Origin of the sequence: Xanthomonas floridensis (assembly GCF_001642575.1) — a bacterium.
Taxonomy (GTDB): Bacteria; Pseudomonadota; Gammaproteobacteria; order Xanthomonadales; family Xanthomonadaceae; genus Xanthomonas; species Xanthomonas floridensis.
The window spans coordinates 57672-115342 of the sequence record NZ_LXNG01000016.1; the positions used below are offsets into that span (position 1 = coordinate 57672).

General features: G+C 66.2%; 48 protein-coding genes and 2 other RNA genes (2 of these 50 cut by a window edge). 34 read left to right on the forward strand and 16 right to left on the reverse strand.

Features of this window, described 5'->3' with window-relative positions:
- The 3 genes in view from A7D17_RS10635 to A7D17_RS10645 are tightly spaced (at most 10 nt apart) and all read right to left on the reverse strand, a layout consistent with a single transcriptional unit that may run on beyond the window.
- A protein-coding gene (locus A7D17_RS10635) for an HlyD/EmrA/EmrK family protein (RefSeq protein ID WP_064509047.1) crosses the window boundary here: on the reverse strand, window positions 1-887 show its 5' portion. The gene continues 307 nt to the left of window position 1, outside the view; the window shows 887 of its 1194 coding nt (coding positions 1-887); its start codon is at window positions 885-887; its stop codon lies beyond the left edge, outside the window.
- 10 nt (window positions 888-897) lie between these two features.
- On the reverse strand, window positions 898-2412 hold the full coding sequence (locus A7D17_RS10640) for an AdeC/AdeK/OprM family multidrug efflux complex outer membrane factor (RefSeq protein WP_064509048.1): 1515 nt from the start codon (window positions 2410-2412) through the stop codon (window positions 898-900).
- Window positions 2409-2849 (reverse strand): MarR family winged helix-turn-helix transcriptional regulator, encoded by a 441-nt coding sequence (locus A7D17_RS10645; protein ID WP_064509049.1) that lies wholly within the window; start codon window positions 2847-2849, stop codon window positions 2409-2411. The genes A7D17_RS10640 and A7D17_RS10645 overlap by 4 nt, the downstream gene beginning before the upstream one ends.
- Before the next feature lie 122 nt (window positions 2850-2971).
- Between A7D17_RS10645 and A7D17_RS10650 the strand changes: the two genes are divergently transcribed.
- The 4 genes from A7D17_RS10650 to A7D17_RS10665 all read left to right on the forward strand — a co-directional run bounded on the left by A7D17_RS10650 (window position 2972) and on the right by A7D17_RS10665 (window position 7423).
- On the forward strand, window positions 2972-3823 hold the full coding sequence (locus A7D17_RS10650; RefSeq protein WP_064509050.1) for an AraC family transcriptional regulator: 852 nt from the start codon (window positions 2972-2974) through the stop codon (window positions 3821-3823).
- Window positions 3824-3884: 61 nt separating this feature from the next.
- Window positions 3885-6128, forward strand: a complete 2244-nt coding sequence (gene parC, locus A7D17_RS10655; RefSeq protein WP_064509051.1) for a DNA topoisomerase IV subunit A — start codon at window positions 3885-3887, stop codon at window positions 6126-6128.
- A gap of 160 nt (window positions 6129-6288) precedes the next feature.
- Window positions 6289-6528, forward strand: coding sequence for a hypothetical protein (locus A7D17_RS10660; protein WP_064509052.1), 240 nt, complete (start codon window positions 6289-6291; stop codon window positions 6526-6528).
- Window positions 6529-6766: 238 nt separating this feature from the next.
- Window positions 6767-7423, forward strand: a complete 657-nt coding sequence (locus A7D17_RS10665) for a thiopurine S-methyltransferase (RefSeq protein WP_064509053.1) — start codon at window positions 6767-6769, stop codon at window positions 7421-7423.
- A 341-nt stretch (window positions 7424-7764) separates the two neighbouring features.
- Here A7D17_RS10665 and bfr read toward each other — a convergent pair whose 3' ends face one another.
- Window positions 7765-8250, reverse strand: a complete 486-nt coding sequence (gene bfr, locus A7D17_RS10670; RefSeq protein ID WP_064509054.1) for a bacterioferritin — start codon at window positions 8248-8250, stop codon at window positions 7765-7767.
- Window positions 8251-8536: 286 nt separating this feature from the next.
- On the opposite strand from bfr, the gene A7D17_RS10675 reads away from it, so the two are divergent.
- From A7D17_RS10675 to hpaM, 3 genes are all read left to right on the forward strand, one after another.
- On the forward strand, window positions 8537-10927 hold the full coding sequence (locus A7D17_RS10675) for a penicillin acylase family protein (RefSeq protein WP_064509055.1): 2391 nt from the start codon (window positions 8537-8539) through the stop codon (window positions 10925-10927).
- Between the two features lie 787 nt (window positions 10928-11714).
- Window positions 11715-13853: a TonB-dependent siderophore receptor gene (locus tag A7D17_RS10680; RefSeq protein ID WP_064509056.1), complete on the forward strand. Its 2139-nt coding sequence runs from the start codon at window positions 11715-11717 to the stop codon at window positions 13851-13853.
- 437 nt (window positions 13854-14290) lie between these two features.
- Window positions 14291-15343 carry a type III secretion-associated outer membrane-bound protein HpaM gene (gene hpaM / locus A7D17_RS10685; RefSeq protein WP_064509057.1) on the forward strand — a complete coding sequence of 351 codons (1053 nt, stop codon included), beginning with the start codon at window positions 14291-14293 and terminating at the stop codon, window positions 15341-15343.
- A 4-nt stretch (window positions 15344-15347) separates the two neighbouring features.
- On the opposite strand, the gene A7D17_RS10690 is transcribed toward hpaM, so the two are convergent.
- From A7D17_RS10690 to map, 9 genes are all read right to left on the reverse strand, one after another.
- Window positions 15348-15425, reverse strand: a non-coding RNA gene (locus A7D17_RS10690) — sX9 sRNA.
- Between the two features lie 116 nt (window positions 15426-15541).
- Complete coding sequence (gene asnB, locus A7D17_RS10695; RefSeq protein ID WP_064509058.1) at window positions 15542-17236, reverse strand: asparagine synthase B; 1695 nt, start codon at window positions 17234-17236, stop codon at window positions 15542-15544.
- Window positions 17237-17524: 288 nt separating this feature from the next.
- Window positions 17525-17601, reverse strand: a non-coding RNA gene (locus tag A7D17_RS10700) — sX9 sRNA.
- A 73-nt stretch (window positions 17602-17674) separates the two neighbouring features.
- Window positions 17675-18805: a succinyl-diaminopimelate desuccinylase gene (gene dapE, locus A7D17_RS10705; protein ID WP_064509059.1), complete on the reverse strand. Its 1131-nt coding sequence runs from the start codon at window positions 18803-18805 to the stop codon at window positions 17675-17677.
- 111 nt (window positions 18806-18916) lie between these two features.
- Window positions 18917-19273, reverse strand: a complete 357-nt coding sequence (locus A7D17_RS10710; RefSeq protein WP_064509060.1) for an arsenate reductase — start codon at window positions 19271-19273, stop codon at window positions 18917-18919.
- On the reverse strand, window positions 19270-19743 hold the full coding sequence (locus tag A7D17_RS10715; protein ID WP_161946539.1) for a pseudouridine synthase family protein: 474 nt from the start codon (window positions 19741-19743) through the stop codon (window positions 19270-19272). Before A7D17_RS10715 ends, A7D17_RS10710 begins: the two co-directional genes overlap by 4 nt.
- Entirely contained in the window at window positions 19740-20936 is a 1197-nt protein-coding gene (gene dapD, locus A7D17_RS10720) for a 2,3,4,5-tetrahydropyridine-2,6-dicarboxylate N-succinyltransferase (RefSeq protein ID WP_064509061.1), read from the reverse strand. Before dapD ends, A7D17_RS10715 begins: the two co-directional genes overlap by 4 nt.
- Window positions 20937-20953: 17 nt before the next feature.
- Complete coding sequence (locus A7D17_RS10725) at window positions 20954-23563, reverse strand: [protein-PII] uridylyltransferase (RefSeq protein WP_064509062.1); 2610 nt, start codon at window positions 23561-23563, stop codon at window positions 20954-20956.
- Entirely contained in the window at window positions 23560-24336 is a 777-nt protein-coding gene (gene map / locus A7D17_RS10730) for a type I methionyl aminopeptidase (protein WP_064509063.1), read from the reverse strand. The genes A7D17_RS10725 and map overlap by 4 nt, the downstream gene beginning before the upstream one ends.
- Window positions 24337-24653: 317 nt before the next feature.
- On the opposite strand from map, the gene A7D17_RS10735 reads away from it, so the two are divergent.
- The 16 genes from A7D17_RS10735 (at window position 24654) to bamA (ending at window position 42621) form a co-directional block, all read left to right on the forward strand.
- A complete protein-coding gene (locus tag A7D17_RS10735; RefSeq protein WP_064509094.1) occupies window positions 24654-25178 on the forward strand; it encodes a Csu type fimbrial protein in 525 nt (174 codons plus the stop codon).
- Window positions 25179-25186: 8 nt separating this feature from the next.
- Window positions 25187-25957 carry a fimbrial biogenesis chaperone gene (locus A7D17_RS10740; protein WP_064509064.1) on the forward strand — a complete coding sequence of 257 codons (771 nt, stop codon included), beginning with the start codon at window positions 25187-25189 and terminating at the stop codon, window positions 25955-25957.
- A 16-nt stretch (window positions 25958-25973) separates the two neighbouring features.
- Window positions 25974-28322: a fimbria/pilus outer membrane usher protein gene (locus A7D17_RS10745; protein WP_064509065.1), complete on the forward strand. Its 2349-nt coding sequence runs from the start codon at window positions 25974-25976 to the stop codon at window positions 28320-28322.
- Window positions 28319-29353, forward strand: a complete 1035-nt coding sequence (locus A7D17_RS10750) for a Csu type fimbrial protein (RefSeq protein ID WP_064509066.1) — start codon at window positions 28319-28321, stop codon at window positions 29351-29353. The genes A7D17_RS10745 and A7D17_RS10750 overlap by 4 nt, the downstream gene beginning before the upstream one ends.
- A gap of 48 nt (window positions 29354-29401) precedes the next feature.
- On the forward strand, window positions 29402-29728 hold the full coding sequence (locus A7D17_RS10755; protein WP_064509067.1) for a hypothetical protein: 327 nt from the start codon (window positions 29402-29404) through the stop codon (window positions 29726-29728).
- A 2-nt stretch (window positions 29729-29730) separates the two neighbouring features.
- The gene (locus A7D17_RS10760; protein WP_064509068.1) at window positions 29731-30441 is read left to right on the forward strand and encodes a fimbrial biogenesis chaperone; all 711 of its coding nucleotides are present in this window, start codon (window positions 29731-29733) and stop codon (window positions 30439-30441) included.
- A 313-nt stretch (window positions 30442-30754) separates the two neighbouring features.
- Complete coding sequence (gene rpsB / locus A7D17_RS10765; RefSeq protein WP_029221640.1) at window positions 30755-31558, forward strand: 30S ribosomal protein S2; 804 nt, start codon at window positions 30755-30757, stop codon at window positions 31556-31558.
- A gap of 167 nt (window positions 31559-31725) precedes the next feature.
- Window positions 31726-32604, forward strand: a complete 879-nt coding sequence (gene tsf / locus A7D17_RS10770) for a translation elongation factor Ts (protein ID WP_007962895.1) — start codon at window positions 31726-31728, stop codon at window positions 32602-32604.
- A 280-nt stretch (window positions 32605-32884) separates the two neighbouring features.
- Window positions 32885-34408 carry a sensor domain-containing diguanylate cyclase gene (locus A7D17_RS10775; RefSeq protein ID WP_064509069.1) on the forward strand — a complete coding sequence of 508 codons (1524 nt, stop codon included), beginning with the start codon at window positions 32885-32887 and terminating at the stop codon, window positions 34406-34408.
- A gap of 106 nt (window positions 34409-34514) precedes the next feature.
- Complete coding sequence (gene pyrH / locus A7D17_RS10780; protein WP_064509070.1) at window positions 34515-35237, forward strand: UMP kinase; 723 nt, start codon at window positions 34515-34517, stop codon at window positions 35235-35237.
- 195 nt (window positions 35238-35432) lie between these two features.
- Entirely contained in the window at window positions 35433-35990 is a 558-nt protein-coding gene (gene frr / locus A7D17_RS10785; protein ID WP_064509071.1) for a ribosome recycling factor, read from the forward strand.
- A gap of 2 nt (window positions 35991-35992) precedes the next feature.
- Window positions 35993-36769: a polyprenyl diphosphate synthase gene (gene uppS, locus A7D17_RS10790; RefSeq protein ID WP_082861883.1), complete on the forward strand. Its 777-nt coding sequence runs from the start codon at window positions 35993-35995 to the stop codon at window positions 36767-36769.
- Complete coding sequence (locus A7D17_RS10795; RefSeq protein ID WP_064509072.1) at window positions 36766-37593, forward strand: phosphatidate cytidylyltransferase; 828 nt, start codon at window positions 36766-36768, stop codon at window positions 37591-37593. The genes uppS and A7D17_RS10795 overlap by 4 nt, the downstream gene beginning before the upstream one ends.
- Before the next feature lie 2 nt (window positions 37594-37595).
- Window positions 37596-38786 carry a 1-deoxy-D-xylulose-5-phosphate reductoisomerase gene (locus tag A7D17_RS10800; RefSeq protein WP_064509073.1) on the forward strand — a complete coding sequence of 397 codons (1191 nt, stop codon included), beginning with the start codon at window positions 37596-37598 and terminating at the stop codon, window positions 38784-38786.
- A gap of 26 nt (window positions 38787-38812) precedes the next feature.
- Entirely contained in the window at window positions 38813-40171 is a 1359-nt protein-coding gene (rseP, locus tag A7D17_RS10805; RefSeq protein ID WP_064509074.1) for an RIP metalloprotease RseP, read from the forward strand.
- Window positions 40172-40254: 83 nt separating this feature from the next.
- Complete coding sequence (gene bamA / locus A7D17_RS10810; protein WP_064509075.1) at window positions 40255-42621, forward strand: outer membrane protein assembly factor BamA; 2367 nt, start codon at window positions 40255-40257, stop codon at window positions 42619-42621.
- A gap of 78 nt (window positions 42622-42699) precedes the next feature.
- Here bamA and A7D17_RS10815 read toward each other — a convergent pair whose 3' ends face one another.
- Window positions 42700-42891 (reverse strand): hypothetical protein, encoded by a 192-nt coding sequence (locus A7D17_RS10815; RefSeq protein ID WP_064509076.1) that lies wholly within the window; start codon window positions 42889-42891, stop codon window positions 42700-42702.
- Between the two features lie 127 nt (window positions 42892-43018).
- Between A7D17_RS10815 and lpxD the strand changes: the two genes are divergently transcribed.
- The 9 genes from lpxD (at window position 43019) to A7D17_RS10860 (ending at window position 53886) form a co-directional block, all read left to right on the forward strand.
- Window positions 43019-44032 (forward strand): UDP-3-O-(3-hydroxymyristoyl)glucosamine N-acyltransferase, encoded by a 1014-nt coding sequence (lpxD, locus tag A7D17_RS10820; protein WP_064509077.1) that lies wholly within the window; start codon window positions 43019-43021, stop codon window positions 44030-44032.
- Window positions 44029-44490: a 3-hydroxyacyl-ACP dehydratase FabZ gene (fabZ, locus tag A7D17_RS10825; protein ID WP_064509078.1), complete on the forward strand. Its 462-nt coding sequence runs from the start codon at window positions 44029-44031 to the stop codon at window positions 44488-44490. The genes lpxD and fabZ overlap by 4 nt, the downstream gene beginning before the upstream one ends.
- A 23-nt stretch (window positions 44491-44513) precedes the next feature.
- Window positions 44514-45305: an acyl-ACP--UDP-N-acetylglucosamine O-acyltransferase gene (lpxA, locus tag A7D17_RS10830; RefSeq protein WP_064509079.1), complete on the forward strand. Its 792-nt coding sequence runs from the start codon at window positions 44514-44516 to the stop codon at window positions 45303-45305.
- 29 nt (window positions 45306-45334) lie between these two features.
- Window positions 45335-46621 (forward strand): lipid-A-disaccharide synthase, encoded by a 1287-nt coding sequence (gene lpxB, locus A7D17_RS10835; RefSeq protein WP_064509080.1) that lies wholly within the window; start codon window positions 45335-45337, stop codon window positions 46619-46621.
- Entirely contained in the window at window positions 46618-47352 is a 735-nt protein-coding gene (locus A7D17_RS10840) for a ribonuclease HII (protein WP_064509081.1), read from the forward strand. The genes lpxB and A7D17_RS10840 overlap by 4 nt, the downstream gene beginning before the upstream one ends.
- Before the next feature lie 477 nt (window positions 47353-47829).
- Window positions 47830-51417, forward strand: a complete 3588-nt coding sequence (gene dnaE, locus A7D17_RS10845; protein ID WP_064509082.1) for a DNA polymerase III subunit alpha — start codon at window positions 47830-47832, stop codon at window positions 51415-51417.
- A gap of 157 nt (window positions 51418-51574) precedes the next feature.
- Window positions 51575-52534 carry an acetyl-CoA carboxylase carboxyltransferase subunit alpha gene (locus A7D17_RS10850; RefSeq protein ID WP_064509083.1) on the forward strand — a complete coding sequence of 320 codons (960 nt, stop codon included), beginning with the start codon at window positions 51575-51577 and terminating at the stop codon, window positions 52532-52534.
- Window positions 52535-52595: 61 nt separating this feature from the next.
- Entirely contained in the window at window positions 52596-53351 is a 756-nt protein-coding gene (locus A7D17_RS10855; protein ID WP_064509084.1) for a tetratricopeptide repeat protein, read from the forward strand.
- 85 nt (window positions 53352-53436) lie between these two features.
- On the forward strand, window positions 53437-53886 hold the full coding sequence (locus A7D17_RS10860; protein ID WP_064509085.1) for a hypothetical protein: 450 nt from the start codon (window positions 53437-53439) through the stop codon (window positions 53884-53886).
- Window positions 53887-54161: 275 nt separating this feature from the next.
- Here the strand turns inward: A7D17_RS10860 and A7D17_RS10865 are convergent, their stop codons facing one another.
- The gene (locus A7D17_RS10865; RefSeq protein ID WP_029221660.1) at window positions 54162-54608 is read right to left on the reverse strand and encodes a CopD family protein; all 447 of its coding nucleotides are present in this window, start codon (window positions 54606-54608) and stop codon (window positions 54162-54164) included.
- A gap of 72 nt (window positions 54609-54680) precedes the next feature.
- On the opposite strand from A7D17_RS10865, the gene A7D17_RS10870 reads away from it, so the two are divergent.
- Both A7D17_RS10870 and A7D17_RS10875 read left to right on the forward strand, forming a co-directional pair.
- The gene (locus A7D17_RS10870; protein WP_064509086.1) at window positions 54681-55283 is read left to right on the forward strand and encodes a class I SAM-dependent DNA methyltransferase; all 603 of its coding nucleotides are present in this window, start codon (window positions 54681-54683) and stop codon (window positions 55281-55283) included.
- A gap of 263 nt (window positions 55284-55546) precedes the next feature.
- Window positions 55547-56890, forward strand: a complete 1344-nt coding sequence (locus A7D17_RS10875; RefSeq protein WP_161946540.1) for a polyhydroxyalkanoate depolymerase — start codon at window positions 55547-55549, stop codon at window positions 56888-56890.
- A gap of 515 nt (window positions 56891-57405) precedes the next feature.
- Here A7D17_RS10875 and A7D17_RS10880 read toward each other — a convergent pair.
- A protein-coding gene (locus A7D17_RS10880) for a sensor domain-containing protein (protein ID WP_064509087.1) crosses the window boundary here: on the reverse strand, window positions 57406-57671 show its 3' end. It continues 646 nt past the right edge of the window; 266 of the gene's 912 nt are visible here — the last part of the coding sequence; the start codon falls outside the window, past its right edge — the gene reads right to left on this strand; the stop codon is at window positions 57406-57408.

Genomic DNA, 57671 nt, shown 5'->3' on the forward strand with positions numbered 1-57671 from the left:
CCGGTGCCCAGGCCCAGGCTTTCGATGCGACCGGTGTAATCCACGCCACCGCCGTACAGATCCGAATGCAGCTCCACTTCCTGGCCCAGGCGCATGTGCTTGAGCTGGGTTTCCTTGAAGTTGGCTTCCACCCACACCTGCTCCAGCGGCACCACCGCCATCAGCACACTGCCCGGCTGCACGCGTTGGCCGACCTGCGCCGAGCGCCGCGCCACATAACCGGACACCGGCGCCACCACACCGGTGCGCGCGTGGTTGAGATAGGCCTGGCGCACCTGCGCGGCGGCGGTCTGCACGTCCGGCTGGCTGGCCAGGTCGCTGTCGTCCACCAGCGCGCGATTACGCTCGAAGCTCTCGCGCGAACCGCTCACCGCGGCCTCGGCGGCCGCCAGTTCTTCGCGGGCATGCGCCAGTTCTTCGTTGGAGATGGCGCCGCTGGCGGCCAGATTCTTGCGGCGGGCAAAGTCGGCACGGGCACTGCGCAGCGTCACTTCGCGCGCGGACACTTCGGCCTGCGCACCTTCCACGCTGCGGTACAGACCGCGCACCTGGCGCACGGTCTTGGCCAGGTTGGCTTCGGCCTGCTGCAGCGCCACCGCGGTATCGGCCGGGTCCAGCTGCACCAGCAGCTGGCCGCGCTCCACGCGCATGCCGTCTTCGGCGCCGATGCTGACCACGGTGCCGCCCACCATCGGGGTGATCTGTACCTGGTTGCCTTGCACGTAGGCGTCGTCGGTGTCCTCGTGCCAGCGGCCGACCAGGAAGTACCACGCCACCAGACCGATGATCGCCAGGATCACCACAATGGCCACGATGCGCAGCGCCGCTCGGCGCTTGCTGGGTGCGGCCGGCGCGGGTTGGGAAGAAGCAGGAGTCGTCTGGCTCATCGTCGATGTCTCAGGAATTCGGTTGTGCGGAAGTGGGCGCGGTGCGTGCGGTGTCGCGTGCGGGCTCCGGCGTGAATCCGCCGCCCAGTGCACGCTGCAGCCTCACCGAGGCCAGGAGTTGTTGCGACTGCAGCCCGGCCATGCGCTGGCGTGCAACGAGCAACTGCTCCTGCACGCTGAGCACTTCCAGATAGCTGCCGATGCCGGCGCGATAGCGCTGCTGGGCGAGATCGAAGGCCGCGCCCACCGTCTGTACGGCATCGTTCTGCGCCTGTGCACGCTGCTGCAGCGACCGCACGGCGGTGACCTGGTCGGCCACTTCGCGCAGCGCGGCAATCACCTTCTGGTTGTAGTCGGCCACGGCCAGGTCGTACTGCGCATCGCTGCCGGCCAGGTTGGCGCGCAGCTTGCCGCCGTCGAAGATCGGCAGGCTCAGCGCCGGTGCCACCAACCCGAACACCGAGCCGCTTTCCAGCAGCTTGCCGACATCCGGGTTGACCACCCCACCCAGCGCGGTGAGGTTGAGGCTGGGATAGAAGCGGGTCTTGGCGACCGCGATGTCCTTGTCGGCCGCCTCCACCCGCCAGCGCGCCGCCACCACGTCCGGGCGTCGGCCCAGCAGATCGGCCGGCAAGGTGCTCGGCAGCTGCGTGGCGAGCCCGGTACCCAGCGTCGGGCGGGCGATCTGCAGCCCGCGATCCGGGCCCTGACCGACCAGCGCGGCCAATGCGGTGCGCGCTTCGTCGATCTGCTGCTGCGCGGACTGCAGTTGCTGCTGCGCGGCCGGCACGCGCGCCTGCGCCTGACGCACCTGCAGGTCGCTGTCGATCCCGGCACCGCGGCGTTGTTGGGTCAGCTCCAGGGTCTTGCGCGCGCGGCCCAGCTCATCGTTGGCCACATCGTGCAGGCTCCACGCATAGGCCAGTTGTGCATAGCCTTCGGCGATCGCCGCCGACAGGTTCAGCCGCGCCGCCTGCGCATCCACCTCGGCCGCATGCGCCTGGTCCACCGCCGCTTCCCAGGCGGCACGCTTGCCGCCCCACAGATCCACGCCATACCGGAAGTCCAGCACCATCTGCGCACTGCCGCCGTAGCTGCCACCCAGTTCGTCGCCGACCATCGATTCGGGCAACTGCAATCCGGTGTAGCCGCCGGAGACCGACAGGCTGGGGCCGCGCTCGGCCTGCGCGCTGCCGATGCGCGCCTGGGCCTGGCGCAGCCGTGCATCGGCAGACGCCAGGCTGGGGCTGTGCTGCAGGCCTTCCGAGATAAGGGCATCCAGTTGTGCATCGCCCAGCGCACGCCACCAGTCGCTGGCCGGCCATGCGGCCGGACTCAGCCCGGCCTGCGCCAGGGTGCGCTCGGCATGCACGTCGCCGGGCTGCAGCACGGTGCCTTGCGGCGCCAGGCCACGGCTGCTGGCACAGGCGGCCAGCGCCAGCGTCAGGGCGGCGACAACGAGTGGCCGCGCCAGGCGCATCGGGCGCGGGCGCAGCGTCTGGATGGAAAAACTAGCAGCGTTCATGAGTTGAGTGCATCGCGGACACGGATAAGAAGAGAGGTGAGTTGTTCGCGCTCAGGGGCATCCAGGTCGCGCAGGCCATGCTCGATCGCGCGTTCGCCGCGCAAGCGCAGCCGCTCCCACAGCGCCACGCCCTGCTCGGTCATGACGATCTGCAGCGCGCGCCGGTCCTGGGCATGCGGCTCGCGCCGCACCGCGCCGAGCGCTTCGAGCTTGTCGAGCAGGCGGGTCACTGCGCTCGGCGTCTGGTCCAGCGCCAGCGCCAGTTCGTTGGCCGTACAGGGCGAGCGCACCGCCAGGATCTTCAGACCGACGTAGTGGCTGAAACCGAAGTCAGGCAGCTCGCCCTTCATCTCGGCATCGAGCTGACGCATCAGCGCGTCGCGCACCTGGCGCAACAGCAACCCGAACGACGGCGGAGCGGAGGACGGTACATTCATGCCGCACATTTTGTTCCGAAAAATATATTTGTCAACGCAAATATCCCAACCGGGATTAAACCGTCGGCAAGGATCGTCACCTTACGCGCCACGCCAGCTGGCCCGGTAATACAATCAGGCCAATGACTATCGAAAACCCGCCAACGACGGTGGACGCGCTACCGCCCGGTGTGCGCAGCAGCTTCGAATGGGCCGACGGCCCGGTGCTGATCGCCTTCCTGGCCGACCTGCGCGCGGTGTGGGCGCCGGAAACCGCCTGGCATGCGCACGTGCGCGGGCAGTTGATGTTTGTCGAGCAAGGCGTGCTGACCGTGCATACCAAGCAGGGCACGCTGTCGCTGCCGCCGGGCTGCGCTGGCTGGATGCCGCCCGGCCAGCAGCACACCGTCGAGCTGGCCGGCCCGATGCGTGGATGGGGCGTGGTGGTGCGGCCGGACGCCTGCGCCGCCCTGCCCGCGCAAGGCGGGGTGATCCGGCTGACCGGGCTGGCCCGCGAAGCGATCATGCGCGCCGCCAGCTGGCCGCTGGACCAGCCGCTCGATAGCGCCCAGCAACGACTGGCCGCGGTGTTGCTGGACGAGCTATGCCAGGTCCAGATCGACCATCTGCACCTGCCGATGCCGGCCGACCGCCGCCTGCTGCGGATTGCCCGGCAGTTGCTCGCCACCCCTGCCGATCCGCGCCCGCTCGATGCCTGGGCCGATTGGGGCGGGCTGTCGCCACGCAGCCTGAGCCGGCATTTTCGCGACGAGACCGGCTTGAGTTTTGCGCAATGGCGGCAGCAGGCACGGCTGGCCGAGGGTTTGCGCCGGCTCAGCCAAGGCAGCGCAGTGGCACAGGTGGCCGACCAGCTCGGCTACAGCAGCCCCAGTGCCTTCGTCAGCGTGTTCCACCGCCATTTCGGCGCCCCGCCCACCCGTTATCTGGCCGCCGGCCACGTGCGCGGCTTGGCATCCCCCGCCGCATCCGGATAATCGGCGCTCTTCGAGTCCGCGCCTCGGCGCGGATTCTTCTTCACGCAGGACCTGGCTTTACATGACCGATCTGACCCGCCCCACCTTCCACGGCTTCGAACAGCTGCCGCTGCGCGAGTACGCCGAACGCGCCTATCTCGACTATTCGATGTACGTGGTGCTGGACCGCGCCCTGCCGTTCCTGGGCGATGGCCTGAAACCGGTGCAGCGACGCATCGTCTATGCGATGAGCGAGCTCGGCCTGAACGCGGCCGCCAAGCCGAAGAAGTCCGCACGCACCGTGGGCGATGTGATCGGTAAGTACCACCCGCATGGCGACAGCGCCTGCTACGAAGCGCTGGTGCTGATGGCGCAGCCGTTCTCGTACCGCTACCCGCTGATCGAGGGCCAGGGCAATTTCGGCTCCACCGACGATCCCAAGTCGTTCGCGGCGATGCGCTACACCGAGTCCAAGCTGACCCCGATCGCCGAAGTGCTGCTGGGCGAGATCGGCCAGGGCACCACCGACTGGGCGGCGAACTTCGACGGCACCCTGGAAGAACCCACCTGGCTGCCGGCGCGCCTGCCGCACCTGTTGCTCAACGGCACCACCGGTATTGCCGTCGGCATGGCCACCGATGTGCCGCCGCACAATCTCAACGAGATCGTCAGCGCGCTGCTGCGCCTGCTCGACAACCCCGATGCCACGGTCGCGGAACTGTGCGAACACGTGCTGGGCCCGGACTACCCGACCACCGCGGAAATCATTACCCCGGCCGCCGACCTGCGCAATATCTACGAGACCGGCCATGGCAGCGTGCGCGCTCGTGCCACGTATAAAAAAGAACACGCCAACATCGTCATCGACGCGTTGCCTTACCAGGTCTCGCCGTCCAAGGTGATCGAACAGATCGCCCAGCAAATGCGCGCCAAGAAGCTGCCCTGGCTGGAAGACATCCGCGACGAGTCCGACCACACCAGCCCGGTGCGGGTGGTGCTGGTGCCGCGCTCCAACCGCGTGGATGCCGAGCAGTTGATGGGCCACCTGTTCGTCACCACCGATCTGGAACGCAGCTACCGCGTCAACCTCAACGTGATCGGTCTGGATGGCCGGCCGCAGGTCAAGAACCTGCGCCAGCTGCTGAGCGAATGGCTGACCTTCCGCAGCGATACCGTCACCCGCCGCCTCAACCACCGCCTGCAGAAGGTCGAGCGTCGCCTGCACCTGTTGGAAGGCCTATTGATCGCCTTCCTCAACCTGGACGAAGTGATCCGCATCGTCCGCAGCGAAGACGAACCCAAGCCGGTGTTGATCTCCCGTTTCGCGCTCAGCGAGGAGCAGGCCGAATACATCCTGGAAACCAAGCTGCGTCAGTTGGCGCGCCTGGAAGAAATGAAGATCCGCGGCGAGCAGGAAGCGCTGGCCAAGGAACGCGCGCAGCTGATGGCGATCCTGGAAAGCAAGACCAAGCTGAAAAAGCTGATCAAGGACGAACTCACCGCCGACGCCAAGAAGTTCGGCGATGCGCGTCGCTCGCCGCTGGTGCAGCGTGGCGCCGCGCAGGCCATCGACGAAACCGAGATGGTCGCCAGCGAACCGATGACGGTGGTGCTGTCGGAAAAGGGCTGGGTGCGCGCGGCCAAGGGCCACGAGGTCGATCCGGCCGGCATGTCGTATCGCGACGGCGACAGCCTGCTGGCGGCGGTACGCAGCCGCAGCACGCACCAGGTGGCGTTCCTGGATTCGGAAGGCCGCGCCTATTCCACCGCCGTGCACACCCTGCCCTCGGCACGTGGCAACGGCGAACCCTTGACCGGCCGTTTCTCGCCCGGCTCGGGCGCATCGTTCCAGGTCATGGCCAGTGCCGACAACGCCACCCGCTTCGTGCTGGCGTCCTCGCACGGCTATGGCTTCGTGACCCGTTTCGAAAACCTCACCGGCCGCAACAAGGCCGGCAAGGCGATGCTCAACCTCACCGCTGGCTCGCATGTACTGAGCCCCGCGCAAGTGAGCAACCCGCAGACCGATCGGATTGTCGCGGTCACCAGCGCCGGCAACCTGCTGGCGGTGCCGGCCACCGACGTGCCCGAGCTGGACAAGGGCAAAGGCAACAAGATCATCGAGATCCCCAAGGCCAAGCTCGGCACCGAGCGCGTGGTGGCAGTGGTCGCTGTGGCGCCGGGCAACACGCTGCTGGTGCGCAGCGGCGCCCGCACCATGAGCCTGTCGTTCAAGGATCTGGATAGCTATGTGGGTGCGCGTGCGAGCCGTGGGTCGTTGTTGCCGCGCGGGTGGCAGAAGGTCGACGGACTGGAAGTGCAGTAACGGCTTTTCATTCATCGCAAAAAGTCGACGGGCTGGAAGTGCAGTAACGGCGTTTCACTTACCCGGCGCGCAGCGGCGCGACTGGCAGTGCGGTCGCCTCAGGCTGCTGAGGCGCGGATCATCAACGCACCGCGTTGCGGTGTCTTGGCTGGAAGGTCCAATGCTGTATGCGGATGGCCAGGAAGCAAAAGCCGGTGATCTGATCGAGATCGACACGCACTACCGCGGGACTATCGTTGCCTGTATGGACACAGCCGATTATCTTCCGGGCCACGAGAGCTGGAGCCATCTTGGCCACGGCATCATGGTCGACACGGATTTTTGTGGCCTGGTTCATTACGACCAGGCCTCTGCCGATGCAGAGGGATTGCTGCTCATTGCACGTCCACCAGTTCGTTGAATCACCCAGTCACGCGATTTGATTCCGGCAGGTGCTGTAGCGTCTGGACTAACGCAGCTGGCATAGTTTGGTGAGCGCCCCGGCATGCAACCACGCGGCCGGCGATCTGATCGATCCGCCTGGCTGCAAAACCAATTCCATCACCCGCAACCCTGAGCAGCCCCTGCCGCGTGACGCACACAGGCGCGTTTTTTCGTAAGCGCGGCCCCGCACTGGGTTGCACCGACACGACGAGACCATGGACACAGACTTCTGGCTGCAACGCTGGCACGACGGACAGACAGGCTTTCATCAGGACGAGGTCATGCCGCTGCTGCAAAAGCACTGGCCCGCACTGCAGCTGTCACATGCCGCACGCGTCCTGGTACCGCTGTGCGGCAAGACGCTGGACATGCACTGGCTGGCTGCGCAAGGCCATCGTGTATTGGGCGTGGAGCTGTCGCCGCTGGCCGTAACGCAATTCTTCGCCGAAGCGGGCCTGCAGCCGCGGCGCCACACCAGCAGCGCAGGCGAGCATTTCATCGCCGGCCCCATCGAGATCATCTGTGGCGACGCGTTCGCACTCGATCGTAGCGTGTTGGCCGATTGCATGGCGGTGTATGACCGTGCCGCATTGGTGGCATTGCCCGCCGACCTGCGCCAGCAGTATCTGCGCACGACCTACGCGCGCCTGCCGGCCGGTTGCGGTGGGCTGCTGATCACCCTGGACTATCCGCAGGCCGAAAAATCCGGCCCACCCTTCGCGGTGGATGCCGCCGAAGTGCATGCGCTGTTCGATGCGCAGTGGCAGGTGCAGCAGTTGGAACAGCGCGACATCCTCGAGCAGGAGCCACGTTTTCGCGCCGAGGGTGTCACCGCACTGACCACTGCGGTCTATCGCCTGCAACGCTGCTGAGTGCCGACGGGGCAATGCGCGGCCCATGTTCCGGGCCTGACGCTGCACTGGCTGGTACTAATGCAGCAGCGACCTCGGGTTGCCGACGTTCGGGCCCAGTGCGTCGCTCCAGGCGCGGGGCCACGCGAGGCCAGCTGCGCGCCGTCGTTGACGCCCTGCATCCCGGCGCCGCACGGCACGAACGCGATAGCGGCCCTGTGCTAACGAACGCAGGCGACTTGCCCAGCTGGTCAGCACTGCTACCCATGGCAAGAGAAACTGCCCTGCTCAGCGCCCCCGATGGGCAGCGCAGCGCTCCGCCTTGCCGAACGCCACGCCGCGTCTGCCACGCCACTTGCCACTTAACCGGCGACGTGGCCCTTGTCGATCTTCGAGGTCTGGTACAGCTCCAGCCCGATCCGCTTGATCAGGCCCAGCTGCTGCTCCAGCCACCAGGCGTGGTCTTCTTCGGTGTCCTGCAGTTGCTTGAGCAGCACGTCACGGCTGACATAGTCGCCATGCTCCTCGCAGAGCTTCATGCCGGCGGCGAGCGCGGCGCGCACTTCGTATTCCACCACCAGATCGCGCTCGAGCATCTCCACCACGGTCTTGCCCGGGGTGAACTCGGCCGGGCGCATGTCCGGGTCGCCTTCCAGGAACAGGATGCGGCGCAGCAGCGCGTCGGCGTGCTCGGTCTCTTCCTGCATCTCATGGTTGATGCGCTCGTACAGCGCCATCAGGCCCTGGTCCTCGTAGCGGCGCGAGTGCAGGAAATACTGGTCGCGTGCCGCCAGCTCGCCGCGCAGCAGCTGCTTGAGGTAATCGACGACTTCGGGATGGCCTTTCATGGTGTGCTCCAGCGACGCAATGCGCGCATGGTGCCCTATGCGGGCGGGCAATGATCTAATCGGAATCACTTTCAGTTGCGCTTGCGGCCAGACCCATCACGGTCACGAGCGGCAGCGACACTGCCCCCAACGGGCCAACCGCCTTGCCGCGGCCACTCCGGCCCGGCCGGGCGTCGAATCGGCATCTGCCACTCGTACACTGCCGACTGGTCATGCCGCCTGCCCATCGCCAACCGCTAACCGCCTGCCGCATGCGCCACTCCCAACCGAACTCAAGGAACCGACAATGCGTCAATGGCTGGGCCGGCTATCGCTGGGAATCGTAGTGCTGGCGCTGGCCGCCGTTGCGACCGTCTACCTGCTGCTGCGCGGCAGCCTGCCGCAGCTGGAAGGTGCCACTGCGCTCGCCGGCCTGCGTGCATCGGTGGGCGTGCAGCGCGATGGCAACGGCGTGGTCACCATCGATGCACAGGACCGGATCGATGCGATGCGTGCGCTCGGCTACGTGCATGCGCAGGAACGTTACTTCGAAATGGACCTGATGCGGCGTGCGCCCGCCGGCGAGCTGTCCGAGCTGTTCGGTGCCAAGGCGCTGGATCTGGACAAGCGCAATCGCGTGCATCGGCTGCGTGCACGCGTGCGCGCCAGCCTGGAGATCGCCATGGGCGACCAGCGCGATGCGCTGCAGGCGTATACCGACGGCGTGAACGCCGGGCTGGCGGCGTTGCGGGTGCGGCCCTGGCCTTACCTATTGCTGCGCCAGACCCCGCGCGCCTGGAGCATGGAAGATTCCATCCTCACCGGCATGGCGATGTATGCCGACCTGCAGGACAACGACAACCAGACCGAACTGGCCACCGCACGCATTCGCGCCGTGGTGCCGCCTGCGCTGGGCGCGCTGCTCGATCACCAGGGGTCGAGCTGGGATGCGCCCCTGTTCGGCCCGCCCCAGGGCGATGCCAGCTTGCCGGATGCGGCAGCGCTGGACTTGCGCCGGCTGCCGCATTCGCCCACCACACCGCACACCGAGCAGCCCACGCCGGGCAGCAACAACTTCGCGGTGGATGGCACGCTCACCGCAGACGGCCGCGCCATCGTCGCCGACGACATGCACCTGGGCCTGCGCGCGCCCAATATCTGGTTCCGCGCGCGGCTGCGTTATCCCGACACCAGCGCCCCCGACGGCAAGGTGGATGTCACCGGTTTCACCCTGCCCGGCCTGCCGGCGATGGTGGTGGGCAGCAATGGGCATGTGGCCTGGGCCTTCACCAACAGCTATATCGACACCGCCGACTTCGCACGCATCCCTGCTGCAACGCCCGCGCATCCGCAAGCGCTGACCACACATGTGGAAACCATCCGCGTGGCCGGCGCCGCGCCGGTACGCTTCGACGTGCGCGAAGCGGCCTGGGGGCCGATCGTGCACGCGAACGCCGACGGCAGCCTGCTGGCGTTGCGCTGGGCCGCGCAATTGCCCGGCGCGATCCGCCTGGATTTTGCGCAGATGAGTAGCGCCGGCGACCTGGAGGGCGCGTTCGCCGTGGCGGACCGCTCGGGCATTCCCGCACAGAACCTGCTGGTGGCCGATCGCAGCGGACGCATCGCCTGGCGCCTGATCGGCGCGCGCCCTGCGCGCAATGCTGGCTGCAGCCCGACCGGCATCGCCGAGTTGGCGAGCACCCCACTGCCGGCAACACCGCAGCCAGCCACGCGCGCGGCTGGCTGCACGCCCTGGCCGGTGCGCAGCGATGACGCGCCGGCCTTGGTCGACCCGCCCTCGCATCGGCTCTGGACCGCCAACAGCCGCGTCGTCGACGCGCAGCAGCTGGCGATCCTCGGCAACGCGGGCTACGACCTCGGAGCGCGGGCGCAGCAGATCCGCGACGACCTGTTCGCCAAGCAGCGGTTTACCGAACGCGACCTGCTGGCGATCCAGCTGGACGATCGCGCGGTGCTGCTGACGCGCTGGTGGCAGCTGTTGCGTGGCGTGGTCACGCACAGCAAGGACCCGGCATTGCAGCAGATCGAGCGCGCCACGCGGCAGTGGGACGGCCATGCGTCCGCCAGCTCGGTCAGCTACCGCATCGTGCGCGACTTCCGCAACAAGACCATCGACGCGGTGGAAGCAGGCCTGCTGGCGCCGGCCAAGTCGGCGCTGGGCGAGGCGTTCCTGGCGCCGCGGCGGGCACAGCTGGAAGGGATCGTCTGGCCATTGCTGCAGCAGCGCCCCGCGCATCTGCTGTCACCAGACCACGCCAGCTGGGATCAGCTCCTCATCGATGCCGCGCGCGATGCGCACACTGCGCTACTCGCACAAGGCGAGCCGGGCCAGCCGCTCAGCGAGCGCACCTGGGGCGACCGCAACACCGCCGCCATCTGTCACCCGATCGCGCGGGCATTGCCTGCGCTTGCCAAGCGCTGGCTATGCATGCCGCCCGACCAACTGCCAGGCGATCGCGACATGCCGCGCGTGCAAGGCCCGGCATTCGGCGCCTCCGAACGCATGGTGGTGTCGCCCGGCCACGAGCAGGACGGCATCGTGCACATGCCGGGCGGCCAGAGCGGACACCCGCTATCGCCATTCTGGGGGGCCGGGCACGACGATTGGGTACATGGCCGGCCCACCCCATTCTTGCCGACCGCCACCCGCTATACGCTGCAGTTGCAGCCCAAGTAGGCATGTTTGTGGCGCTTCGTTGATCGAGTGGCGCTTCGTTGATCGATACGAGGAAGCCGGCGTGTTTGCATTGCCTCGTTAATCGACACGAGAATTGAGCGCATTCGGGTCGCCTCGTCGATCGACACGAGAAAGTTGGTGCATTCGCGTTGCTCGTTGATCGACGCGACGAAACGGGCGTGCTTGTGTTGCCTGGTCGATCGACACGAGCTCGACGCTCAATCGGGGTTTGATCGAAAGCAAAAGACATCGTTGAACTGCACCGATCCCTTTCCGGGAACAGCAAGCGCCCGATGCTCATGCAAGCCCCTCTCCCCCCGCGAAAAGAAGGCACGGCTTACTGGCGTGTAAGCCTTGGAGTGGCTGCGCCGCAAGCGCTGGCCGGGGCGCAGAGCGGAGTTGGGGCGAGTGCGCGCGTGTATTTCGTGCCACCGATGGAACGCGATGCCACGCATCCTGCGCAGGTTTCAAACAGCCTTCTGCATTCTGCGCAGGTTTCAAACAGCCTTCTGCATTACGAACGGCTTCCTGCCCGACATGCAGCACGGGGCTTCGCTCGCACCCTCATCCGCCCTTCGGGCACCTTCTCCCGGTGGGAGAAGGGGTGCTCTGCACTTCTGCGATTTGGCGATTTGGCACTTCTGCGACTTGTATCGGCGTCTGCGCGTGCACATCGCACGCCTCTGCACATCCGTGCACCTGCAGCCATTGCTTCGCCGTCGATCCGCGCAATCAAGCAAGCACAACATGCTAAGATGCATTTGATAACCATTCCCATTAGTGAACAATGCGCCCCACGCTCCTTGTCACCGCACTCGCCGCCGCGCTGGCGTTGCCCTCGCCGCGCGCCGCCGCCCAGCAACACGCCCACACCGATGTCACCGAGCTCGATGGCGTCAACGTCATCGGCCGTGCGCAGACCTTGTACAAAGCCGACGACGCGGCGGTAGCCACGCGGACCGACACCCCGTTGGCGCTGGTGCCGCAGTCGGTGCAGGTGTTGCCGCGCGAGCTGATCGACGATCAGGCTGCGCGGCAGATCACCGACCTATACCGCAGCATCAGCGGCATCAGCTTCTTCAGCTATGCCGGCGTCACCCTGCGTGGGTTCCGCCAGGAAAACGTGCTGTACGACGGGCTGCGTGGCGATCCGTATGCCGGTTTCTCGGTGCCGCAGCTGTTCAATATCGAACGGGTGGAAGTGCTCAAGGGCCCCGCCGGTGCCCTGTATGGCGGCGGCGAACCGGGCGGCGTCATCAACTATGTCACCCGCAAACCTGCACACCAGGCGCAGCGGCGGGTGGAGCTGCAGGTGGGCAACCAATCCTTCGGTGCGGCCTCGTTCGAAGCCACCGGCCCGGCGCGCGAGGACGGACGCGTGCGCTACCGCATCGGTGCGTATGCCGACGGCGAAGACGGATTTCGCTGGAATACCGACAGCCAGAGCCAGATCGGTGATGCCTCGGTGGCGTTCGACATCGGCCAGACCGGTGAACTGGTCCTGCAATACACCGACATCACCCAGAACCTGGGCGGCAATCGCCTGCGCGGCGTGCCGGTGGACGACGGTGGCAACTTCCTTACCGACCGGCGCTGGAACCACAACGAGCCTACCGACTTCCTGGACATGCGCGCCAAGGTGGCGTTCGCGCAATACCGCTTTTCGCCATCCAGCGTGTGGGATGTGGACATGGCACTGCGTTGGTTCAAGAACGATGAGCATCAGATCTATCACGAGCCGATGGGCCTGATCGATCGCGATCGCGATGGCACCGCCGAATGGATGACGCGCCAGTTGCGCAACCAGTACCGCGACAACGATGCGATCTCCGGCAACCTCAACGCGGTGTTTCGCACCAGCACCGGCGGTATCGAGCACAAGCTGCTGATGGGCGCCGACTACTATCGGCTGGATGCCGACTTCCGCGCGCAGACCGCCAACACCGCAGATACCGGACGCGTGCGTGGACCGGTGCCGGGCATCGACCTGTTCAACCCGGTGTACGGCCGCAGCGGTTTCTATGACTACGGCCTGGACACCCTGCCCTGGCGCGCCACCAGCACCCGCAGCCAGCGCCATGGCGCCTATCTGCAGGACGAACTCACCCTCACCCCGCGCTGGCATGCGATGGCCGGGCTGCGCTGGGACGGCTTCAAGGACGACAACCTGCTGGATGATTCGCGCGTCACCGGCAACGATCTCAGCTGGCGCGTGGGCAGCACCGTGGTACTGCGCGAGGGCATCAATGCCTATGCCAGTTACGCCAGCGGTTTCGTGCCGCAGGATGCGGCAAACCAGGATGCGGGCGTGGGCGGGCCGTTCGACCCGGAACGCAGCAAGCAGTGGGAGCTGGGCCTGAAGACCGCGCTCAACGATGGCGGGCTCACCTTGAACACTGCGCTTTACCGCATCGAGCGCAGCAATATCGTGCAGGCGAACGGGCAGATCGTGGACGGCGTCAATCAGCTGTCCGCACTGGGCCTGGTCCGTAGCGAAGGGCTGGAGGTCGACCTGCTTGCCGACCTCACCGAGCGCTGGGTGCTCAACCTCACCTACGCCTACAACGATGCACGCGTGCTCGATGCCGGCACCAATGGCATCACCAATGCCTCCGGCGACCGGTTCGCCAATGCGCCGCGCAATACCTTCGGGCTGTGGACGCGTTACGACCTGCCGGCCTGGCGCTCGGCCGTCGCGTTTGGCGCCGATTACGTGGGCGAACGCGTGAGCCTGGAGGGTCAGCGGGTCAAGCCGTCTGCGATCTACGACATCAGCTGGCAAACCCAGTGGGATGCGTGGAAGCTGCAGGTCAACGTCAAGAACCTGTTCGACAAGGTCTATGCAGTCAGCGGCTTCAATGCCCGCGGCGGGCACTTCCCTGGCGAGCCACGCCGTCTCTACGCGCAGCTGGCCTACAGCTTCTAAGCATGGCGGGCAGAACGTCGCGTGCAGCTACCAACTGGATGCAGGCGGCGAACTGACAACCGGAATGGACGCGTTGTATCGGCCGATTCCGGGCGTTGATCGCAGCTGCCTTGTCGGCGCCTTCTCGGCGGCGCAGCAGGTCTGTTGATCGCTCCGAGTGCATCGCTGTGCGCGTGCGCAAGGCATGCGGGCAGCGTTCTTTCCACCTGCGCAACGCATGCGTCACACCGCGCGCGTGTCGACGACGATGCGCGTTGTCGACACTGCGGCGTGGCGCACATCCCGCATCGCGGGCGGGCGCAGGCAATGAACCTGCGCCCAATCGCGCCGGCGCGCATGGGCTGGAACTTAACGTCCGGTGGGACACACTAGAGGCCGTCGCGATCAGGAGCCTGCTCCAGCACGATCGCCCTCCTCCCCCACTGACCGGAATCCGCATGCCTCAGCTTGCCCGCTCCGTTTCCGCCCTGTTGCCCCTGGTGTTCGCCGCCGCCTGTTCGGCCGCGCCACCGACCCCAGCCGGCCCGCCTGCCGCGCCCGTGGCCAGTTGCACCGCCAAGGTGAAGCCCGGCCAGGACCTGCAGAAAGCCATCGACAAACTGCCGCAAGGCGACAAGCCCGCCGTGTTGTGCCTGGAAAAAGGCGAATTCCCGCTCAATGGTCTGGTCTCGATCCACCGCGGCAACCTGACCCTGCGCGGCAAGGGCCCCAGCACCGTACTGCGCATGGCCGATGGCGTGCAGCAGCCGGCGCTGGTGGTCGGCGACTACGAAAATCAGCAGCCCACCGGGGTGATCCGCAATGTCAGCATCGAAGATATGCAGATCGTCGCCAGCACCGGCGACAAGGAATTCATGCCCGAACGTCCGTATCTGAGCAACAGCGCGGTAGTGGTGCGTTCCGGCCAGGGCATTCGGCTGGCCGGCCTGCAGGTCAACAAATGCCGCAGTGCCTGCCTGCTGAGCGAATACGACACGCGCGAAATCACCATCGAAAACAACGATGTGTCCGGCGCGATCTGGGACGGCGTGTCGTTCAACCGCACCGCCAAGGTCACGATGGTCAACAATTACATCCACGACAACGTGGCTGCAGGCCTGACCACCGAACACCTGGAAGACAGCGAGATCCGCAACAACCGCTTCGAGCGCAATGGCAGCCAGGGCATCTACCTGTCGGATGCGCGACGCAACCGCTTCAGCAACAACGTGTTCGATGGCAACAAGGTGGCCGGCGTGTTCCTGGCCTGCGCCATCCGTTATCGCACCCCGGAAATCCTGTGCTGGGACAACAGCATGAGCCAGGACAACGTGTTCGAGAACAATCGCTTCGCCAACACGCCATTCACCTACACCATCGGTGTGGACCGTGCGGCCAACTGCACCGCCGCCGACTTCAAGCCGAACCTGTGGCGCAACAACCAGGCCGATGTGGCAGGCGTGGATATCGAACCGCAGCGTTATGGCTACTGCGTGCGCCACGAGCAATAAGCGCCGCTGACAGCACGTAGCGCACGGTCGCCAAGTGGGTATGGACGGCGTGCTCAGATGCCGGGGTGTACGGGCTGCACACGCCGATTCCGAGTCCCGGCCAAGCCCGCCTGGCGACCATGCAGTGTTGCCAGGCGCTCTGGGGCCACGGCGGCCGGCAGCGCCATGCTGCGCGCCGGCCGCTGCGGTTGCAGCGGGTTACGACGCCAGCGCCTGCGCGTGTACCCCTGCGATGGCGCGGCCGGAAGGATCGGCCATCGCGGCAAAGCTCGCGTCCCAGGCAATGGCAGTCGGCGAGGAACAGGCAATCGACTTGCCGCCGGGCACGGTTTCGGCCGCGGCCTGGCTGGGGAAGAACTGCTCGAACAGGCTGCGATAGAAATACGCCTCCTTGGTCTGCGGCGGGTTGACCGGAAAGCGCCGGTCGGCCGCGGCCAGTTCGCGGTCGCTGACATGCGCGGCCGCATGCGCCTTGAGCCCGTCGATCCAGCCATAACCCACGCCGTCGCTGAATTGCTCTTTCTGCCGCCACAGGATCGATTCGGGCAGATACCCGGCAAATGCCTCGCGCAGCACGCCTTTTTCCATCCGAATTGCGCCGTCACTGGTCTTGTCGATCATCTTGTGGCTGGCATCCATGCGCATGGCCACATCCAGGAACTCGCGATCCAGAAACGGCACACGCGGCTCCACGCCCCAGGCCATCATCGACTTGTTGGCGCGCAGGCAATCGTAGTTGTTGAGCGCATCGAGCTTTCGCACCAGTTCCTCGTGGAATTCGCGCGCGTTGGGCGCCTTGTGGAAGTACAGATAGCCGCCGAAGATTTCGTCGCTGCCCTCGCCCGACAGCACCATCTTGACGCCCATTGCCTTGATCCGCCGCGCCAGCAGGAACATCGGCGTGGAGGCGCGGATGGTGGTGACGTCGTAGGTCTCGATATGACGGATCACCTCAGGCAATGCATCCAGCCCTTCATCAAAGGTGTATTCGAAGCCGTGGTGCACGGTGCCGATCGCCGCGGCAGCCACTTCGGCAGCGGCAAGATCCGGCGAACCCTTCAGACCGATCGCGAACGAATGCAGCCGCGGCCACCAGGCTTCGGTGGTGTCGTTCTCTTCGATGCGATGGCGGGCGTAGCGCGCCGCCACGGCAGCAACCAGCGACGAATCCAGGCCGCCGGACAGCAACACGCCGTAGGGCACGTCGGTCATCAGCTGGCGATGCACTGCGCGTTCGAAGGCCTGCCGCAGTTCCTGCAGCGGCACCTGCACGCCTTCCACCTCGCCGTATTCGCGCCAGGCACGCTCGTAGTAGCGACTGAGTGCGCCGGTGGCACTGTCGTACCAGTGGCCCGGCGGAAACTGCGCGGCATCGGCGCAATCGTCCACCAGCGACTTCAGTTCGGAGGCCACCCGCAACCGTCCTTCGCGGTCGTGACCCCAATAGAGCGGCACCACGCCGATCGGATCGCGCGCGATGATCACCCGCCCGGCCGCCTTGTCCCACAGCGCGAACGCGAAGATGCCGTTGAGCCGATTGAGATACGAGGCCGGCGCATCCTCCCGGTACAGCGCATTGATCACTTCGCAATCGGAGCCGGTCTGGAAGGCATACGGTTGCAGCAGTTCGGCCTTGAGCTCGCGATGGTTGTAGATCTCACCGTTGACCGCCAGCACCAGCTGTCCATCGGCGGACAGCAACGGTTGCGAGCCGCCGGCAGGATCGACGATGGCCAGGCGCTCATGCACCAGGATCGCGCCGGCATCGACATGCACACCGCTCCAGTCCGGACCGCGATGCCGCTGCCGTTGCGAACATTCCAGCGCCTGCCGGCGCAAAGCCTGCAGATCGTCGCCGGGTTGCAGGCCGAAAATGCCGAAGATGGAACACATGGAAACACTCCTGATGAAACGACGGGGATGGATGGCCGATGGATGAGCATGCTGCATGCAAGTGACGCCCAAAAAAAAACCCGCATCGGCCGATGCGGGTTTTCTGATTCCTGGGCGTTTGGTTGTACTTCGCCTAGTCGCAGACCCGCATCGGCCGCGCACGATTATTCGCGCGCAGGGCATTGCGGTTGGCGTTATTGAGGTTGGCGAGGCAGATGACCATGCAGCTGACGCTAACCGTTCGTTTTCGCTGGCGCAACTGTTTCAGCGGCAACGAGAGCCAGGAGCGGCTAACAGAACGTCGCACGCAGTGATCGGCTGGGCGTGGACGACGCACTCAGCACCGGAGTGGGCGCGAGGTACATCCGATGCCGGGCAGCGGCCGCGCCCGCCTGGTAGCTGCGCCGTCGTTGTGTGCGCAGCTCCAGGCACCGCTACTCACTCGATCAGCAGCCGCTCGACCAACGTGCAATACAGCGCAGGCAGGGCCTGCAGATCGGCCACACGTACGTGCTCGTCGACCTGGTGGATGCTGGCGTTGACCGGGCCGACCTCGATGCATTGCGCGCCAAGCGGCGCGATGAAGCGCGCATCGGAGGTGCCACCGCCGGTGCTCTCCTCCGGTGGTGCCCCGGCAAACTGGCCCAGCACCTCGCGCGCGACACTGCGCAGGCGCCCCTCCGGCGTATAGAACGGCTCGCCGCTGCGATGCCAGCGCAGCGTGTAGTCCAGCCCGTGTCGATCGAGCATGGCGGTGATGTCCGCTTCCAGCCGCGGCGCATCCCAATGCGGGGTATAGCGCAGATTGAAGGCGACCTGCAGCTCACCGGGGATCACGTTGTTGGCGCCGGTGCCGGCATGGATATTGGAAATCTGCAGGCTGGTGGGCGGGAAACTTTCAAAGCCCTCGTCCCATCGGCGCGCGATCAGTTCTGCCAGCGCCGGTGCCGCCAGGTGGATCGGGTTGCGTGCCTTGTGCGGATACGCCACGTGGCCCTGCACGCCGCTGACGACCAGGTTGCCGGACAGGCTGCCGCGGCGGCCGACCCGCAGCAGATCGCCCAGCCGCTCGGTGGAGGATGGCTCGCCGGTGATGCACCAATCGATCTGCTGGCCACGCTCGGCGAACAGGCGTGCCACATGCCGCACACCGTCGATGGCATCGCCCTCTTCGTCGCTGGTCAGCAGCACGGCGAGCGTGCCCGGGTGCTGCGGATGCGCGGCGACGAACTGCTCGGCCGCCACCACGAACGCAGCCACGCTTCCCTTCATGTCGGCCGCGCCGCGCCCGTACAGCACGCCATCGCGGATCTGCGGATCGAACGGATCGCTGGTCCACGCCTCGCGCGGGCCGGGCGGCACCACATCGGTATGCCCGAGCAGCACGAGCACCGGCGCACCGCTGCCGTGCGTGGCCCATAGATTATCGACCTCGCCCAGACGCAGGTGCTCGCAACTGAAACCGGCCGCTTCCAGACGTTGCGCAAGCATTGCCTGACACCCGGCGTCGACCGGCGTTACCGACGCGCGTGCAATCAGATCGCGGGTCAAATCCAGCACATCGTTCATGGAGCATCACCTGCGTGGAGGCCGCCGAGCGCGGCGTGAGTTGATCCTGCACTATCGAAACAGCAGGCGCAGGCCTGCAGCGTCGCCGCAGTCTGCATGCAGCGGCGCGACTCAGCCCACGCCGAAGCGCTGCTTGAAGCCGTTATCGGAGAAACCCTGGGTCAGTGCTCCGTCGTCGCTCACCACCACCGGACGACGGATCAGTTGCGGATACTCGCGCAACAGCAACTTCCACTCCGCCTCCGAGCCGGGCACCTTCTTGTTGTCGGGCAACTGCCGCCAGGTGGTGGACGATTTGTTGATCAAGGCATCGAATCCGCCGGCCTTGCCGGCCCACTCCAGCAGCGTCTCCGGCGACGGCTTGTTGTCGCGGTAATCCACGAACGTGTAGGCCACACCGAAGCGGTCCAGCCACTTGGTGGCTTTTTTGCAGGTATCGCAGTTCTTCAATCCATATAGCGTGGTCATGTCGTGCTCTCTTCAACTGCCTGGCGCGCGCCTGCACGCGCCAGCAAGGTGGTGGCCAACTCGGCGGGGTCCAGCCCATGTGCGGGCAGGAACACCACCTGTGCGCGCTCACCGTGGAATTTCAATGCCAGCCGCATCGGCGGGACCCGCCAGGCAGGAACGGCCGCACGCAATTGCGCAAAATCCACGCGCTGCGATCGCCCCTGCCGGGTGATCTCCAGCGCATCGCCGGCATCGCGCACCTGCGCCCATCGCCTGCATGACACGAGGTGCCGCACGGTCAGCCCTACCAGCACGACAGGCGCCAGCCAGCGCAGCACATCCAGCTGCTGCGGGACGCCGTCGCGCACCAGCGAGCCCACCACGTAGAGCGCAGCCCATCCCAGCCACAGGGCGGGAATGCCCCACCGCATCCAGCCACTGGCCGGACGCGATAGCAGGGCGCCGGCAGGCGCGTGTGCGGTACTCAATCGGCCAAACCGCGCAACAGCTCGTTGACGCTGGTCTTGCTGCGCGTTTTGGCGTCCACCTGCTTGACGATCACCGCGCAATACAGCGAATGCGAGCCGTCCTTGGACGGCAACTGGCCGGATACCACCACGCTGTAGGGCGGCACATAGCCGTAGGAAATCTCGCCGGTGGCACGGTTGTAGATGCGCGTGCTCTGGCTGATGAACACGCCCATGCCGATCACGCTGTGATGGCCAATGACCACGCCTTCAACCACTTCCGAGCGCGCGCCGATGAAGCAATGATCTTCGATGATGGTTGGGCTGGCCTGCAGCGGTTCGAGCACGCCGCCGATGCCGGCGCCGCCGGACAGGTGGCAATGCTTGCCGATCTGCGCGCACGAGCCCACCGTGGCCCAGGTGTCGACCATGGTGCCCTCGCCGACATACGCACCGATGTTGGTGAAGCTCGGCATCAGCACCACGTCCTTGCCGAAGTAACTGCCGCGACGCGCCACCGCACCCGGCACCACGCGCACGCCGGCCTTGCGGAATTCCGCTTCGTGGAAGCCGGCAAAGCGCGACTCCACCTTGTCCCAGAACGGCGCCGGCTGCGCGTCGATCACCGCCATCTCGTTGACGCGGAAATACAGCAGCACCGCTTTCTTCAACCACTCATTGACGGTCCAGCCGCCCTGCCCGTCCGGCTCGGCCACGCGGAATTCACCGCTTTCCAGGCCGTCGATCACACGGGTGACAATGGCGCGTGTGGAGCCGTCGATCTCGTCCATGGTCAACGTCGCGCGACGTTCGAACGCGCTTTCGATACCGAATTTGAGTTCATCGCTGCCGACCTGCGTTGCGACGCTGTGCACGGCCTGCTCGGCAATCGGCAGCTTCTTCGCCGCAGCAGCCTTCTTGCCGGCCGGTGCAGAGACCACCTTGGTCGGCTGCTTGGCCACGCGCGGCGCGGCGGCGGTCGCCGTCTTGCTGACAGCCCTCTGTGCAGCGGTCTTCTTGCCTGCTGCGTTAGGCCCGGCAGTCTTTTTGCCGACCGCGCCAGCAGTAGCGCTCTTCTTGCCCACACCGACAACCGGCTTGGCGGCGGCAACCGGCGCCTTGGCAGCCTTGCCGCGCGTTGCGCCCGTGGACTTGGACGCTGCGTTGGTGGTGGTCGCGCTCTGCTTGCGCGCGGTCTTCTTGCTGGTGGCCATGGGGGGTCTCCGGAGTGCTAGGCGGGATCGAGACAGGCGCACAGCGCGTCGCGCAGCGCCTGCCGGGCGGGTTCGGACAACGGGCGGTCGTGCTCGTCGGTGATCTGGAACTGATCTTCGGCACGCTCGCCGAAGGTGGCGATGCGCGCGTCGTGCACGCGCAGGTGCTGGATGCGCAACACATGCGCGACATCGGCGAGTAGGCCGGGCCGGTCGGGTGCGACCAGGCTGATGCGGGTACGGCGGCCGCCGGCACTTTCGCTGAATTCCACCCGCGGCGCGAAGCGGAAATGCCGCAACTGGCGCGGCACCGCGCGTCGTGCAGGGCGTACCTTGGCCAGATCGCCGGCCAGCACCTGACGCAAGGTTGCAGCCAGCCGCTGCGGGTCGCCATCGGCAAAGCTGTCCTGCGGCAGGACCTCGAACACGTCGAAGATCGCATCGTGCGGCGCATCCAGCACGCGTGCGCGGTGGATGCCGTAGCCCTTGCGGTCCAGCGTAGCCACGATCGCCGAAAACAGGCCGTCGCGGTCGGGCGAGTACACGAACACTTCCAGCGCATCGTTATCCGGCACTGCGCGGCGCGCCTTGACCAGCGTCTGGCCGATCTCCACCTCGATCAACGAGGCGGCCTGCCAGGCCAGCTGCTCGGGACGGAAGCGCAGGAAGTTCTCGTCCGGCATGCCGGCGAACTGGCGATCGATGGTGGCATCGTCATGCCCTTGCGCCTGCATCAGCGCGCGCGCGGAGTCGCGGGCCTCGCGCAGCCGTTCCTCGCGCGGTGGCGGATGCTCCAGCCCTTCGCGCAACGCGCGGCGTGCGGCGAAATACAGGTCGGCCAGCAAGCGGTCCTTCCATGCATTCCACAGCTTGGGGCTGGTGCCGGCAATGTCGGCGCAGGTCAGCAGATACAGATAATCCAGACGCTCGCGCGTGCCGACCAGGGTAGCGAAACGGTGGATCACTTCCGGGTCGGAGATGTCCTGCTTCTGCGCGGTGACCGACATGCGCAAGTGCTGCTCCACCAGCCAGGTCACCAGTTCGGTATCGCCTTCGCTCAGACGGTGCGCCAGGCAGAACGCACGCGCATCCACTGCGCCCAGTTCGGAATGATCGCCGCCGCGGCCCTTGGCGATATCGTGAAACAGCCCGGCCAGCAGCAGCAGTTCGGGTTTACGCAAGCGCGGCCAGACTTCATGCGTGATCGAAAAGCGCTCGTCGGCGCGGCCGGCGGCGAACAGCGCGATGTTCCGCAACACCATCAGCGTGTGCTGGTCCACCGTATAGACATGGAACAGGTCGAACTGCATGCGCCCGGAGACGCTGGCAAACGCAGGAATCCACTGCCCCAGCACGCCCAGCCGCGCCATGCGGTTGAGCGTTTCCACCGCACGCTGGCCGCGCAGCAGCGCCATGAAACGGTCGCGCGTGGCAGCATCGGCAACGTCGTAGGCCGGCAGTTGCTGCAGCACCTCGGCCAGTGCCCGCGCGGTCAGCGAATGCAGTCCGCGCACCTCGCGATGCGCGGCCCATTGCGCGAACAACGCGAACACCTGCAGCACATTGCCTTCGGGCCAGCTGTCGGCATCGGCGGCCAGGTAGCCGCGGCGCAGGCTGAAACCGTCGCCTAGCGGCTCGGGGACCGCTTCGCCGTCGAACTGTTCTTCGAAGCGTTGCAGCAGACGATCGCTGATGCGACGGATCAACGCGGCGCTGCGGTAGAAGCGCTGCATCATCTTTTCCACGCCCAGGCTTTCCGGGTCGTCGGCAAAGCCCAGCCGCTGCGCCAGGGTCTTCTGGTAATCGAAGCGCAGGCGCTCTTCCGGCCGGTTGGCCACGCTATGCAGCCCGAAGCGCAGCCGCGCCAGTTCCTCGCGCTCGCGCCGCAGCGCGGCCGCTTCGTCGAAACCAACATGCCCCAGCCCGACCAGCGCTTCCAGATCCTTGACCCCGAACGCGCGCAACGCCATCCAGCCCAAGGTCTGCAGATCACGCAGGCCGCCCGGGCCATCCTTGATGTCGGGTTCGAGGTTGTCGGCGGTATCGCCGAAGCGCTGATGGCGCGCCAGCAACTCCTCGCGCTTGGCCTGGAAGAAATCCCGCGGCGGCCACACCTGTTGCGGCGCGATCGCCTTCGCCAGCGCCGCGCGCGCCTCGCCATCGGCCACCAGCGCGCGCGATTCGATCAGCGCCGTGAGCACCGTCTGGTCGGCCGCGGCCACCGTGCATTGCGCGGGCGAGCGCACTGCGTGGCTGATCGGCAGGCCCACGTCCCACAGCAGCGCGAACAGGCGCGCCAGGTGTTGCTCATGCTGTTGCTGGGCCGCGCTTTCGCCCAGCACCAGCACATCGACGTCCGAGCGCGGGAACAGCTCGCCGCGCCCGTAGCCGCCCACCGCATGCAGCGACAGGCCACTGTCGGCCGGGATGCAGCGGGTCCAGGCGTTGCGCATCAATTGATCGACTGCGCGTGCGCGCAGTGCCACCAGCCGTTCGATCGGTTCGCCCTGGTCGAAGCGCTTGCACAGGCGCATGTCCGCATGCACCAGCAGCGGACGGGCCTGTGCTGCCCATTCCGCGTCGCCGGCGACGCCCGGGTCGGGTCGCTCCGCCGGCGCGTCCGTCATACCGGCGCGGGCGAGTTGGCCGACAGCGTCAGCACATCCACGCCGTCTTCGGTCACCGCCACCATGTGTTCCCACTGTGCGGACAACTTGCGGTCCTTGGTCACCACCGTCCAGCCGTCGGGCAGGGTCTTATGGTGATAGGTGCCTTCGTTGATCATCGGCTCGATGGTGAAGGTCATGCCCGGCTTGAGTACCAACCCCTCGCCGGGACGGCCGTAATGCATCACCTGCGGTTCGTCGTGATAGACCTTGCCGATGCCGTGGCCGCAGTAGTCGCGCACCACGCTGAAGCGCTCGGCTTCGGCGAACTTCTGGATCGCGTGGCCCACATCGCCCAGCGTGGCACCCGGCTTGACCGCGCGGATACCGCGCCACATCGCCTCGTAGGTGGTTTCCACCAGCCGCTTGGCCATGACCGAAGGCGTGCCCACGTAATACATGCGGCTGGTATCGCCGTGCCAGCCATCCTTGATGACGGTGACATCGATGTTGACGATGTCGCCCTCCTTCAGGACCTTGGCCGCGCTGGGGATGCCGTGGCAGATCACGTTGTTGACCGAGGTGCACACGCTCTTGGGAAAGCCACGGTAGCCCACGTTGGCAGGAATGGTGCCCTGCACGTTGACGATGTGGTCATGGCAGATGCGGTCCAGCTCGGCCGTGGTCACGCCCGGCTTGACGTGTGGGCCCACGACATCGAGCACCTCGGCGGCCAGGCGGCCGGCGACACGCATCAGTTCGATTTCTTCTTTGGTTTTCAGATTGACGCTCATGGCAGGGATTATCGCCGATCCGGGCTGAATCTGAACGACCCGGTACAGCGTTTTTTACGCGACGCCTTGCCGTCACCTAAGCAGACCGGGCAGCAGGAAACCGCCGCTGGCGCCTATTCATCTGTGATCGTGTGCACGCAGCGTCAAAATTCGGCTTAGCGAAGTCATCCGCAAGACATCGAAAATCAGGCGAAAGATCGAGCGGAAACAGGTAGATACAAGATGAATTCGCCGTTATGTTTGGCACGGCGGATGCATTGCATGGGTAGCGACGAGTGGTCGCGCCATCAATGACCTGACCGGTCAAGGAAATGTCCATGCGTACTGTCCGCCCTGTCCTGCTGTCCCTCGGCCTGCTCTCGACCATCGGCGTCGCCACCGCAGCAGATACCACCACCTTCAACGTCAAGATCGCCGTGACCAAGGCCTGCACCATCACCGCCGCCTCCGCCACCGACGTGGACTTCGGTTCGGTGCTGTCGACCTCGACCGCGAACGCCGACGCCAACGGCAGCGTGACCGCCCAGTGCACTGCGTTGACGCCCTACAACATCGCGCTGAGCGCGGGCAGCAACGCGGGGACCGCCAACGACGTCACCACCCGCCGCATGAAGAATGCCGACCCGCTGGTTACCACCAACAACTTCATCGCCTACCAGCTGTATCAGGACCTGGGCCGCAGCACCGTCTGGGGCAGCACCACCGGCACCAACACGCTGAGCCGCACCGCCACCGGCATCAACCAGGTCTATCCGGTCTACGGCCGAGTGACCAACCCGTCGGCCAACAACCCCGCCACCGGTAGTTACCAGGACACGATCACTGCCACGATCATCTATTGAGTCCGCGCATGCCCCTGCATTCCCGCCTGCCATCTCGCCCACCCTTCTGGCTGATCCGGTCAGGACTGGCGCTGCTGTTGGTGCTGGTCGGCGGCTGGTTGCCGCTACCGGCGCATGCGGCCAGCCTGCAGCTGGCCCCGACCTCGCTCAGCCTGAGTGCAGAGCAGGCCGCCGATGGACTGTGGCTGAGCAATAGCGGCGGTGCGCCGGTGCAGGTGCAGACCCGCGCCTATCGCTGGACCCAACGCGATGGCCAGGACCAGCTCGAGCCAACCCAGGAGCTGCTGGTCAGTCCACCGATGCGTACCCTGGCCGCCGGCGAGCGCCAGCTGATCCGGGTGATTCGCGCCGGGCCGCCCCCCGCTGGGGAGGAACGCTGCTACCGCATCATCGTCGATGAACTTCCCAGCGCCGATGCGGACAAGAAAGGCATGCAGTTCGTGCTGCGCTACTCGGTGCCGATCTTCGTGCTGCCGCCGGGCAAGAGCGAACCGGCGCCCAGCCTGAGTGCCCAGGTAGTTGCCGGCAGCGACGGCACCGCGCAGATCCAGATCCGCAATACCGGCAATGGGCACGCCCAGGTGGCCGACCTGCAACACCGCGTCGACGGCGCGACCAAGAGCGCGCTGAACGGCCTGGTCGGCTATGTGCTGCCCGGCCAGACCATGCGCTGGTCGCTGGGCGCCCCCGTGGCGCAGTTCGCGCGCGGCTCCATCGTCGCAAGGATCAATGGTGAGGCCGACGAACGCACCTTGCTGGCCGTGCCTGCAGCCCCGTGACGCGGCCCGGCTGGCGATGACGTTGCTCGCCGCCACCGGCTGCGTGGGCAGCGTCGCGGCCAGCGACCTGGCCGACATGACCTCGCTGCCCGACCCGCCCGCGCAAGCCGCTACCCCGCAGCCACAGACGCTGTATCTCGATGTGACCCTGAATCAGGCCGACCGCGGCCTGGCGCCTTTCGAGATGGTCGATGGCCACCTGCGCGCCTCGGTCGACACGCTGCGCAAGCTCGGCTTCGTCCTGTCCGATCGCGCCGCCGACGAGCAGGTCGCGCTGGACAGCCTGCGCGATGTGGAGGTGCGCTACGACGCCGCCCTGCAGCGGCTTGCATTGCAGGCCCCGCTGGCGCAGCTGTCGCTATCGACCACCGTCCTCAAGGCCGAAGACGTTGCCCCGCCCAGCGCTACCGCATCGCCGGGCATGTTGCTCAATTACGACCTGTACGCCACACGCAATACCGGCGCTAGCAGCGTATCGCTGGCCACCGAGCTGCGCGGCTTCGGCATCGGCCGCGGCATGGTCGACACCACCGCCGTGTTCCTGGCCTATGACCGTCCGCAGGACCAGCGCTGGCGCAGCGAAGCGGTGCGCCTGGACAGCGCCTGGCAGATGGATTTCCCCGACACCGCCACCAGCCTGCGGGTCGGCGATTTCTATAGTGGCTTCGTCGACTGGAGCCGTTCGCTGCGCCTGGGCGGAGTGCAGATCGGGCGCAATTACGCCTTGCAGCCGTATCGCGTACTGACCCCCACGCCCAGTTTCCTGGGCGAGGCGGTTGTGCCCTCCACGGTGGAGCTATATGTCGATGGCCTGCGCCAATACAGCGGCCAAGTACCGGCCGGCCCGTTCCAGCTGGCTGCGCAACCGGGCATCAGCGGCACCGGGCAGGCGCAGATCGTGGTGACCGACGCGTTCGGCCGCGTGCGCCGGCTGGACTTTGCGTTCTACGGAACGCCGCAGCTGCTGGCGCGCGGCATTTCCGAATGGTCGGCCGGCATCGGCCACCTGCGCCGCGATTACGGTGTGCGCTCGTTCGCCTACGCATCGCAGCCGGTGGCCAGCGCGTCCCTGCGCAAGGGGCTGCGCGATGATTTCACCATCGAGGCGCATACCGAAGCCGGCGGCGGCGTGGTGAATGCCGGCGCCGGCGGGATCTGGCTGCTCGGCGCCGGCGGGGTGTTCAACGCGGCCTACGCGCACAGCCGCATGCACGCCCTGGGCGGCGGCCAGTACGTGCTGGGCTATGCCTGGAACAACCGCCGCTTCAACTTCAACTTGGGGACCCAGCGCACCCATGGCGACTATCGCGATCTGGGAGCGCTGCAGGGCAGCCTGCCGGCGCGCATCAGCGACCGCGTCGTGTTCGGCGTCAACCTTGCCGCGATCGGCTCGCTGGGCACCAGCTACGTGCGGCTGAGCTATCCGCAGGGCGACACCTCGCGCTACGCCAGCGTGTTCTGGTCGCGCAGCTTCGGGCGCAACTGGGCCGCCAACCTGTCGGCCAACCAGAACCTGGATGTGCGCAGCGACCGCAGCGTGTATCTGTCGCTGTCGACCACCTTCGGCGAGATCCGCCAGGCCAGCGCCTCGATGCAGCGCAACGGCAATCGCACCGGGTTTGTGGCCGATGTCAGCCAGCCACTGCCCGGCGATGGCGACCTGGGCGGCATCGGCTGGCGGCTGCAGGGGCGCGCCGGCGACGACGCCAGTGGCGGCCTGGCCGAGCTGGGCTGGTTGAACCGGGTCGGCCGCTACACCATCGGCGCCGCCAGTCAGGGTGGCGACACCTTCGGCTATGCCAGCGCCAGCGGCAGCCTGGTGTGGATGAACGGCCGTGGTTTTGCGGCGCGCGACATCCAGGATTCGTTCGCGGTGGTTTCCACCGACGGGCAGCCAGGCATTCCGGTGCGGCTGGAGAATCGGCTGATCGGCGTCACCGATGCGCGTGGCACCCTGCTGGTGACGCCGCTGCAATCGTGGCAGCGCAATCAGCTGTCGATCGACACCCTGAGCCTGCCGGCGGAGCTGCGCGTGGACCGGGTCGATACCACGGTCACCCCGCGCCAGCAGTCCGGCGTGGCGGTGCGCTTCGGCATCACCCGGGTGCAGGCAGCAATCATCGTGTTGCACGACGCCACCGGCACCCCGGTGCCGGTGGGCAGCCTGGTGCAACGCGAGGGCGATGCCGGGCGGGTGGTGGTCGGCTACGACGGCGAGACCTATCTGGACAACCTGCAGCGCGACAACCGCATCCTGGTCGATACCCCGCAGGGTCGCTGCGTTGCGCAATTCGCCTATCCCGTGGTCTCCGGCGGCATTCCACGCGTGGGCCCGCTGCCCTGCATCGCCGAGCGCACCCCATGATCGCGCACCGGCTCTGGCAGGCGTTGCTGATCCTGACCCTGGCCACGCTGTGGCTGGCGCCCAGCGCGCCAGCGCAGGCCGACACCGTCTGCACCGTCACCCTGGGCACCCCCCTGGCCTTCGGCAACGTGGCCGCCAACGGCGCCACCGACGGGGTGGCCACCCTCAATGTGTCCTGCGCCACCGCCGCACTCAGCGTGCTGGGCAACGCACGGGTGACGCTATGCCTGGACCTTGGTCCCGGCAGTGCCAGTGCCGGGCTGTACACGCCGCGCCGCCTGGGCAATGCCACCGGCGACAGCCTGGGCTACCAGATCTACAGCGACGCGGCGCGCACCCAGATCTGGGGCGCGGCCAACTCCACCACACCGTCGCCGGTGGTGCTGAACTTTGCCTACGGGGTGCCGGTCATTACCGGCGGCTCGCAAACCACCACCGTCACGCTGTACGGGCGCATCCCCGGCAGCCAGACGCTGTCGGTGGGTAACCACACCAGCACCTTCGGCGGCGCCGATACCGTGGTGCGCTACGCCTACAACGAAAGCGTGATCGGCGGCGTCCAACAGCCCGCCGATTGCAACACCGCCACCAGTGGCGCCAAGACCACCAGCAACGCGTTCCCGTTCACCGCCTCGGCCAATGTGCCGGCGCGCTGCAATACCTATGTCACCACCGACCTGGATTTCGGCAGCATTGCAGGCAGTATCGAAAACGCGATCGACCGCAGTTCCACCATCAGCCTGGCCTGCACCAATCGCACCGCCTGGAACATCGGCCTGGATGTCGGCAGCAACGCCAACGGCAGCACCCGCCGCATGCGCCACGCCAGCAGCGCCAACTACATCACCTACGAGCTGTACCGCGACGCCGGGCGCAGCAACCGCTGGGGCACCACGATCGGGCTCGACACCCTGGCCGGTACCGGCAACGGCGTCACCCAGACGGTGACTGTGTATGGCCGCGCGCCCGCCCCGCAACTGCCCATCGCCGGCGCCTACAGCGACACGGTGACCGTCTCCATCACTTACTGACAGTTAATAAAGTTCGCTTCGGTGGCGTCGTTATTTCCTACGACTCCAATGCAAACGATTGCCTTCATGACGCCGGTCATCTTTCTGAAGCGCTTGATCCTGGTCGCCCTCGTTTGCGGCGCCACCACCGCCCACGCCGCCGCCAATCGCGGGCCGGAAAATTCCACCCTGCACATCGGCCTGCGCCTGCTCAGCGGCTGCGAACTGCGCACCACGCCGCCGCGCGCCAGTTGCTCGCGCGGCACGCCAATGGCGATCGCGCTGCCGGCGCGCAGCACCGACGCTCCGGCCCCCACCATCACCGGCCAGGACGCCAGTGCGTTGGCCGGGCCTGCGCCCAGCGGCGCGGCACGCATCACCACCATTGCGTTCTGATCATGGCCATCCTCTGCACACGCCGGGTATGGCTGGCTGCGGGCCTGATCGGCCTGACAAGCCTGTTCGGCAGCGCCGCCGGGGCCGAGATCGCGATCGCCCCGACCACTGCCCACATTCCAGCCGACAGCGACCAGACGGCAGTCTGGCTCTACAACCAGGCCGCGCAGCCCTGGCGTGCCGATGCCAAGCTCTACCGCTGGCGCCAGGACGGCGAACGCGAACTGCTGGAGCCGGCCACCGGCGCCACCGTCAGCCCCAGCCAGTTCGAAATTCCCTCGCGTGGCCGCCAACTGCTGCGGGTGATCCGCCTTGGTCCCAGCCCGGCACGGACTGAAGAGAGCTATCGGCTGGTGGTGACCCAGCACGCCGACGGCGGCGAAACCGAGCTGCTGCGGTACTCCACACCGGTATTCGCCACCCCACGCGAGCCCGGCGACCCGCATCCGCTGCTGCGCGCAACGCTTTCCGGCCAAGGCGGCAGCCGCACCCTGCGCGTGCAAAATGCCGGCCTCAATCACGCGCGCCTGGCCGATCTGGCGTTCATCGATGCCGGCGGGACCCGCCGCAGCATCGGCAGCGACCTGGCCGGCTACGTGCTGCCGGGCCAGACCCGGCAATGGGTGCTACCCGCGAGCATCGCCACCGGCCCCGGCCGCTTCGTGGCACGCGTCAACAGCGAAAGCGAAACCACCCTGACGCTGCAGCCCTAGCTGTTGCGCCGGCACCGCCGGCCGACGCTTCCGTAGATTGCATGCAAGCACCAGGCCGGCTATACTCCTCCGGCTGTTTTGCGTCTCTGGCGCAGCGCGCCGTCCACGTCGGACGTCACCGACGAATCCACACCTGCTGCCACCATCCGTGCCGGGGTGCCCTCATACAGGGTTCGTCGCGGAGGCAACAGGGAAGCCCAACCCCGGAATCTTGTGCGTTTTGATGCGAGTCCCTCGCAACAGCCCGCACAGCCATGTGCGGACTTTTCAACAACAAGCCGCGCACGGCGATTCCGCTATCAGGAGTTTTTCAATGCCTCAGGTCACCATGCGTCAGATGCTGGAAGCCGGCGTCCATTTCGGCCACCAGACCCGCTACTGGAACCCCAAGATGGCGCCGTACATCTTCGGCGCGCGCGGCAAGATCCACATCATCAACCTCGAGAAGACCGTTCCGCTCTTCAACGACGCGATGAACTTCCTCTCCTCGATTGCGCAGAAGCGCGGCACCGTGCTGTTCCTGGGCACCAAGCGCAGCGCACGCGAGTCGATCAAGGAAGAAGCCGAGCGTTGCAACATGCCGTTCATGACCCAGCGCTGGCTGGGCGGCACGCTGACCAACTTCCGTACCGTCAAGCAGTCGGTCGCCCGCCTGAAGGAACTGGAAGCCGCTGAAACCGACGGCACCTTCGACAAGCTGGTCAAGCACGAAGTGCTGGGCCTGCGTCGCGAGCGCGAGAAGCTGGACGCCTCGCTCGGCGGCATCAAGGAAATGAACCGCCTGCCCGACGCGATCTTCGTGATCGACATCGGCCATGAAGACATCGCCATCAAGGAAGCCAAGAAGCTCGGCATCCCGGTGATCGCAGTGGTCGATACCAACTACGATCCGGCCCTGGTCGACTACGCCATCCCGGGCAACGACGACGCCATCCGCGCCGTGCAGCTGTACGCACGTGCCGCTGCCGACGCCGTGCTGGAAGGCAAGGCTGCTGCTCCGAACTCCGCTTCGGTTCGCGAAGAAGAGTTCTCGGCCGAGTCCGCCGATGAAGGCAAGGGCCGTCGCGCTCCGGCCAAGAAGGGCGACAAGAAGGCTGACGCCGCCGCTGCCGAGTAATCGGCATGCAATGCGGCCGCACCATGCTGTGCGGCCGCAGCCCCGGCGGGTCCATCGCGACCTGCCGTCCGGGCCACCACAGACACCGTGGGGGCGGTCAGCACGCTGCACCGTCTCCTACTGGCGGAACACCTCCGCCGTACGCATTCGTCCAATGAGGTAATCCCGTGGAAATCACTGCTTCCCTGGTCAAGGAACTGCGCGAGCGCACCGGCGCCGGCATGATGGAGTGCAAGAAGGCACTCGTCGAAAACGCTGGCGACATCGACGCCGCTGCCGAGTGGCTGCGCAAGTCGGGCCTGGCCAAGGCCGACAAGAAGGCTGACCGCGTCGCTGCCGAAGGCCGCATCGCCACCGCACAGGCCGGCGGCAAGGCCGTGCTGGTCGAAGTCAACTCCGAAACCGACTTCGTCGCCAAGGACGAGAACTTCCTGGCCTTCACCGAAGTCGTTGCCAATGCTGCCCTGAATTCCGATGCAGCCGATGCCGAAGCGCTCAAGAGCGTCAAGCTCGACAGCGGCGAGACCATCGAAGAGCGTCGCGCTGCGGTCATCGCCAAGGTCGGCGAGAACCTGCAGGTGCGTCGCCTGGTCCGTATCGACAGCGCCAACAACGTCGCAGCCTATGTGCACGGCGGCCGTATCGGCGTGCTGGTCGAGCTGAAGGGTGGCGACATCGAGCTGGCACGCGGCATCGCCATGCACATCGCCGCCATGAACCCGCCGCACGTGAAGGCGTCCGACGTGCCGGCCGACTTCATCGCCAAGGAAAAGGAAATCGAGCTGGCCAAGATGTCCGAAAAGGACAAGGCCAAGCCGGCCGACATCCTGGAAAAGATCATCAGCGGCAAGATCAGCAAGATCGTCAACGAAGTCACCCTGTACGGCCAGCCGTACGTGCTGAACACCGACCAGACCGTCGAGCAGGCGGTCAAGGCCGCCGGCGCCGACGTGATCGGTTTCCAGCGCCTGGCCGTTGGCGAAGGCATCGAGAAGGTGGTGGAAGACTACGCCGCCGAAGTGATGAAGCAGGCCGGCCTGGCCTGATTCTCGCCACTCTGAAAAAAGCCGCGGCATGCCGCGGCTTTTTTTTTGCCTGCGGACTTGCCCGTGCCCGGCGACGATGCCTGGCCAAGATCCGTGCAACCAGCGCGCAGGCAACCGGCCGCAACGCTACAGATGCGCCCGCCGGTGCCGCTACCTCCAGATGCCGACCAGGCTTTCCAGCGCCCGCCGCGCATGCAGTGCAGCGCGGCGATTGCGGAGCATGGCGCGCCCTACTCACCGAACGCAGCTGTATGCTTGCGATCACTGTCGGCGATGACTCATGCAACCAGATCTCCAGGCCGCCCTGCACTACTGCCGTAACCTGCCCTCGCCGCCCGGCGTGGCGCTACGCATCATCGAGCTGGCGCAGGACCCGGACGTGGACATGACCACCACGGCAAAGGTCATCGGCATGGACATGGCCCTGAGCGCACGCATGCTGCGGGTGGCCAATTCGCCGCTGTACGCCAGCCGTCGCCGCGTCGACAACCTGGGCCAGGCGCTGACCATGCTGGGACTCAACGCCACCTTGAGCCTGGCGCTGGGTTTTTCGATGGTGCATGGCGTGCGCAGCACCTTCACCGCCCACCCCCTGCACGAGCGCATCTGGCGACGCGCCGGGCTGTGCGCGCTGGCCAGCCGCATCCTGGGCCAGGCCTACGGCATCCGCAAACCCGAAGAATTGATGCTGGCCGGCCTGCTGCAGGACATCGGCAAGCTGGCGCTGCTGCAAGGCGCGCCCGAGCTGTACGGGCCGCTGCTGGAACAGGCGCCGGACAACGCGTCGCTGCTGGATGCCGAACGCGAACACCTCGGCGCCACCCATGCCGAAGTCGGCGCCTGGCTGGCGCATCAGTGGCAGCTGCCGCCATACCTGCAGAACGCCATTGCCCAGAGCGAGGAAGAGCCCGCCAGCCTGGAGCCCTTCATGGCGTGCGTTGCGCTGTCCGGACGGCTTGCCGATATCTGGCTGTCGGCAAGCGCCGTTGCCGCCACCGAGCACGCGCAGCGCCAGGCGCAGGACGTGCTGGAACTGGACGCCGAACGCTTCGAAAAAGTGATCGAACGCATCGCCGAATCGCTACCCGAGCTGGAGGCGCTATTCGACATCCGCGTGCCGCAGCCCGAGCACATCCAGATGATCTTCGAGCAGGCGCGCGAGCTGGCCATGTTGCGCAGCCTGCGCGAATTACAGGATGTGGCCGAGGCGCGCCGGCATGCCGACGAATCGGAAAACCGCATGCGCCATCTGGCCGAACAGGCCAGCCGCGACGCACTCACCGGCGTGTTCAACCGGCACCAGCTCGGCACCGCGCTCACGCACGAGTTTGAACTGGCTTCGCGCCAGGGCTGGCCGCTGTCGATCGCCTTCATCGACCTGGACGACTTCAAGCGCGTCAACGATGCGCACGGCCATCTGGTCGGCGACGAGGTGTTGCGCAACTTCGCGCAGACGCTGCAGCGCATGGTGCGTACCAGCGACCTGGTGGCGCGCTATGGCGGCGAAGAATTCCTGGTGATCCTGCCCAACACGCCGGCCGATGCGGCCTTGATGGTGATCGAGCGCATCCTGGCCGAAACCGCACGCACGCCGATGGCGCAGCTGCAGGGCGGCCCCTTGCACATCACCTTCTCGGCGGGCCTGGCCACGCATGGCGGTGTCGAACGCCAGTTCGACAGCATCGACCACCTGCTGCAGGCCGCCGACAGCACCCTGTACCGGTCCAAGCATCGCGGCCGCAACCGCGTGACTGCCTACGATGCGACCGATGTGCCGACGCCGCCGAACCCGCGTGCGCACTGAGCAACGCATCACGTCGCTGCCGACAAAGGAATTTTTACCACGCCCGGCGGCAGGCTTCCGCTAGAATTGCCGGCGTTTGCCGTCCCCCACCCCCGAGGTCTCCCCCATGTCCGAGCTTTCCTATCGCCGCATTCTTCTCAAACTTTCCGGGGAGGCGCTGATGGGAGACGGGGATTACGGCATCGACCCCAAGGTGATCAACCGCCTTGCCCATGAAGTGATCGAAGCCCAGCAGGCCGGCGCGCAGGTGGCCCTGGTCATCGGTGGCGGCAACATCTTCCGCGGCGCCGGACTGGCGGCCAGCGGCATGGACCGCGTCACCGGCGACCACATGGGCATGCTCGCCACCGTGATCAACGCGCTGGCCATGCAGGACGCGCTGGAAAAGCTCGGCGCCAAGGTGCGCGTGATGAGCGCGATCAAGATCAACGACGTCTGCGAGGATTTCATTCGCCGCCGCGCCATGCGCCATCTGGAAAAGGGCCGCATCGCGATCTTCGCCGCCGGTACCGGCAATCCGTTCTTCACCACCGACTCGGGCGCGGCGCTGCGCGCGATTGAAATCGGTGCCGACCTGCTGCTGAAGGCAACCAAGGTCGATGGCGTGTACGACAAGGATCCGAAGAAGCACAGCGATGCGGTGCGCTACGACAGCCTGACCTACGACGAGGTCATCCTGCAGGGCCTGGAAGTGATGGACACCGCCGCGTTCGCGCTGGCCCGCGACAGCGACCTGCCGCTGCGCATCTTCGGCATGAGCGAGCCCGGCGTGCTGCTGCGCATCCTGCGCGGCGAGCAGATCGGCACCCTGGTGCAGGGACGCAGCTGAGGTCGGGAATCGGGAATCGGGATTGGGGAATCGCAAGAGCGCGAGGCCGCACGCTGCGCAGCGATCTCCACCCCGGACGCCAGGCCTGAAAACGGGTGGCAAGTGAACCGGCTGCGCGGGTCCTGACGACCCGCGAGTCGTGAAACCTCAGTCCCGGCTATAATCCCCGGATTCAGCTCCACACGGATTCCGGCGATGCTCACCCAGATCAAACAAGACGCGCTCACGCGCATGACCAAGAGCATCGATGCTCTGCGCCATTCCCTGACCACCGTGCGCACCGGGCGTGCGTCGCCGGCGTTGCTGGATGGCATCAAGGTCAAGGCCTACGGTACCGACACCCCCCTCAACCAGGTCGCCAGCATCAGCGTCTCCGAAGGCCGCTCGCTGGTCATCAGCCTGTTCGACAAGGGCATGATCAAGGACGTGGAAAAAGCCATTTACGCCTCGGACCTGGGCCTGACCCCGACCGTGGTGGGCACCGTGATCCGCCTGAACCTGCCGCCGCTGACCGAGGAGCGCCGCAAGGAGCTCAGCAAGGCCGTGCATGGCGAAGGCGAAGACAGCAAGGTCGCCATCCGCAACATCCGTCGCGATGCCAACCAGCAGGTCAAGGATCTGCTCAAGGACAAGGCGGTCACCGAAGACGAGGCGCGCAGCGCCGAAGACGACATCCAGAAGCTCACCGACAAGGCCATCAAGGACGTGGATGAGGTCGTCAAGGGCAAGGAACAGGAATTGATGACGGTCTGATCATGGCATCGCCTGCCATGCATCCAGTCCCTCCCGCCGACGTGGTGCCGCGCCATATCGCCATCATCATGGATGGCAATGGGCGTTGGGCGCAGCGTCGGCGCCGTCCGCGCATGATCGGCCATCGCGCCGGCGCGCGGGCGGTCAATCGCACCATCGATTTCTGCCTGGAAAAAGGCGTCAGCGCGCTTACCCTGTTCGCGTTCTCCAGTGAAAACTGGGGCCGTCCGCAGGAAGAAGTGGATGCGCTGATGAAGCTGTTCCTGCATGCCCTGGACCGCGAGGTCGACGAGCTGCAGCGGCGTGGCGTGCAGGTCCGTTTCATCGGCGAGCGCAGCCGCTTCGCCGCGCCGCTGCGCGACCGCATGGCCGCGGCCGAGCGCGCCACGGCAGCCAATGCGCGGCTGGTGCTGAGCATCGCCGCCAGTTACGGCGGACGCCAGGACATTGCGCTGGCCGCGCGTGCGCTGGCCGAAGAGGTCGCAGCCGGACGCCTGCAACCGCACCAGATCGACGAGGCCCTGCTGTCCAGCCGGGTGGCACTGTCGGACCTGCCGGCGCCGGATCTGTTCATCCGTACCGGTGGCGATACCCGCATCAGCAATTTCCTGTTGTGGCAGCTGGCCTATACCGAGCTGTGGTTCACCGAAACCTTGTGGCCGGAGTTCGATGCCGGCGTGCTGCAGCAGGCCCTGGATGATTACGCCGGACGCGAGCGTCGCTTCGGCCTGACCAGCGCCCAGATCGCCGACAAGGCGACGGAGACGTCCTCCGCATGACCAAGACCCGCGTGATTGCCGCGCTGATCATGGCGCCGCTCGCCATCTGCGCGATCGTGCTGCTGCCCACCCAGTGGCTGGCGGCGCTGGCGGCGATCCTGTTCCTGACCGGCCTGTGGGAGTGGCTCAAGCTCTCCGGCATCGACGACAGCCTGCCGCGCACCGTGCTGCTGATGCTCAACCTGCTGCTGATGGTGCTGATGGTGTGGGCCTCGGCCGGCTCCATGGTGCTGTTCCAGATTGCGGCGCTGGTCGGGGTGGCGTGGTGGGGGCTGGCGTTGCTGTGGCTGCGCTTCTTCACCTTCGGTGCCGATCACGGCAATGGCCAGGCACGCGCACTCAAGCTCGCGGCGGGCAGCCTGGCGGTCCTGCCGGCCTGGGCTGCGCTGGTGCTGCTGCACGCCAACCCGGACAAGGGCAACCTGTGGCTGCTGACCGCGCTGACCATGGTGTGGGCGGCCGACTCGGGCGCGTACTTTGCCGGGCGCGCGTTCGGCAAGCACAAGCTGGCACCACGCATCAGCCCCAACAAGACCATCGAAGGCCTGGTCGGCGGCATGCTGGCCGGTATCGCAGTGGCCTGCGCCTTCGGCTGGCTGGCCGGGCTGACCTTGGCGCACGTCCCCCAGCTGGTCCTGGTGGCGGCAGTGGCGGTGCTGGCCTCGGTGCTCGGCGACCTGTTCGAAAGCCTGCTCAAGCGGCATGCCGGTGCCAAGGACTCGGGGGCGGTGATCCCGGGCCACGGCGGTGTGCTGGATCGCATCGATGGCGTGCTCGCCGCCCTGCCGGTGTTCGCACTCGGCAAGGAAATTTTCGGATTCTAAGCATGGCTGGCTCTTCTCCCCGCCAGGTCGCGGTGTTCGGCGCGACCGGCTCGATCGGCACCTCGGCCCTGGACGTAATCGCTCGCCACCCGGAGCGGCTGCGTGCCAGCGTGCTGTCGGCCGGCCGCCAGGTGGATGCCCTGCTGGCGCTGTGCGCTGCCCACCGGCCCGCGCATGCGGTAATCGCCGAAGAAGCGCTGTATCCGGCGCTACGCGACGGCCTGCGTGCCGCCGGCCTGAATACCCAGGCACACGCCGGTACCGAAGCGCTGGACGCACTGGCCGGCAGCGATGCCTGCGACACGGTGGTGGCCGCGATCGTGGGTGCTGCGGGCCTGCCCTCCACCCTTGCCGCCGCGCGCGCCGGCAAGCGTCTGTTGCTGGCCAACAAGGAATCGCTGGTGCTGGCCGGCGAATTGCTGACCCGCACCGCCGCCGCGGCAGGTGCAGACATCATTCCGATCGACAGCGAGCACAGCGCCATCTTCCAGTGCCTGCGCTCCTGCGACGCCAGCCGCGGCGTGCGTCGGGTGATCCTGACCGCCTCCGGCGGCCCGTTCCGCGGCTGGGACCGCGCCGCGCTGTCGGCCGTGACGCCCGCCCAGGCGGTAGCGCATCCCAAGTGGTCGATGGGCCCGAAGATCTCGGTGGATTCGGCGACCCTGATGAACAAGGGCCTGGAAGTCATCGAGGCGCATCACCTGTTCGGCCTGCCCGGCGAGCGGATCGATGTGCTGGTGCATCCGCAAAGCCTGGTGCATTCGCTGGTGGAATTCGTCGACGGCTCCACCCTGGCCCAGCTGGGCCTGCCGGACATGCGCACCACCCTGGCAGTCGGCCTGGCCTGGCCGGAGCGGGTCGAATCGGGGGTGGCGGGGCTGGACCTGCTGCAACAGGGCCGGCTGGATTTCGAGGCGCCCGATACCGCCGCGTTCCCCTGCCTGGGCCTGGCCTGGGAGGCGCTGCGCGCCGGCGGCACCGCTCCGGCGATCCTGAACGCGGCCAACGAAGTGGCTGTTTCAGCGTTTCTTCAGGGCCAAATAGGTTTCCTAGCCATCCCTGCGTTGGTCGAACACACGTTGACAACGCTCCCGCGGCACAATGCCGACACCCTCGACACCCTGCTTTTTGCCGACGCGCAAGCCCGGCAAACCACCGAACGCGCCCTCGCCCATTACGCCCTTCATGCCTGATCGATTGACGCAACCGAGTTGCATCCATGGGTGATTTCATCGGTTCGGTCTGGTGGATGATCGTCAGCCTGGGTGTCCTGGTGACCTTCCACGAATTCGGGCACTTCTGGGTCGCACGCCGCTGCGGCGTCAAGGTGTTGCGCTTCTCGGTGGGCTTCGGCAAGCCGCTGTGGATGCGGCGCGACCGCCACGGTACCGAGTTCGTGGTGGCGGCGATCCCCCTGGGCGGCTACGTGCGGATGCTGGACGAACGCGAAGGCGACGTGCACCCGGCCGAGCAGGATCAGGCCTTCAACCGCAAGACGGTGTGGCAGCGCATCGCGATCGTGGCTGCCGGCCCGATCGCCAATCTGCTGCTGTGCATGGCGATGCTGTGGGCCATGTTCGTGGTGGGCAAGCAGGATTACTCGGCCACGGTCGGCCGCGCCGACGGCCTGGCGGCCGAAGCCGGCCTGACCCCGGGCGAGCGCATCGTGCGCATCGACGGCCGCAGCGTCAGCAGCTGGAGCGATGCCAGCATGCAGCTCACCACCGCGGCGATGGACAAGCGCGACATCCAGCTGCAGACCGTCGCCGACGGCGTGGGCAGCCGCGAACACACCCTGCGCCTGTCGCAGTTGCCGGTCGGTTTCGACGAACGCCGCGTGGCGTCGCTGGCCGGCATCGGCTGGCAGTTCATGCTGCAACCGCCGGTCATCGCCGAGGTGGTCCCCGGCTCGGTGGCCGACGGCCTGCTCAAGCCGGGCGACCGCATCGTGGCCATCGACGGCCAGCCGATCCGCTCGGCCGACGACATCATTCCGCAGGTGCAGGCGCTGGGCGAACACGGCGGCCTGGGCATGATCGAGGTGGCGCGCAAGGGCGAACAGGGCGAAGACCGCCTGGCGCTGGAGATTGCCCCACGCAAGTCGCCGCAGGGCCAGTGGATGATCGGCATCCGCCCGGCCGCAGCGCCCGCTCCGGAGTACGACAGCCGCCAGCAGTACGGCCTGTTCGCCGCGGTGCCTGCCGCCATCCGCGAAACCGGCAAGATGACCGCCGATTCACTGGGCATGATGAAGCGCATGCTGACCGGCCAGGCCTCGGTAAAGAACATCTCCGGGCCGGTCACCATCGCGCGCGCCGCCAACGCCTCGGCCGAACGCGGGCTCGACTGGTTCCTGTATTTCCTTGGTCTGCTGTCGCTGAGCCTGGCGATCATCAACCTGATGCCCATCCCGATCTTGGACGGTGGGCATCTGCTGTATTACCTTATCGAGTTGATCAAGGGCAGCCCGATCAGCGAACGGGCCATGATTGCCGGGCAATATGTCGGCCTGGCGGTCCTGGCAGGCTTGATGGGACTGGCGTTCTACAACGACATCCTTGGCCTGGTTCCACGATGAAGCTGCTCCACTCTTTCCGCCTGTTGTCGTCGTCATACGCCGGCATCCAGCAACACCTGAAATCGACTCCAACCGGATGTGACATGACGCGTCTTCCCACTCGCCGCCTGCTTGCCCTCGCTCTTGCCGCCGGCCTCAGCCTGCCAGCCGTTGCCCTGGCCGCCGAGCCGTTCGTTGCCAGCGACATCCGCGTCGACGGCCTGCAGCGCATTGCATCCGGCACCGTGTTCACCTATCTGCCGGTGAACCGCGGCGACACCGTGGACGATGCCAAGGTGGCCGATTCGATCCGCGCGCTGTACCGCACCGGCTTCTTCGAGGACGTGCAGCTGGACCGCCAGGGCAACATCCTGGTGATCACGGTCAAGGAACGCCCGGCGATCAACAAGCTCACCGTGACCGGCAACAAGGACATCAAGTCCGAAGAGCTGCTCAAGGGCCTGGGCGACATCGGCCTGACCGAAGGCGGCACCTTCGATCGCCTGAGCCTTGACCGGGTGACCCAGGAACTGACCCGCCAGTACAACAATCGCGGCAAGTACAACGTCGAGATCACCCCGACGGTGAGCCCGCTGGACCGCAACCGCGTCGATGTGGCCATCGCGATCAAGGAAGGCAAGGCGGCCAAGATCCGCCACGTCAACCTGATCGGCACCGAGAAGTTCGCCAACGAGGACATCCTGGAGAACTGGGAGTCCAAGGAGCACAACTGGGCCTCGTGGTATCGCCGCGACGACCAGTACTCCAAGGAAAAGATGTCCGGCGACCTGGAGAAGCTCAACTCCTGGTACCTGGACCGCGGCTATGTGGACTTCAGCATCGACTCCACCCAGGTGTCGATCAGCCCGGACAAGCGCGACATGTTCGTCAGCGCCGGCGTCACCGAGGGCGAGCAGTACAAGATTTCCGAGATCAAGGTCACCGGCGACACCGTGCTGCCGCAGGCCGACATCGAGCGCCTGGTGATCCCCAAGGCCGGCGATATCTTCTCGCGTGCGTTGCTGGAGTACACCTCCGATGCGATCACCAACACGCTGAGCAACGTCGGTTACGCATTCGCCAAGGTCAACCCGATCCCGACCCCGAACCGCGAGGACCGCACCGTTGCGGTGAACCTGCAGGTGGTGCCTGGCCCGCGCGTGACCGTGCGCCGCATCCTCTACAAGGGCAACAGCCGCACCTCCGACGAGGTCTTGCGCCGCGAAATGCGCCAGTTTGAAAACACCTGGTATTCGCAGGCGGCGATCGACCGGTCCAAGATCCGTCTGCAGCGCCTGGGCTACTTCGAGTCGGTGAACGTGGAAACCCCGGCGGTGCCCGGCAGCAACGACCAGGTGGACGTGGTGTATGACGTCAAGGAAACCACCTCCGGCAGCTTCGTGTTCGGTCTGGGGTATTCGCAGAGCTTCGGTGTGACCACCTCGGTGCAGTTGTCGCAGAACAACTTCCTGGGCGGCGGTAATCGCGTGGCAGTGGAAGCCTCGCGCAGCACCTTCCAGCAGCGCTATGCGTTCTCCTACACCAATCCATTCTTTACCGACGACGGTGTGTCGCTGGGCTACAACCTGTCGTGGCGCTCGCTGGACTACTCGGACTTCAATACCGCGCAGTTCAACAGCAAGAACGGCTCGGCGCAGGTGGTGTTCGGCGTGCCGATCACCGAGAACGACACTGTCTCGGCGATGATCGGTATCGACAGCAACCAGATCACCACCTTCCCGGGCACCACGCCGCAGGCGATCGTCGATTACATCGATGCGATCGGCACGCGCACCTTCCATGCCTGGCGCAGTGAGCTCGGTTGGGCGCGCGATACCCGCAACGACTTCTTCATGCCCACCCGCGGCATGTACCAGCGCGTCGGCCTGGAAACCACCCTGCCCGGCTCCACGGTCGAGTACTACAAGCTCAACTACCAGATCTCCAATTACTGGCCGATCATTCCGGCACTGGTGTTGAACACGCGCTTCGAGCTGGGTTACGGCGATAGCTATGGCAACGACAGCACCCGCGTGGTGGCCGGCGCCAATGGCACCTCGCGCACCATCACTGCCACCGGCCTGCCGTTCTACGAGAACTTCTACGCCGGCGGTACCAACTCGGTGCGCGGCTTCGAGGACAACACCCTGGGTCCGCGTTCGGAGCCGATCAACGGCTTCAACCGCGGCCAGCCGCTGGGCGGCTCGTTCAAGACCGTCGGTTCGGTGGAAATGTACTTCCCGAAACTGTTCGACAGCCCGTCTGCGCGTATTTCGGCGTTTGTCGACTTCGGTAACGTCTACAGCGGCGTGGACAACTTCAAGGCCAACGAGTTGCGCGCCTCTACCGGTGTGGCGCTGTTGTGGCGCGCCCCGGTCGGCCCCATCTCGATCAGCTATGCGTTCCCGCTGAAGAAGGAAGACAACGACGAGATCGAACGCCTGCAGTTCACCTTCGGCGGCCAGTTCTAACGATTGGCACGCAAAACAATGGCGGCCCGGACGCTCGGGCCGCCATTGTTTGTTTGAACACCCTGGTGTGAAACAGACTTAGAAGTAGTTGCTCCAGACGTTGCCCAGGCAGCTGGCGGTGGCGCCCCAATCGGACGAGTCCACGCATTGCACCTGCTGGTCCCAGAAGCTCTGCGCATCGGCGCGCTGCTGCGCAAAGTCGTCAGCCGACGCGCTGCTGACAGCGCCCAGCAGGATCACACCGGCGAACATGGAGAGGAGGGATTTCATATGCTTCTTCCTGGGTTAGCCGCGCGGTTGCGGCCAGGCAACAGATACGCCTGACTGTTTAGCGCATTCTTGGCCATGTTTTTTTTCCGTAAAAACAGCCACTTACTGTTTACGCGAGGTTCACCTGATGTCTCTGACCGCCAGTGCGATTGCCGAACAATTGGGTCTGACCGTCGTTGGCGACGGCGCGACCGAAGTCACCGGGGTGGCGACACTGGCGCACGCCGGGGCAGGCCAGCTGAGCTTCCTGTCCAATCCGCGTTACCGGCCGCAATTGGCCGACACGCAGGCCGCCGTGGTCGTGGTGCGCGCCGAAGATGCCGAGGCCGCACGCGGCACCGTGCTGGTCGCCAAGGACCCGTACACCGCATTCGCCAAGATTGCGGCGCTGTTCGACGTGGCGCCGGTACGCGCGCCCGGCATCCATCCGTCGGCAGTGATCGACCCCACCGCGCAGGTCTCGCCGGGGGCCCATGTCGGCCCCTTCGTCAGCATCGGCGCACGTAGCCGTGTGGGCGATGGCTGCATCATCGGCACCGGCAGCATCATCGGCGAAGACTGCGTGGTGGACGATGGCAGCGAGCTGATCGCACGCGTCACCCTGGTCACCCGGGTGCGGCTGGGCAAGCGCGTGCGGATTCATCCCGGCGCCGTGATCGGTGCGGACGGCTTCGGCCTGGCGATGGACGCCGGCCACTGGATCAAGGTGCCGCAGCTGGGTGGCGTGGTCATCGGCGACGATTGCGAGATCGGCGCCAACACCTGCATCGATCGCGGCGCACTGGAAGACACCGTGCTGGAAGAAGACGTGCGCGTGGATAACCTGGTGCAGATCGCGCACAACTGCCGCATCGGCGCCCATAGCGCCATCGCCGGCTGCACCGGCATTGCCGGCAGCGCCAAGATCGGCCGCTATTGCCTGCTTGGCGGCCACGTCGGCGTGGTTGGTCACCTGGAGATCTGCGACAAGGTGGTGATCACCGGCAAGTCGGTGGTGCGCAATTCCATCCATGAGCCGGGCGAATATTCGTCCGGCACCCCCCTCACCGATAACCGCACGTGGCGCAAGAATGCCGCGCGCTTCAAACAACTCGATGCGCTGGCAAGGCGCATCCTGGCTGTGGGCAAGGAGAACGCATGAGTCACCCCGTTTACGAGCTGCCGATCGACGTCAACCAGATCCAGACGCTGATCCCGCACCGCTACCCGTTCCTGCTGATCGACCGGGTCATCGAGCTGGACCTGGAAACCAAGCGCATCGTCGGCCAGAAGAACGTCAGCATCAACGAGCCGTTCTTCCAGGGCCACTTCCCGACCCGCCCGGTGATGCCCGGCGTACTGATCATCGAAGCGCTGGCGCAGGCCGGCGGCGTGATGACCCAGCTCGGCCTGGGCCGCGATGCACTGTCCAAGCTGTTCTACATGGTCAAGGTCGACAACGCCCGCTTCAACAAGCAGGTGGTGCCGGGCGACGTGCTGATCCTGGAGGTGCAGATGAAGCGCCTGATCCGCAACATGGGATGCTATTACGGCGAGGCCAAGGTCAACGGCGAAGTCGTGGCCAGCGCGGAAGTCATGTGCGCCGGCGCCAAGGAATAATCCGTTTTTGGAGGTGAGAGACGATGCGTGATCAGGCACCCTTGATTCATCCCACCGCTGTCATCGATCCCGCGGCGCGACTGGCAGACGATGTGCGCGTTGGCGCGTTCTGCCTGATCGGTGCCGACGTGGAGATCGGCGCCGGCACCGAGGTGGGGCCGCATTGCTCGATCCACGGCCCCACCCGGATCGGACGCAACAACCGCTTCATCGGCCACGCCGCGATCGGCGGCGAACCGCAGGACAAGAAGTACGCCGGCGAGCGCACCGAACTGGTGATCGGCGACGGCAACGTGATCCGCGAATTCGTCACCATCAACCGCGGCACCGGCGGCGGCGGCGGCATCACCGTGATCGGCAACGACAACTGGATGCTGGCCTATACGCACGTGGCGCACGACTGCCATGTTGGCAACCATTGCGTGTTTTCCAACAACACCACCCTGGCCGGCCACGTCACCGTGGGCGACTACGTAATCATCAGCGGCTTTGCCGGCGCGCATCAGTTCTGCCGCATCGGCGCGCACGCCTTCCTGGGCATGGGCGCGCTGACCAACGGCGACGTGCCGCCGTTCACCATGGTCGGCAGCGAATCGCTCGGCCGCCCGCGCGGCATCAACAGCGAAGGCCTCAAGCGCCGCGGCTTCGATGCCGAGCGCATCACCGCCATCAAGCGCGCTTACCGTACGCTGTACGTCGCCGGCCTGCCGCTGGCCGACGCCAAACTGCAGCTCGCCGAACAGGCCAAGCGCAGCGACGACGTGCGCGGAATGCTCGAGTTCATCGAAGCGGCAGAACGGCCGTTGTTGCGATGACGGGAATCGGGAATCGGGAATCGGGAATCGTGGACGGCCAGCGAGACGGTCCGTCGGTCGACAGCGTTCCGACTGCACTACCGATTCCCCATTCCCCACTCCCGATTTCCGGCGCGCGGGCGCGCGCGCCACGTATCGCCCTGATCGCCGGCGAAGCTTCCGGCGACATTCTGGGCGCGGGTCTGATCGAGCAGTTGCGGCTGCGCTATCCGACTGCCGAATTTGTGGGTATCGGCGGCGATGCGATGCGCGGTGCGGGATGCCAGACCTGGTTCGATGCCAGCGAGCTGGCCGTGATGGGCCTGACCGAAGTGCTGCGCCATCTGCCGCGTCTGCTCAAGTTGCGCAGCGCGTTCCGCGAGCGCGTGCTGGCGTGGGAGCCGGATGTGTTCATCGGCATCGACGCGCCGGATTTCAATCTACCGGTGGAGCGCTGGCTCAAGCAGCGCGGCATCAAGACCGTGCATTACGTCAGTCCCTCGGTCTGGGCCTGGCGTGAAAAGCGTGCGGAAAAGATCGGCGCCAGTGCCGACCTGGTGCTGTGCCTGTTCCCGATGGAACCGCCGATCTATGCCAGACACGGCGTGGACGCGCGCTTCGTCGGCCACCCGATGGCCGACGACATCGCCTACCAGGCCGACCGCGAGGCCGCACGCGCCAAGCTGGGGTTGTCTGCCTCCAGCACCGTGCTGGCGGTGCTGCCAGGCAGCCGGCATGGCGAGATCAGCCGGCTCGGCGACACCTTCTTCCAGGCTGCCTGGCTGGTGTCCGAACACCTGTCCAACCTGCATGTGCTGGTGCCCGCCGCCAACCCGGGCTGCAAGCAATTGCTGGCCGAACAGCTATCGCGTTCTTCGCTGCCGGTGATGCGCTCGCACCTGCTCGACGGCCAGGCGCGCACGGCGATGCTGGCCGCCGACGTGGTGCTGCTGGCCTCCGGCACCGCGACGTTGGAAGCCATGCTGGTCAAGCGCCCGATGGTGGTCGGCTACAAGGTGGCGCCGCTGACCTACCGCATCGTCAAGACGCTGGGACTGCTCAAGGTCAACCGCTACGCGCTGCCCAACATCCTGGCCAACGACGACCTCGCCCCCGAGCTGATGCAGGACGACTGCACCCCGGAACGGCTCTGTGTGGCGCTGCTGGACTGGTTCAAGCACCCCGACAAGGTCGCCGCCCTGCAACCGCGGTATCTGGCCCTGCACGCGCAACTGCGCCGCGACGCCTCGGCGCGCGCGGCCGATGCGGTAGCGGAGCTGCTGACGCCGCCGGAATTGGGAATCGGGAATCGGGAATCGGCAGGAGCCAGGCCATGAAGCGCTCAAGCTCCCACGCTGCGATTGTCGTTCCGACGACGCAGGACTCGCTCTTCCACGATTCCCCAATCCCGATTCCCGATTCACGTTTGATCGCCGGCGTCGACGAAGCCGGCCGCGGTCCGCTCGCCGGTCCCGTCGCGGTGGCAGCGGTGGTGTTCGACCCGGGCAAGCCACGCATCAACGGGCTGGACGATTCCAAGCAGCTCAGCGCCGAGCGCCGCGAGCAGTTGTATGCGCGCATCATCGACCGGGCACTGGCGTGGTCGGTGGTGTTGATCGAGAGCGAAGAAATCGACCGCATCAACATCTACCAGGCCACCATGCTCGGCATGCGGCGCGCGGTGGAAGGGGTGGCGCATGTGGCCGGGTTTGCGCGCATCGATGGCAACCGCGTTCCCAAGGGGCTGCCCTGCCCGGCCGAGGCGCTGATTGGCGGCGATGCGCTGGACCGCGCCATCATGGCCGCCTCGATCGTGGCCAAGGTCACCCGCGACCGCCTGATGCATCAGCTGCATGCCCAGCACCCCGAATACCGCTTCGACCAGCACAAGGGATACAGCACCCCGACCCACCTGGCGGCCCTGCAGACCCACGGGCCGTGCCCGCAGCATCGCCGCAGCTTTGCGCCGGTGCGGTTGGCGCTGGAAAGCCGCTTGAGCCGGGACCGGGAACCGGGGACCGGAGACGCGGAACAGCTGCATGTCGTGCAGTTCGCCGCACCGCTGTAACACAGGGCGTTGCACCGCCCGGGCTTGGCAACTGGCCAAGCGTTGCATGCCGATCGGCCAGCGGCCTTGAAGCAGCGAACAAGGCCAATGCGCGGCCGCCATGCGCGCGCGGCCAGTGTCCGGAATCGGTATGTGCCAGGCGACACGCGGGGTCCTCGCGCCGTCTTGCCCTACTGGGGGACTGCTCGCCATGCGTTGGCAGTCGCTCCCGGCCAGCGCGCGACTGACCACCCTGATCACTCCGGAAGTCCAAAACCACGGCAGCCGCTGCAGCTGGCAGAGGCCATTTAAGACACGGACTGTTTTGCCCGCATAGCCCGGCAGCTTCCCAACGCCCATTCGGAAGCCCATCGACAGGCGATCCTGCGCCTCTCCCGGGCGCCCAGTCACGGGTCCCCGGTCCCGCCCAGCCACCTGTCAAGCCTTGTTCCTCCCCGCCCCCGCCGCTACCCTGCCCGGGCATCGTTCTGGTTCCGCATGTCCACTTCCCGTTTCGTCCATCTGCACGTCCACACCGAGTTCTCGCTGGCGGATTCCACTATCCGTGTGCCCGAGAAACCGGATCAGGCTGACCCGAAAAAGGCCAAACAGGCCAATCTGCTGAGCCGGGCGGTCGAACTCGACATGCCTGCGCTGGCGGTCACCGATCTCAACAACCTGTTCGCGCTGGTCAAGTTCTACAAGGCCGCCGAAGGCGTGGGCATCAAGCCCATCGCCGGCGCCGACGTAATGATTGCCACGCCGGACATGACGCCCTGGCGCATGACCCTGCTGTGCCGCGACCGCGAGGGTTACCTGAGCCTGTCGCGGCTGCTGACGCGCGCCTGGATGGAAGGCCACCGCCCCGAAGGCGGCGTGGCGATCCATCCCGAGTGGCTGCAGGCCGGCCACGCCAACCTGTTTGCGCTGGCCGGCCGCGACAGCCTGGCCGGGCGCCTGTTCAACGAAGGCCGTGCCGACCTGGCCGAGCAGCAGCTGGCCGACTGGCAGCGCGTGTTCGGCGATGGCCTGCATCTGGAACTGACCCGCACCGGCCGCGAGGGCGAGGAACGCTTCAACCAGTTCGCCTTGCATGCCGCCGGCGTGCGCGGGCTGCCGGTGGTGGCCAGCAACGATGTGCGCTTTCTCTACGCCAGCGACTTCAACGCGCACGAAGCGCGTGTGTGCATCTCCTCCGGCCGCGTGCTCGACGACCCCAAGCGCCCGCGCGACTACAGCGACCAGCAATACATGAAGTCCAGCGAGGAAATGGCGGCGCTGTTTGCCGACATCCCCGATGCGATCGACAACACCCACGCGCTGGCGCAGCGCTGCAATATCGAGATGCGCCTGGGCACCTACTTCCTGCCCGCCTACCCGGTGCCGGAAGACGAAACGCTGGACAGCTGGATCCGCAGCCAGTCGCGCGACGGTCTGGCCGCGCGCCTGGAAAAGAACCCGATCGCTCCGGGCAAGACCCGCCAGGACTATGTGGACCGGCTCGAATTCGAGCTGGACACCATCATCAAGATGGGTTTTCCCGGCTACTTCCTGATCGTGGCCGACTTCATCCAGTGGGGCAAGAATCAAGGCATCCCGATCGGCCCCGGCCGCGGTTCCGGTGCCGGCTCGCTGGTGGCCTGGGCGCTGCAGATCACCGACCTGGACCCGCTGCCGTACAACCTGCTGTTCGAGCGCTTCCTGAATCCAGAGCGCGTGTCGATGCCCGACTTCGACATCGACTTCTGCATGGACCGCCGCGACGAAGTCATCGACTACGTGGCGCGCAAATACGGCCGCGAGCGGGTCAGCCAGATCATCACCTACGGCACCATGGCCGCCAAGGCGGTGGTGCGCGATGCCGGGCGCGTGCTCGGCTTCTCGTACGGGCTGGTCGACAGCGTCGCCAAGCTGATCCCCAACATCCTGGGCATCACGCTCAAGGATGCGATGGGCGAAGGCAAGGATTCGGAGATGGCCTCGCCGGACCTGATCCAGCGCTATCAGGTCGAAGACGACGTGCGCGACCTGATGGACCTGGCGCGCCAGCTCGAAGACCTCACCCGCAACGCCGGCAAGCACGCCGGTGGCGTGGTGATCGCGCCCGATCCGCTGTCCGAGTTCTGCCCGCTGTTCGCCGAACACGACGAGGACGGGCGCGGCAAGAATCCGGTCACCCAGTTCGACAAGGACGATGTCGAAGCGGTGGGCCTGGTGAAGTTCGACTTCCTGGGCCTGCGCACGCTGACCATCATCGATTGGGCGGTCAAGGCGATCAACGTGCGCCACGCGCGCGCCGGCATCGACCCGGTGGATATCACCGCCATCCCGCTCGATGACGTGCCCACCTACAAGGGCGTGTTCGCCTCCGGCAGCACCGGGGCGGTGTTCCAGTTCGAATCCTCGGGCATGCGCCGCCTGCTCAAGGATGCGCGCCCGGACCGCTTCGAAGACCTGATCGCGCTGGTGTCGCTGTACCGCCCCGGCCCGATGGACCTGATCCCGGACTTCAACGCGCGTAAGCACGGCCAGCAGGAGATCGTGTATCCGGATCCGCGCACCGAAGCCATCCTGAAAGACACCTACGGCATCATGGTGTATCAGGAGCAGGTGATGCAGATGGCGCAGATCGTCGGCGATTACTCGCTGGGCGGCGCCGACCTGTTGCGTCGAGCAATGGGCAAGAAGGTGCCGGCCGAAATGGCCAAGCACCGCGAAATCTTCCGCGAAGGCGCGGCCAAGGGCGGAGTGAGCGCGGCCAAGGCCGACGAAATCTTCGACCTGATGGAGAAGTTCGCCGGCTACGGCTTCAACAAGTCGCACGCCGCCGCCTACGCACTGGTCAGCTACCAGACCGCCTGGCTGAAGCGGCATTACCCGGCCGAATTCATGGCCGCGACCTTGTCCTCGGACATGGACAACACCGACAAGGTGGTCGGCTTTCTCGATGAGGTGCGCAACCTCGGCCTCACCGTCAAGCCGCCGCGCGTCAACGAATCGGCCTACATGTTCGAGGCCGCCAGCCCAGACACCATTCAATACGGCCTGGGCGCGATCAAGGGCGTCGGCCAGGGCGCGTGCGAGGCGATCGTCGAAGAACGCCAGCGCGGCGGCCCCTACACCACGCTGCTGGATTTCTGCACGCGCGTGGGCACCGCAAAGCTCAATCGCCGCACGCTGGAAGCAATGATCAATGCCGGCGCGATGGACGGCCTGGGCAAGAACCGCGCCTCGCTGATGCTGCAGTTGCCCGAGGTGATGAAGGCCACCGAGCAGATGGCGCGCGAACGCGCCTCGGGCCAGAACTCGCTGTTCGGCGGCCCGGACCCGAGCGCGCCGGCGATGCGGCTGGACCTGCCAGAAAGCAAGGAATGGCCGCTGGGCCAGCTGCTCACCGGCGAGCGCGAAACGCTAGGCTTCTACCTCAGCGGCCACCCGTTCGACCCGCACCGCGAGGAAGTGCGCGAGCTGGTCGGCTGCGACCTCGGCGCGCTGGAAAAGATCCTGGCCTCGCAACAACGCGGCGGCGGTGGTGGCGGCGATGGCGAAAAACGCGCCTGGCGCCCGGAAGTCAGCGCGATCCTGGCCGGCCAGGTGGTCGGCGTACGCCGCAAGGGCGACAGCCAGGTGTTCGTGCAGCTCGAAGACGGACGCGGGCGGGTGGAATGCAGTGCGTTCTCCGATGCCATGGCCGAGTTCGGGCATCTGCTGACCCGCGACCGCATCCTGATCGTCAAGGGCGGCCTGCGCGAGGACGAATTCAACGGCGGCTACAGCCTGCGCATCCGCCAGTGCTGGGACTACGAACAGATCTGCGCCGACCACGCACAGCGGCTGTCGCTACGCCTGGACCTGCGCGAGAAGCAGGCCTTCAAGCGCATCGACGCGCTGCTGGCCAAACACCGCCCCGGCAAGACGCCGCTGCGCCTGGACCTGCTGCTGCGCGCACCCAGCGGCGGCGTGGCCGGCATGCTCGACCTCAATGGCACCCATTCGGTGCGCATCGACCAGCAGCTGATGGACAGCCTGCGCGCCGACCCGGCGGTGCGGACGGTGAAGATCAAGTACAGCCCTCCGTGGGCGTGAGAATGGGGAATCGGGAATGGGGAATCGCAAGAGCGAGGCGCCGATCTCCTGCTCTGATTCCCGATTCTCCATTCCCGATTCCGCTCCCAACGCCCCCGTACGGGCCAGCCACACCGCTTGGGCTACACTCCCCGCCTTACGTTGACGACGCCATTGCATGAATCCTAACTACCTCGACTTCGAGCAACCCATCGCCGATCTGGAAGCCAAGATCCAGGAACTGCGCAACGCCAGTACCGGGCCTGCAGTCAACGTGGAGACCGAGGTGCGGGCGCTGCGCGACAAGGCTCGCGTGCGCACCGCACAGATCTTCCGCGACCTGTCGTCGTGGCAGATCTCGCAGCTGGCGCGCCACCCGCAGCGCCCGTACACGCTGGACTACATCAACACCATCTGCGACGAGTTCCAGGAGCTGGCCGGCGACCGCGCCTATGCCGATGACAAGGCCATCGTCGGTGGCCTGGGCCGTATCGACGGGCGCCCGGTGGTCATCATCGGCCACCAGAAGGGCCGCGACACCAAGACCAAGGTGGCGCGCAACTTCGGCATGCCGCGCCCGGAGGGCTACCGCAAGGCGCTGCGCCTGATGAAGCTGGCCGAACGCTTCCGCCTGCCGCTGCTGACCTTCATCGACACCCCCGGCGCGTATCCCGGCATCGGTGCCGAAGAACGTGGCCAGTCCGAGGCGATCGCGCGCAACCTGCTGGAAATGGCCGAGCTCAAGATCCCGGTGATCTGCACGGTGATCGGTGAAGGCGGCTCCGGCGGCGCGCTGGCGATCGGCGTGGGCGACCGCACCCTGATGCTGGAATACGGCACCTATTCGGTCATTTCGCCCGAAGGCTGCGCCTCGATCCTGTGGAAGGACGCGGCCAAGGCCAAGGACGCCGCCGAACAGCTGGGACTGACCGCCAAGCGCCTGAAGGGCCTGGGCCTGGTCGACAAGGTCATCCGCGAACCCACCGGCGGCGCGCACCGCAACCCCGAGCAGATGGGCAAGCGCCTGAAGGCGGTCCTGCTCAACGAACTGGACGCACTGGAAAAGATCCCGGTGGAAACCTTGCTGCAACGACGCTACGAGCGGCTGCGCAGCTACGGTGCCTACGAAGGGCATTGATCCGCGTGCACGATGACCGGCCGCGCCGAGTGTGCGGCCATGGAAAGGATGCCTCACCCGCATGTCTCCACTTCTGCTGATTTCGCTGTTGTTGCAGGCCGCCTGCTGCGTCCACGTTGTGCGCAGCGGGCGCCCGCTGTACTGGATCTTCCTGCTGCTGGCGTTTTCGTTGCTGGCGGTGCTGGTCTATGTGTTCGTGGCGGTGGTTCCCGACCTGCGCAACGACCCCAACGCGCGCCGCAGCCTCAAGCGCGTGCGCAACACCCTGGATCCGCAGCGCGAACAGCGCGATGCCTCGCGTCGGCTGGATGTGGCCGACACCCCGGAAAATCGTCGCCAGCTCGCTGAAAGCCTGCTGGCACGCGGGGATTACGCGCAGGCCGCCGAGCATTACCAGGGCGCGCTGCGCGGGCTGTACCGCGATGATCCGCACCTGATGCTGGGCCTGGCCAAGGCCCAGTTCGGGCTGGGCCAGCCGCAGCAGACGCGCCAGACCCTGGACGCACTGATCGCGGCCAACCCCGGCTTTCGTTCGCACGACGGGCATCTGCTGTATGCGCGTGCCGTCGAGGACAGCGGCGACACCGATGCCGCGCTGCACGAGTACGAGACGCTGGCGCAGGGGTATCCGGGCGAAGAGGCGCGCGTGCGCTATGCGCAGCTGCTGCAGCGCACCGCGCGCAACGACCAGGCCAAGGCAGTGTACGAACAGGTGCTGCGCCATGCCGCCGCCTCGCCCAAGCATTACCAACGCGAGCAACGCGCCTGGGTCGACCTGGCACGCAAAGGCCTGCGCGAGCTGGACACCGGCGCGTAATCGCCGGCCGCTCCAGGCGTCATCTGGGGACAACTACAGCGACGCGCATTCGAACAATGGGCCCCGCGCGACCAAGGCGACCAGCATGCCCAGAAAACCCGACATCGAGGCGGGCCTGAAGGCCGAGATCGACCATCTGCTGGCGCTGTCCACGCACGCGTTTCGCAGCGGCGCCCTGGCGGACTCGCTGGCCCTCGGATTGCAGGCGTGGGCGCTGATCCCAGAGCCCAAGCAGGCCTGGGATTACTACCCGCAAAGCCTGTCGGCGAGCTTCGTGACGGACTACGCCGATCTGGGCGATGAGGACAACGTGCGTAAATGGATCGAGGTGATGGCGCTGATGTACGACGATCCGGATCACACCGATCATCTCGTGCTGATGACCGAAGGCGAAGCACTGCTGCAGCTCGGAAATGAAGCCGACGCCCGCGCTGTGTTCGGGAAAATTTACGCGCTGTACGGCAAAAAAGGCTTTGCCGGACACCAGAAGCGCTATCTGGACTTGCATCTCGAGCAACAGCACAACGACGCATAACGCACCGCTACGGTTGCCATGCGGTCGTTTTGCGCCTCATCGCTCGCGGTTGCATCGACGAGCGTGCCGCTGCAGCTGATCCGTTTTTACCGTCACTGCATGAACGCGACGCGCCGGGGCATGACTGCGCACAGCCCATCTCGACCCCGTCTGTGGAGGCAGTCCTGCGCTTGCGACGCCGGTCCTGCCGTGGGCCAGCTCGCGCTCAACGCCCTCGCGCTCGGTGACGTCGCCAGCGAGTCCAGCAAGCCTGCATAACCCCGCTGTGGCCTAGCTCAAAACGGCTTGGCCAACACCAGCCAGATCACGCCCACCAGCAGGATCACCGGCACTTCATTGAACCAACGCAGGGCCCGACCACCGGGCACGGCACGTCCCTGTTCGGCGCCTTTGACCCAGCGGCCGGACACGATGTAGTGGGCAAGAATCAGGGCCACTGCAAACAGCTTGGCGTGCAGCCAGCCGCCGGCCACCATCGTCGGGAAATCCGGTATCACCCGGTAGCCCTGCCACAGCACCGCGCCCAGCAGCAGCGCCAGGCCGAGCATGCTGTGGCCGAACGTGTACAGCCGCCGCCCCATCAGCACCAGGCGCGCGCGCACCGCGGTGTCGTTGCCGGCTTCGGCGATATTGACCAGGATGCGCGGCAGGTAGAACACCGCGGCCATCCAGGCGATGACGAACAACAGGTGGAAGGTCTTGATCCACAGATACAAGGTCATGCGCTGGCTCCGCTGGCTCGCGTAGGATGGCCCGCATTTTCACCTATCCAGGGGCGCGAAAGCGCGTCACATATGTCCACGCCCGATCACAAACAGTACGACGCCGCCTATTTCACCCGCTGGTACCGCAACGCGGGCCTGTCCGACCCGGCGCGCCTGCGACGCAAGGTCGCACTGGCCGTCAGCCAGGCCGAGTACTACCTGGAGCGCCCGATCCGCAGCGTGCTGGATGTGGGCTGCGGCGAAGGCGCATGGCGCGCCCCGCTGCTGGCGCTGCGCCCCAAGCTCAGCTATCTGGGGTTCGACAGCAGCGCCTACGCCGTGCAGCGCTATGGCCGCAGCCGCCAGATCCATCCAGCCCGTTTCGGCGACTTCGCCTGGCTGCGCCCGTGCGCGCCGGTGGACCTGGTGATCTGTTCGGACGTCCTGCATTACGTGCCCACCCGCGAATTCAACCAGGGGCTGCCGGGGCTGGCCGAACTGTGCGCAGGCGTCGCCTTCCTGGAGACCTTTGCACAGGAAGACGCATTCGAAGGCGACCACGACGGCTTCCAGCCGCGGCCGGCGCGCTGGTATCGCAAGCGCTTTGGCAGCGTGGGATTCACCGCGCTGGGATCGCATTGCTGGTTATCGGCGCAGCTGGCCAATGAGGTGTCGTCGCTGGAGCGCGGTTGAGGAGGGTGTTGGCGGCTTGAAGCACGCATTGCGTGTAGCTTCGCTCCGCACCCTCACTCCACCCCCGCTCCGCGCCCCGGCCCGCGCTTGCGGCGCGGGCGCTCCAAGGCACGCGCGCCATGGCACGCGCGCCATGGCGCGCAAGCGGTGCCTTCTCGCCCCGCAGGAGAGGGGCCCTGTCCACGGAAGGCCTGTTGCCATATTTCGTGTGACAGCCTCAACCGTCCGCAGCCCCATTAAGGTGCAAATGCGCCAAAACCGGTATGCTGCGTGGCAGCAAAACCGCACGGATGGGTGGAATGCTTTATCAACTGCATGAGCTGACCCGCAATCTGCTAGCCCCCTGGGTGCATCAGGCCCAGGCGAACGCCAAGATGTTTTCCGACCCCGACAGCCTGTGGGCCTCGCTCCCGGGCGCCGAACGCATGGCTGCCAGCAACGAGCTGTTCCACCGGCTGGGCAAGGAATACGAAAAGCCTGCCTGGGCGCTGGACGATGTCGAAGTGGACGGCCATTCGCTGCCCATCATCGAGCGCGAAGTGCTGAGCAAGCCGTTCTGCCGCCTGCTGCGCTTCAAGCGTTTCAGCGACCATGTCGAGCTGATCGGCAAGATGAAGGAGCAGCCGGCGGTGCTGGTGGTGGCCCCGTTGTCCGGCCACCACGCCACCCTGTTGCGCGACACCGTGCGCACCCTGCTGCGCAACCACAAGGTCTATGTGACCGACTGGGTGGACGCGCGCATGGTCCCGCTGGAGGCAGGCGCGTTCCGGCTCGAGGACTACATCACCTACATCCAGGAGTTCATCCGCCACATCGGCGCAGAGCGCCTGCATGTGGTGAGCGTGTGCCAGCCTACCGTACCGGTGCTGGCGGCAGTGTCGCTGATGGCCAGCAACAACGAGCCCACCCCGCGCTCGCTGGTGATGATGGGCGGGCCGATCGATGCGCGTCGCAGCCCCACCCAGGTCAACAACCTGGCGACGGAAAACGGCATCGAGTGGTTCCAGAACAACCTGATCCACACCGTGCCGTTCCCGTATCCGGGCCACGGCCGTCAGGTATATCCGGGCTTTCTGCAGCACGCCGGTTTCCTGTCGATGAACCCCAACCGGCACGTGATGTCGCACTGGGATTTCTACACCGACCTGGTCAAGGGCGACCTGCAGGATGCGCAAGCGCACCGGCAGTTCTACGACGAGTACAACGCCGTGCTCGACATGCCGGCGGAGTATTACCTGGACACGATCCGCGTGGTGTTCCAGGAATTCCTGCTGCCGCAGGGCAAGTGGAAGGTGGATGGCCAGCTGGTCAAGCCCTCTGCAATCCGCAATACCGCCTTGCTGAGCATCGAAGGCGAGCTGGACGACATTGCAGGCCTGGGCCAGACCGAAGCCGTGCACGATCTGTGCACCGGCATCGACGCGGCGCACCGCCGCCATCTGGTGGTGGAAGGTGCCGGCCATTACGGCATTTTCAGCGGCCGCCGCTGGCGCGAAGTGGTGTACCCGCAGGTGCGCGAGTTCATCGCCCGCTACGATGCCGACCCTGTGGGCAGCCGCGATCCGGCCACCGTCACCCCGATCCGCAAGCGCGGCAAGCGCGCCTGATCGGATGAAAAAAGCGCCTTGATCGATCTCGATCAAGGCGCTTTTTTTTGCACAGTTTCCCGGTTCAGACGAAGACTAAAGCTCCGCCTGCATGTGTGCGCGCTGCCCTAACCAGCAACCTCGGTGGGTGGTCGTGCCTCAAGGCGCCTGCCGCGTGAGTTGTAGCTGACACGGGGATGCATCGTTACTGGATACGTGCATCATGCATGGCCTGCGCCATGCACACCGACCATCTCGCTGATGCATGCCTGCCCCACCGTCACGGAGCTTTTGTGTCAGGGATGCGCATAGAGCCTGCAAACACGTAGGTGCGACCTATCGCGCAAGGGTGGGCAGGCAAGCCCCCGCAGCCAGGCCGCAAGCCGCTCTGCAATGAGTCAAACGGCGCTAGCCAATCACTTGCACGGCAACACGGCTTTACGTCGTTGCATCTTACGGGTGCTGCGCTGCAGACCACGCGGCAGCGGAGAGGCTCGCAGCCACCTACCACTCGTCCCCGCAACCACACCTCGCACTCAACCCTCGCCGCTCTTGACCAGCAAATGCTTGGCGAACATGCCGTGCAGCTTGCCGAAGGCGCGCGCCAGATGCAGCGTCACGAACATCAACAGCACGCCCATCCCGAACAAGGGCAGCGTCAGCCAGGAACCGGTGATGTCCACGCCATCCCAGGTCAGCACTGCCGTCGTGTCGAACAAGGCGATGAAGGGTGAAGCGGCCAGTCCCAGCGAGAGCGACAGCAGCGTGATGAACACGGTGAAGTAGACGATGCCCAGCGGCA

Excerpts from the sequence above, each read along its gene's own strand:
- A7D17_RS10640 (WP_064509048.1), bottom strand. The coding sequence starts at position 2,412 with ATGAACGCTGCTAGTTTTTCCATCCAGACGCTGCGCCCGCGCCCGATG.
- A7D17_RS10645 (WP_064509049.1), bottom strand. The coding sequence starts at position 2,849 with ATGAATGTACCGTCCTCCGCTCCGCCGTCGTTCGGGTTGCTGTTGCGC.
- A7D17_RS10650 (WP_064509050.1), top strand. The coding sequence starts at position 2,972 with ATGACTATCGAAAACCCGCCAACGACGGTGGACGCGCTACCGCCCGGT.
- parC (WP_064509051.1), top strand. The coding sequence starts at position 3,885 with ATGACCGATCTGACCCGCCCCACCTTCCACGGCTTCGAACAGCTGCCG.
- A7D17_RS10660 (WP_064509052.1), top strand. The coding sequence starts at position 6,289 with ATGCTGTATGCGGATGGCCAGGAAGCAAAAGCCGGTGATCTGATCGAG.
- A7D17_RS10665 (WP_064509053.1), top strand. The coding sequence starts at position 6,767 with ATGGACACAGACTTCTGGCTGCAACGCTGGCACGACGGACAGACAGGC.
- bfr (WP_064509054.1), bottom strand. The coding sequence starts at position 8,250 with ATGAAAGGCCATCCCGAAGTCGTCGATTACCTCAAGCAGCTGCTGCGC.
- A7D17_RS10675 (WP_064509055.1), top strand. The coding sequence starts at position 8,537 with ATGCGTCAATGGCTGGGCCGGCTATCGCTGGGAATCGTAGTGCTGGCG.
- A7D17_RS10680 (WP_064509056.1), top strand. The coding sequence starts at position 11,715 with ATGCGCCCCACGCTCCTTGTCACCGCACTCGCCGCCGCGCTGGCGTTG.
- hpaM (WP_064509057.1), top strand. The coding sequence starts at position 14,291 with ATGCCTCAGCTTGCCCGCTCCGTTTCCGCCCTGTTGCCCCTGGTGTTC.
- asnB (WP_064509058.1), bottom strand. The coding sequence starts at position 17,236 with ATGTGTTCCATCTTCGGCATTTTCGGCCTGCAACCCGGCGACGATCTG.
- dapE (WP_064509059.1), bottom strand. The coding sequence starts at position 18,805 with ATGAACGATGTGCTGGATTTGACCCGCGATCTGATTGCACGCGCGTCG.
- A7D17_RS10710 (WP_064509060.1), bottom strand. The coding sequence starts at position 19,273 with ATGACCACGCTATATGGATTGAAGAACTGCGATACCTGCAAAAAAGCC.
- dapD (WP_064509061.1), bottom strand. The coding sequence starts at position 20,936 with ATGGCCACCAGCAAGAAGACCGCGCGCAAGCAGAGCGCGACCACCACC.
- A7D17_RS10725 (WP_064509062.1), bottom strand. The coding sequence starts at position 23,563 with ATGACGGACGCGCCGGCGGAGCGACCCGACCCGGGCGTCGCCGGCGAC.
- map (WP_064509063.1), bottom strand. The coding sequence starts at position 24,336 with ATGAGCGTCAATCTGAAAACCAAAGAAGAAATCGAACTGATGCGTGTC.
- A7D17_RS10735 (WP_064509094.1), top strand. The coding sequence starts at position 24,654 with ATGCGTACTGTCCGCCCTGTCCTGCTGTCCCTCGGCCTGCTCTCGACC.
- A7D17_RS10740 (WP_064509064.1), top strand. The coding sequence starts at position 25,187 with ATGCCCCTGCATTCCCGCCTGCCATCTCGCCCACCCTTCTGGCTGATC.
- A7D17_RS10745 (WP_064509065.1), top strand. The coding sequence starts at position 25,974 with ATGACGTTGCTCGCCGCCACCGGCTGCGTGGGCAGCGTCGCGGCCAGC.
- A7D17_RS10750 (WP_064509066.1), top strand. The coding sequence starts at position 28,319 with ATGATCGCGCACCGGCTCTGGCAGGCGTTGCTGATCCTGACCCTGGCC.
- A7D17_RS10755 (WP_064509067.1), top strand. The coding sequence starts at position 29,402 with ATGCAAACGATTGCCTTCATGACGCCGGTCATCTTTCTGAAGCGCTTG.
- A7D17_RS10760 (WP_064509068.1), top strand. The coding sequence starts at position 29,731 with ATGGCCATCCTCTGCACACGCCGGGTATGGCTGGCTGCGGGCCTGATC.
- rpsB (WP_029221640.1), top strand. The coding sequence starts at position 30,755 with ATGCCTCAGGTCACCATGCGTCAGATGCTGGAAGCCGGCGTCCATTTC.
- A7D17_RS10775 (WP_064509069.1), top strand. The coding sequence starts at position 32,885 with ATGCAACCAGATCTCCAGGCCGCCCTGCACTACTGCCGTAACCTGCCC.
- pyrH (WP_064509070.1), top strand. The coding sequence starts at position 34,515 with ATGTCCGAGCTTTCCTATCGCCGCATTCTTCTCAAACTTTCCGGGGAG.
- frr (WP_064509071.1), top strand. The coding sequence starts at position 35,433 with ATGCTCACCCAGATCAAACAAGACGCGCTCACGCGCATGACCAAGAGC.
- uppS (WP_082861883.1), top strand. The coding sequence starts at position 35,993 with ATGGCATCGCCTGCCATGCATCCAGTCCCTCCCGCCGACGTGGTGCCG.
- A7D17_RS10795 (WP_064509072.1), top strand. The coding sequence starts at position 36,766 with ATGACCAAGACCCGCGTGATTGCCGCGCTGATCATGGCGCCGCTCGCC.
- A7D17_RS10800 (WP_064509073.1), top strand. The coding sequence starts at position 37,596 with ATGGCTGGCTCTTCTCCCCGCCAGGTCGCGGTGTTCGGCGCGACCGGC.
- rseP (WP_064509074.1), top strand. The coding sequence starts at position 38,813 with ATGGGTGATTTCATCGGTTCGGTCTGGTGGATGATCGTCAGCCTGGGT.
- bamA (WP_064509075.1), top strand. The coding sequence starts at position 40,255 with ATGACGCGTCTTCCCACTCGCCGCCTGCTTGCCCTCGCTCTTGCCGCC.
- A7D17_RS10815 (WP_064509076.1), bottom strand. The coding sequence starts at position 42,891 with ATGAAATCCCTCCTCTCCATGTTCGCCGGTGTGATCCTGCTGGGCGCT.
- lpxD (WP_064509077.1), top strand. The coding sequence starts at position 43,019 with ATGTCTCTGACCGCCAGTGCGATTGCCGAACAATTGGGTCTGACCGTC.
- fabZ (WP_064509078.1), top strand. The coding sequence starts at position 44,029 with ATGAGTCACCCCGTTTACGAGCTGCCGATCGACGTCAACCAGATCCAG.
- lpxA (WP_064509079.1), top strand. The coding sequence starts at position 44,514 with ATGCGTGATCAGGCACCCTTGATTCATCCCACCGCTGTCATCGATCCC.
- A7D17_RS10840 (WP_064509081.1), top strand. The coding sequence starts at position 46,618 with ATGAAGCGCTCAAGCTCCCACGCTGCGATTGTCGTTCCGACGACGCAG.
- dnaE (WP_064509082.1), top strand. The coding sequence starts at position 47,830 with ATGTCCACTTCCCGTTTCGTCCATCTGCACGTCCACACCGAGTTCTCG.
- A7D17_RS10850 (WP_064509083.1), top strand. The coding sequence starts at position 51,575 with ATGAATCCTAACTACCTCGACTTCGAGCAACCCATCGCCGATCTGGAA.
- A7D17_RS10855 (WP_064509084.1), top strand. The coding sequence starts at position 52,596 with ATGTCTCCACTTCTGCTGATTTCGCTGTTGTTGCAGGCCGCCTGCTGC.
- A7D17_RS10860 (WP_064509085.1), top strand. The coding sequence starts at position 53,437 with ATGCCCAGAAAACCCGACATCGAGGCGGGCCTGAAGGCCGAGATCGAC.
- A7D17_RS10865 (WP_029221660.1), bottom strand. The coding sequence starts at position 54,608 with ATGACCTTGTATCTGTGGATCAAGACCTTCCACCTGTTGTTCGTCATC.
- A7D17_RS10870 (WP_064509086.1), top strand. The coding sequence starts at position 54,681 with ATGTCCACGCCCGATCACAAACAGTACGACGCCGCCTATTTCACCCGC.
- A7D17_RS10875 (WP_161946540.1), top strand. The coding sequence starts at position 55,547 with ATGCTGCGTGGCAGCAAAACCGCACGGATGGGTGGAATGCTTTATCAA.